The 57,671-nt window shown below is 42.6% G+C and carries 51 protein-coding genes, 2 tRNA genes, 1 riboswitch and 1 other annotated feature (2 of these 55 cut by a window edge); of the genes, 10 read left to right on the forward strand and 43 right to left on the reverse strand.

Annotation, left to right across the window (positions count from 1 at the left end):
- On the reverse strand, nt 1–414 hold the 5' portion of the coding sequence (gene uvrC, locus PGZ10_RS01905; protein ID WP_270540625.1) for an excinuclease ABC subunit UvrC. Its footprint begins 1,482 nt before the window's first position; the window shows 414 of its 1,896 coding nt (coding positions 1–414); the start codon lies at nt 412–414; its stop codon lies off the left edge, out of view.
- A 120-nt stretch (nt 415–534) separates the two neighbouring features.
- On the reverse strand, nt 535–2,682 hold the full coding sequence (gene ftsH, locus PGZ10_RS01910; RefSeq protein ID WP_055156964.1) for an ATP-dependent zinc metalloprotease FtsH: 2,148 nt from the start codon (nt 2,680–2,682) through the stop codon (nt 535–537).
- A gap of 159 nt (nt 2,683–2,841) precedes the next feature.
- Between ftsH and PGZ10_RS01915 the strand changes: the two genes are divergently transcribed.
- Nucleotides 2,842–4,320 (forward strand): DUF1846 domain-containing protein, encoded by a 1,479-nt coding sequence (locus PGZ10_RS01915; protein ID WP_008374444.1) that lies wholly within the window; start codon nt 2,842–2,844, stop codon nt 4,318–4,320.
- A 292-nt stretch (nt 4,321–4,612) separates the two neighbouring features.
- Nucleotides 4,613–6,223, forward strand: coding sequence for a CTP synthase (locus tag PGZ10_RS01920; protein WP_022220297.1), 1,611 nt, complete (start codon nt 4,613–4,615; stop codon nt 6,221–6,223).
- A 679-nt stretch (nt 6,224–6,902) separates the two neighbouring features.
- On the opposite strand, the gene PGZ10_RS01925 is transcribed toward PGZ10_RS01920, so the two are convergent.
- From PGZ10_RS01925 to PGZ10_RS01945, 5 genes are all read right to left on the reverse strand, one after another.
- The gene (locus PGZ10_RS01925) at nt 6,903–7,943 is read right to left on the reverse strand and encodes a D-alanine--D-alanine ligase family protein (protein ID WP_117835616.1); all 1,041 of its coding nucleotides are present in this window, start codon (nt 7,941–7,943) and stop codon (nt 6,903–6,905) included.
- A gap of 119 nt (nt 7,944–8,062) precedes the next feature.
- Nucleotides 8,063–8,785, reverse strand: coding sequence for an HAD family hydrolase (locus tag PGZ10_RS01930; RefSeq protein WP_008374436.1), 723 nt, complete (start codon nt 8,783–8,785; stop codon nt 8,063–8,065).
- Complete coding sequence (locus tag PGZ10_RS01935) at nt 8,785–9,450, reverse strand: DUF1847 domain-containing protein (RefSeq protein WP_117824122.1); 666 nt, start codon at nt 9,448–9,450, stop codon at nt 8,785–8,787. Before PGZ10_RS01935 ends, PGZ10_RS01930 begins: the two co-directional genes overlap by 1 nt.
- A gap of 171 nt (nt 9,451–9,621) precedes the next feature.
- Complete coding sequence (locus PGZ10_RS01940) at nt 9,622–10,257, reverse strand: DUF5052 family protein (RefSeq protein WP_117824123.1); 636 nt, start codon at nt 10,255–10,257, stop codon at nt 9,622–9,624.
- Between the two features lie 47 nt (nt 10,258–10,304).
- Nucleotides 10,305–11,522: a hypothetical protein gene (locus tag PGZ10_RS01945; protein WP_195502354.1), complete on the reverse strand. Its 1,218-nt coding sequence runs from the start codon at nt 11,520–11,522 to the stop codon at nt 10,305–10,307.
- A 237-nt stretch (nt 11,523–11,759) separates the two neighbouring features.
- On the opposite strand from PGZ10_RS01945, the gene PGZ10_RS01950 reads away from it, so the two are divergent.
- Genes PGZ10_RS01950 through PGZ10_RS01965 form a run of 4 tightly spaced genes read left to right on the forward strand, consistent with a single transcriptional unit; the run spans nt 11,760 to nt 15,360 of the window.
- Nucleotides 11,760–13,025 carry an extracellular solute-binding protein gene (locus PGZ10_RS01950; RefSeq protein ID WP_195502355.1) on the forward strand — a complete coding sequence of 422 codons (1,266 nt, stop codon included), beginning with the start codon at nt 11,760–11,762 and terminating at the stop codon, nt 13,023–13,025.
- A 26-nt stretch (nt 13,026–13,051) separates the two neighbouring features.
- Entirely contained in the window at nt 13,052–13,909 is an 858-nt protein-coding gene (locus PGZ10_RS01955; protein ID WP_008374422.1) for a carbohydrate ABC transporter permease, read from the forward strand.
- Complete coding sequence (locus PGZ10_RS01960) at nt 13,902–14,678, forward strand: carbohydrate ABC transporter permease (RefSeq protein WP_022220100.1); 777 nt, start codon at nt 13,902–13,904, stop codon at nt 14,676–14,678. Before PGZ10_RS01955 ends, PGZ10_RS01960 begins: the two co-directional genes overlap by 8 nt.
- 4 nt (nt 14,679–14,682) lie before the next feature.
- Nucleotides 14,683–15,360 (forward strand): hypothetical protein, encoded by a 678-nt coding sequence (locus tag PGZ10_RS01965; RefSeq protein WP_008374417.1) that lies wholly within the window; start codon nt 14,683–14,685, stop codon nt 15,358–15,360.
- Nucleotides 15,361–15,434: 74 nt separating this feature from the next.
- On the opposite strand, the gene PGZ10_RS01970 is transcribed toward PGZ10_RS01965, so the two are convergent.
- From PGZ10_RS01970 to PGZ10_RS02015, 10 genes are all read right to left on the reverse strand, one after another.
- Complete coding sequence (locus tag PGZ10_RS01970) at nt 15,435–16,967, reverse strand: AAA family ATPase (RefSeq protein WP_270540581.1); 1,533 nt, start codon at nt 16,965–16,967, stop codon at nt 15,435–15,437.
- 78 nt (nt 16,968–17,045) lie between these two features.
- The gene (locus PGZ10_RS01975; RefSeq protein WP_055246762.1) at nt 17,046–17,516 is read right to left on the reverse strand and encodes a hypothetical protein; all 471 of its coding nucleotides are present in this window, start codon (nt 17,514–17,516) and stop codon (nt 17,046–17,048) included.
- 649 nt (nt 17,517–18,165) lie between these two features.
- Complete coding sequence (locus tag PGZ10_RS01980) at nt 18,166–20,013, reverse strand: ABC transporter ATP-binding protein (protein ID WP_055156466.1); 1,848 nt, start codon at nt 20,011–20,013, stop codon at nt 18,166–18,168.
- Nucleotide 20,014: 1 nt separating this feature from the next.
- Nucleotides 20,015–22,408: an ABC transporter ATP-binding protein gene (locus PGZ10_RS01985; protein WP_270540582.1), complete on the reverse strand. Its 2,394-nt coding sequence runs from the start codon at nt 22,406–22,408 to the stop codon at nt 20,015–20,017.
- Nucleotides 22,409–22,440: 32 nt separating this feature from the next.
- Nucleotides 22,441–22,941: a MarR family winged helix-turn-helix transcriptional regulator gene (locus tag PGZ10_RS01990; RefSeq protein WP_117556915.1), complete on the reverse strand. Its 501-nt coding sequence runs from the start codon at nt 22,939–22,941 to the stop codon at nt 22,441–22,443.
- A 274-nt stretch (nt 22,942–23,215) separates the two neighbouring features.
- Nucleotides 23,216–24,241 (reverse strand): threonine aldolase family protein, encoded by a 1,026-nt coding sequence (locus tag PGZ10_RS01995; protein WP_270540583.1) that lies wholly within the window; start codon nt 24,239–24,241, stop codon nt 23,216–23,218.
- Nucleotides 24,238–24,876: a thiamine phosphate synthase gene (gene thiE / locus PGZ10_RS02000; RefSeq protein ID WP_118198540.1), complete on the reverse strand. Its 639-nt coding sequence runs from the start codon at nt 24,874–24,876 to the stop codon at nt 24,238–24,240. Before thiE ends, PGZ10_RS01995 begins: the two co-directional genes overlap by 4 nt.
- Entirely contained in the window at nt 24,863–25,684 is an 822-nt protein-coding gene (gene thiM / locus PGZ10_RS02005; RefSeq protein ID WP_270203788.1) for a hydroxyethylthiazole kinase, read from the reverse strand. The genes thiE and thiM overlap by 14 nt, the downstream gene beginning before the upstream one ends.
- Before the next feature lie 273 nt (nt 25,685–25,957).
- Entirely contained in the window at nt 25,958–27,406 is a 1,449-nt protein-coding gene (locus PGZ10_RS02010; RefSeq protein ID WP_022220108.1) for an MFS transporter, read from the reverse strand.
- Between the two features lie 37 nt (nt 27,407–27,443).
- Nucleotides 27,444–28,619, reverse strand: a complete 1,176-nt coding sequence (locus PGZ10_RS02015; protein ID WP_117556907.1) for a M20 family metallopeptidase — start codon at nt 28,617–28,619, stop codon at nt 27,444–27,446.
- A 279-nt stretch (nt 28,620–28,898) separates the two neighbouring features.
- Between PGZ10_RS02015 and PGZ10_RS02020 the strand changes: the two genes are divergently transcribed.
- Nucleotides 28,899–30,218, forward strand: a complete 1,320-nt coding sequence (locus tag PGZ10_RS02020; protein ID WP_117556905.1) for a hypothetical protein — start codon at nt 28,899–28,901, stop codon at nt 30,216–30,218.
- A 144-nt stretch (nt 30,219–30,362) separates the two neighbouring features.
- Here the strand turns inward: PGZ10_RS02020 and PGZ10_RS02025 are convergent.
- Nucleotides 30,363–30,433, reverse strand: a tRNA-Trp gene (locus tag PGZ10_RS02025).
- Nucleotides 30,434–30,506: 73 nt separating this feature from the next.
- On the reverse strand, nt 30,507–31,013 hold the full coding sequence (gene nrdG, locus PGZ10_RS02030) for an anaerobic ribonucleoside-triphosphate reductase activating protein (protein ID WP_022220109.1): 507 nt from the start codon (nt 31,011–31,013) through the stop codon (nt 30,507–30,509).
- 352 nt (nt 31,014–31,365) lie between these two features.
- On the opposite strand from nrdG, the gene PGZ10_RS02035 reads away from it, so the two are divergent.
- Nucleotides 31,366–31,875: a hypothetical protein gene (locus PGZ10_RS02035; RefSeq protein ID WP_270540585.1), complete on the forward strand. Its 510-nt coding sequence runs from the start codon at nt 31,366–31,368 to the stop codon at nt 31,873–31,875.
- An 86-nt stretch (nt 31,876–31,961) separates the two neighbouring features.
- Here PGZ10_RS02035 and nrdD read toward each other — a convergent pair whose 3' ends face one another.
- The 16 genes from nrdD to ribD form a co-directional block, all read right to left on the reverse strand.
- Nucleotides 31,962–34,151 carry an anaerobic ribonucleoside-triphosphate reductase gene (nrdD, locus tag PGZ10_RS02040; protein WP_008374382.1) on the reverse strand — a complete coding sequence of 730 codons (2,190 nt, stop codon included), beginning with the start codon at nt 34,149–34,151 and terminating at the stop codon, nt 31,962–31,964.
- Nucleotides 34,152–34,291: 140 nt separating this feature from the next.
- Complete coding sequence (locus PGZ10_RS02045) at nt 34,292–34,885, reverse strand: HD domain-containing protein (RefSeq protein ID WP_270205494.1); 594 nt, start codon at nt 34,883–34,885, stop codon at nt 34,292–34,294.
- A 226-nt stretch (nt 34,886–35,111) separates the two neighbouring features.
- A complete protein-coding gene (gene atpC, locus PGZ10_RS02050; RefSeq protein WP_117556897.1) occupies nt 35,112–35,525 on the reverse strand; it encodes an ATP synthase F1 subunit epsilon in 414 nt (137 codons plus the stop codon).
- Between the two features lie 11 nt (nt 35,526–35,536).
- Nucleotides 35,537–36,934, reverse strand: coding sequence for a F0F1 ATP synthase subunit beta (atpD, locus tag PGZ10_RS02055; protein ID WP_117556895.1), 1,398 nt, complete (start codon nt 36,932–36,934; stop codon nt 35,537–35,539).
- An 8-nt stretch (nt 36,935–36,942) separates the two neighbouring features.
- A complete protein-coding gene (gene atpG / locus PGZ10_RS02060) occupies nt 36,943–37,836 on the reverse strand; it encodes an ATP synthase F1 subunit gamma (protein ID WP_008374377.1) in 894 nt (297 codons plus the stop codon).
- Between the two features lies 1 nt (nt 37,837).
- Entirely contained in the window at nt 37,838–39,346 is a 1,509-nt protein-coding gene (gene atpA / locus PGZ10_RS02065) for a F0F1 ATP synthase subunit alpha (RefSeq protein WP_022220892.1), read from the reverse strand.
- A gap of 5 nt (nt 39,347–39,351) precedes the next feature.
- The gene (gene atpH / locus PGZ10_RS02070) at nt 39,352–39,882 is read right to left on the reverse strand and encodes an ATP synthase F1 subunit delta (protein WP_319637934.1); all 531 of its coding nucleotides are present in this window, start codon (nt 39,880–39,882) and stop codon (nt 39,352–39,354) included.
- The gene (gene atpF / locus PGZ10_RS02075; RefSeq protein ID WP_117557023.1) at nt 39,866–40,360 is read right to left on the reverse strand and encodes a F0F1 ATP synthase subunit B; all 495 of its coding nucleotides are present in this window, start codon (nt 40,358–40,360) and stop codon (nt 39,866–39,868) included. Before atpF ends, atpH begins: the two co-directional genes overlap by 17 nt.
- A gap of 33 nt (nt 40,361–40,393) precedes the next feature.
- Nucleotides 40,394–40,612: an ATP synthase F0 subunit C gene (atpE, locus tag PGZ10_RS02080; protein WP_008374373.1), complete on the reverse strand. Its 219-nt coding sequence runs from the start codon at nt 40,610–40,612 to the stop codon at nt 40,394–40,396.
- Between the two features lie 53 nt (nt 40,613–40,665).
- Nucleotides 40,666–41,331: a F0F1 ATP synthase subunit A gene (locus tag PGZ10_RS02085; protein ID WP_081445281.1), complete on the reverse strand. Its 666-nt coding sequence runs from the start codon at nt 41,329–41,331 to the stop codon at nt 40,666–40,668.
- A gap of 495 nt (nt 41,332–41,826) precedes the next feature.
- Nucleotides 41,827–41,897: transfer RNA gene (locus PGZ10_RS02090), tRNA-Trp, on the reverse strand.
- A gap of 124 nt (nt 41,898–42,021) precedes the next feature.
- Nucleotides 42,022–43,020, reverse strand: coding sequence for an L-glyceraldehyde 3-phosphate reductase (gene mgrA / locus PGZ10_RS02095; RefSeq protein WP_055156444.1), 999 nt, complete (start codon nt 43,018–43,020; stop codon nt 42,022–42,024).
- A gap of 167 nt (nt 43,021–43,187) precedes the next feature.
- Nucleotides 43,188–43,661, reverse strand: a complete 474-nt coding sequence (ribH, locus tag PGZ10_RS02100; RefSeq protein WP_270540586.1) for a 6,7-dimethyl-8-ribityllumazine synthase — start codon at nt 43,659–43,661, stop codon at nt 43,188–43,190.
- A 59-nt stretch (nt 43,662–43,720) separates the two neighbouring features.
- Nucleotides 43,721–44,941 carry a bifunctional 3,4-dihydroxy-2-butanone-4-phosphate synthase/GTP cyclohydrolase II gene (locus PGZ10_RS02105; RefSeq protein WP_173824741.1) on the reverse strand — a complete coding sequence of 407 codons (1,221 nt, stop codon included), beginning with the start codon at nt 44,939–44,941 and terminating at the stop codon, nt 43,721–43,723.
- 85 nt (nt 44,942–45,026) lie between these two features.
- Nucleotides 45,027–45,674, reverse strand: coding sequence for a riboflavin synthase (gene ribE / locus PGZ10_RS02110; RefSeq protein ID WP_117556885.1), 648 nt, complete (start codon nt 45,672–45,674; stop codon nt 45,027–45,029).
- A complete protein-coding gene (gene ribD, locus PGZ10_RS02115; protein ID WP_270540587.1) occupies nt 45,675–46,787 on the reverse strand; it encodes a bifunctional diaminohydroxyphosphoribosylaminopyrimidine deaminase/5-amino-6-(5-phosphoribosylamino)uracil reductase RibD in 1,113 nt (370 codons plus the stop codon).
- Between the two features lie 328 nt (nt 46,788–47,115).
- A riboswitch (FMN riboswitch) is annotated at nt 47,116–47,230 on the reverse strand.
- 178 nt (nt 47,231–47,408) lie between these two features.
- Here ribD and PGZ10_RS02120 point away from each other — a divergent pair.
- Together PGZ10_RS02120 and PGZ10_RS02125 are read left to right on the forward strand one after the other, a co-directional pair.
- Entirely contained in the window at nt 47,409–48,683 is a 1,275-nt protein-coding gene (locus PGZ10_RS02120) for an MATE family efflux transporter (RefSeq protein ID WP_195250573.1), read from the forward strand.
- Nucleotides 48,684–48,775: 92 nt separating this feature from the next.
- Nucleotides 48,776–49,399, forward strand: a complete 624-nt coding sequence (locus PGZ10_RS02125; protein WP_270540588.1) for a flavin reductase — start codon at nt 48,776–48,778, stop codon at nt 49,397–49,399.
- A 100-nt stretch (nt 49,400–49,499) separates the two neighbouring features.
- On the opposite strand, the gene PGZ10_RS02130 is transcribed toward PGZ10_RS02125, so the two are convergent.
- The 8 genes from PGZ10_RS02130 to trpE all read right to left on the reverse strand — a co-directional run bounded on the left by PGZ10_RS02130 (nt 49,500) and on the right by trpE (nt 57,385).
- A complete protein-coding gene (locus tag PGZ10_RS02130) occupies nt 49,500–50,678 on the reverse strand; it encodes an iron-containing alcohol dehydrogenase (RefSeq protein ID WP_022220883.1) in 1,179 nt (392 codons plus the stop codon).
- A gap of 202 nt (nt 50,679–50,880) precedes the next feature.
- Nucleotides 50,881–51,663 carry a tryptophan synthase subunit alpha gene (gene trpA / locus PGZ10_RS02135; RefSeq protein ID WP_117556879.1) on the reverse strand — a complete coding sequence of 261 codons (783 nt, stop codon included), beginning with the start codon at nt 51,661–51,663 and terminating at the stop codon, nt 50,881–50,883.
- The gene (trpB, locus tag PGZ10_RS02140; protein ID WP_117556877.1) at nt 51,656–52,840 is read right to left on the reverse strand and encodes a tryptophan synthase subunit beta; all 1,185 of its coding nucleotides are present in this window, start codon (nt 52,838–52,840) and stop codon (nt 51,656–51,658) included. The genes trpA and trpB overlap by 8 nt, the downstream gene beginning before the upstream one ends.
- Nucleotides 52,833–53,456 carry a phosphoribosylanthranilate isomerase gene (locus PGZ10_RS02145; RefSeq protein WP_270540590.1) on the reverse strand — a complete coding sequence of 208 codons (624 nt, stop codon included), beginning with the start codon at nt 53,454–53,456 and terminating at the stop codon, nt 52,833–52,835. Before PGZ10_RS02145 ends, trpB begins: the two co-directional genes overlap by 8 nt.
- A complete protein-coding gene (gene trpC / locus PGZ10_RS02150) occupies nt 53,457–54,242 on the reverse strand; it encodes an indole-3-glycerol phosphate synthase TrpC (protein WP_270540591.1) in 786 nt (261 codons plus the stop codon).
- Between the two features lie 9 nt (nt 54,243–54,251).
- Entirely contained in the window at nt 54,252–55,274 is a 1,023-nt protein-coding gene (trpD, locus tag PGZ10_RS02155; RefSeq protein ID WP_270223518.1) for an anthranilate phosphoribosyltransferase, read from the reverse strand.
- An 84-nt stretch (nt 55,275–55,358) separates the two neighbouring features.
- Nucleotides 55,359–55,925, reverse strand: a complete 567-nt coding sequence (locus PGZ10_RS02160; protein ID WP_195255355.1) for an anthranilate synthase component II — start codon at nt 55,923–55,925, stop codon at nt 55,359–55,361.
- Nucleotides 55,925–57,385, reverse strand: a complete 1,461-nt coding sequence (trpE, locus tag PGZ10_RS02165; RefSeq protein WP_270540627.1) for an anthranilate synthase component I — start codon at nt 57,383–57,385, stop codon at nt 55,925–55,927. The genes PGZ10_RS02160 and trpE overlap by 1 nt, the downstream gene beginning before the upstream one ends.
- Before the next feature lie 247 nt (nt 57,386–57,632).
- Nucleotides 57,633–57,671, reverse strand: a binding site (T-box leader); it runs 219 nt beyond the window's last position.

Below are 57,671 nucleotides of genomic sequence, written 5' to 3' on the forward strand. Positions count from 1 at the left end.
CACACTGGTATAAGGGCCGAAATACTTTGACTTGTCCTTCTTCATCTGCCTTGCCATCATAATCCTTGGATATGCTTCGCCGGTTGTCACTTTGATAAATGGATAACTCTTATCATCCATCAGCATCGTATTGTACTTTGGTCGGTGTTCCTTGATCAGATTGCATTCCAGAACCAGTGCTTCCAGTTCCGAATCCGTCACGATATACTCAAACCGGGTGATATGCGTCACCATCTGGTCAATCTTGGCTCCCCTGTTCCTGCTCGGCTGAAAATACTGTCTGACACGGTTCTTCAGGCTGATCGCCTTTCCAACATAAATGATCTCGTCCTTTTCCCCATGCATCAGATAGACTCCCGGTTTCCCAGGAAGTTTTTTAAGTTCGTCTTCAATAATAAATGTCTGATTTTCCATAGTCACATTATACCTTGCTTCCTGCAGACAATACAAGTCATTCTTTCAAAAGAATCTACAGAAAAAAAGAGGCTCCAGAACCTATTGTTCTGAAACCTCTGCATCTTCTGTTATTTTAGACTAGTCACGCTTCTGCGGAAGGATGAATCCGTCTTCGTCTCTTTCTACTTTCTTCTGCGTTTCTTTCTCTTCCTGCTGTGCAGCTTCGGTATCTGCCTCTTTCTTCGGCATCTCGATCGTCTGCTCTTTTACAGGATTCTCTTCTTTCTTTTCTTCCGGTTCCGGAATTCCTTCACATCTGCGGTAAATCTTCATGAATTCTTTTCCGGTGATCGTCTCTTTCTCAATCAGGAATCCGGCGATCTGATCCATCGTTTCACGATGCTCGGAAAGCATTCTCTTCGCTTCTGCATATGCTCCCTTCAGCATCTTCATAACTTCCTGATCGATTTCTGCCGCGGTTGCCTCTCCGCAGTTCATAACAGCTCTTCCGTCCAGATAACGGTTTTGGATAGATTCCAGTCCGATAAGTCCGAATTTTTCAGACATACCATACTGTGTTACCATCGCTCTTGCGATCTTGGTTGCCTGCTCAATATCGTTCGATGCTCCGGTTGTAACTGTGTCAAACACCAGTTCCTCTGCTGCACGTCCTGCAAGGGCTGTCACCAGCATTGCTTCCAGCTCAGCCTTGGTATTCAGGAACTTCTCTTCCTCCGGTGTCTGCATCACATAACCGAGTGCACCCATGGTTCTCGGAACGATTGTAATCTTCTGTACCGGTTCTGCGTCCTTCTGAAGGGCAGTTACCAGTGCATGACCGACTTCATGGTATGATACGATACGGCGTTCTTTCTGGCTCATGATACGGTCTTTCTTCTCTTTACCCACAAGAACGACCTCAACAGCCTCAAAAAGGTCTGCCTGGGATACAACATTTCTTCCTTTTTTTACCGCATTGATCGCAGCCTCGTTGATCATATTGGCAAGATCAGAACCGACTGCCCCGGAAGTTGCAAGTGCAATCTCTTCCAGATTGACTGTCTCATCCATCTTAACATCTTTGGCATGTACTTTCAGGACATCAATACGTCCCTTGAGATCTGGCTTATCTACGATGATACGTCTGTCAAATCTTCCCGGACGGAGAAGCGCCGGATCCAGGATCTCCGGACGGTTCGTTGCCGCAAGAAGCAGAAGACCTTTATTACTGTCAAATCCATCCATCTCTGCAAGGAGCTGATTCAGTGTCTGTTCTCTTTCATCATTACCACCAAGCTGTGAATCTCTGCTTTTTCCGATCGCATCGATCTCATCGATAAAAATAATACACGGCGCCATCTGCTGTGCCTGCTTAAAGAGGTCACGTACTCTTGACGCTCCGACACCGACATACATCTCAACAAATGCAGAACCCGAAAGAGAGAAGAACGGTACTTTTGCTTCTCCGGCAACTGCTTTTGCAAGAAGTGTCTTACCGGTTCCGGGAGGACCTACAAGAAGTGCTCCTTTCGGAAGCTTCGCTCCGATTCCGGTGTATTTGCCAGGGTTATGCAGGAAATCGACTACTTCCTGCAAGGATTCTTTTGCTTCATCCTGACCGGCTACATCCTTAAATGTGACTCCGGTAGATTTTTCCACATACATCTTGGCATTGCTCTTTCCAACGCCCATCATGCCGCCACCCTTTGTCATACGGCGCATCAGCATCACGCCCAGACCGATCATGATCACAAGCGGAACAATGTTAACCAGAAGATTCATCACCATATAAGATGTAGAATCCGGTATCTTCTGTTCATACTCAACACCTGCTTTATACAGTCTGTCCGAAAGGGTATCATCCTTCACAATACCGGTATAATACTGCTTCCTTGTCACATTACTGAACAGACCTGTACTGTCATCGCTGCTGTCCTTACTGCTGCTGTCGTTGTTATCTGCTACAGAACCTTCGACCACATCGCTCTCCGAAGCGCCTTTTTTCTTGCTGTTCTTCATCTCAGCTTCTGTCTTCGCTGTGATCACAATCTTGTCATCCTCGATCACAACTTTCTTAACTTCCCCGGAATCTACCATGTTCAGGAACTGATCATAGGTAATCTCCCGGGCATCTGTGTCTTCCCGGAACTGATACAACGCAAATACGATAAACGAGATCAGCATAACGGTAAATAATATAATATTCCATCTTTGGCGGTTATTTTTATTATTCGGGTTATTATTTCCCGGAAGGTTTTGCTTATTTCTATTATTCTGGTTATCCATACCTACCTCCTAAGTGTCGTCCTCTCTATTATAAGTAGGCGTTTTTTAGAAATCAATGAAAAATTTATGAAAAGATTGTAAAAAAGTCATATTTTATAGTATACTAGGTTTGAATTGCTTCTATGAAAGTAAAATTATGGACAAAAAGGATGGAACTTTATGAAAATTGGGTTTGATAATGAAAAATACCTGCAAATGCAGTCTTCTCACATTCGTGAGCGAATCAATCAGTTTGACAACAAACTGTATCTTGAATTCGGTGGAAAGCTTTTCGATGACTATCATGCTTCCCGCGTGCTTCCGGGATTTCAGCCGGACAGCAAATTACATTTACTAAAAGAATTATCGGATACCGCAGAGATTGTGATCGTTATCAGTGCAGCCGATATTGAAGCCAACAAAATCCGCGGTGACCTCGGGATCACTTATGACACTGACGTTCTCCGCCTGAAAGACGAATTTGAAGCCAATGGTCTCTTTGTCGGAAGTGTTGTTATCACACAGTACTCCGGACAGAACAGTGCCGATCTTTTCAAAGGACGTCTGGAAAAGCTTGGCATTAAAGTTTATATCCATTATGTAATAGAAGGTTATCCTTCCAACATCCCGCTGATCGTAAGTGACGAAGGATACGGAAGGAACGAATATATTGAGACAAGCAGACCTCTGGTTGTCATCACCGCACCTGGACCTGGAAGTGGAAAGATGGCTACCTGCCTTTCCCAGCTCTATCATGAGCACAAGCGCGGAGTCCGCGCAGGATATGCCAAATTCGAAACCTTCCCGATCTGGAATATCCCGTTAAAGCATCCGGTCAACTTAGCATATGAAGCAGCTACTGCTGACCTTAACGATGTAAATATGATCGACCCGTTCCATCTGGAAGCTTACGGTGTTACTACCGTCAACTACAACCGTGACGTAGAGATCTTCCCTGTACTGAGTGCAATTTTTGAGCGCATTTACGGAGAAAATCCATACAAATCACCAACAGACATGGGGGTTAACATGGCTGGTAACTGCATCTGTGACGATGAAGTCTGCAAAGAAGCTTCCCGTCAGGAGATCATTCGCCGCTACTACCGCACCATGGACCGTTTCCTTTCCGGTGAATGCCCGAAGGAAGAGACTTATAAGGTCGAGCTTCTGATGAATCAGGCAGGAGTTACCGTACATGACCGTAAGGTTGTTGATGCCGCTCTTGCACGCGCTGAAGAAACCGGTGCACCGGCTGCCGCTCTGGAGCTTCCGGACGGACGCATCGTAACAGGAAAAACCTCTGATCTGCTTGGCGCATCTGCTGCCCTGATCCTGAACGCCTTAAAAGAGCTCGCCGGAATCGATCATGATATGCACCTGATCTCACCGACTGCCCTGGAACCGATCCAGAAAGTTAAAACCGAATTCCTTGGAAGCAAGAACCCAAGACTTCACATCGATGAAGCTCTGATTGCACTTTCTATCAGTGCCTCTTCCAATCCGGTTGCTGAACAGGCACTCAGACAAGTCCCGAATTTAAAAGGCTGCCAGGCTCATGTATCCGTTATGCTTGCAAATGTAGATATTCGTCTGTTCCAGAAGTTATCCATCCAGGTTACATCTGAACCGAGATACGAGAAAAAACCAATCTATCAGTAGACAAATATTATATTTTTGATTTTTATACACCCATTTCAAAAAAAATTGTTGTATTTTTTTCTGGAATGGGTGTATACTTTTAAAGTATTTTATAGGGGAATTGATTTCAAGGGGAAATCAAAGTAGCGAGGGAGCCACATAAATTTGTTTTTATGGGGTTTTTTTCTATTTTTATCCGTCAGAAGGTTATATCGGACTTTCTTGGTGAATAAAAATCGCATTCTATCTTATTTTTTACAGAACACAATGAGTAGTAGACAAAAAAAATTACCATAAGGAGGGAACTGGAACTATGGCAGTTAAGTATGTATTTGTTACCGGAGGCGTTGTCTCAGGTCTTGGAAAAGGAATCACAGCAGCTTCTCTTGGGCGTCTGCTCAAGGCACGCGGGTACACAGTTACAATGCAGAAATTTGATCCGTACATCAACATTGACCCGGGTACAATGAATCCGGTACAACACGGTGAAGTTTTTGTAACAGACGATGGAGCTGAGACAGACCTTGACCTTGGACATTATGAAAGATTTATCGATGAAAGTCTTACCAAGAACTCGAACGTAACGACAGGAAAGATTTACTGGTCCGTTCTTCAGAAAGAACGTCGTGGAGATTTTGGTGGAGGAACCGTACAGGTCATCCCGCATATCACGAATGAGATCAAGAGCCGTTTCTATCGTAACCCTGCAGCTACAGATACCGAGATTGCGATCATCGAAGTCGGTGGAACCGTCGGAGACATCGAAAGCCAGCCTTTCCTGGAATCTATCCGCCAATTCCAACATGATATGGGACATGACAATGTTGCGCTGATCCACGTCACACTGATCCCATATCTGCACGCTTCCCAGGAGATGAAGACCAAACCGACTCAGGCAAGCGTAAAAGAATTACAGGGAATGGGAATCCAGCCGGATATTCTGGTCTGCCGTTCTGAGCATCCACTGGATCAGGGAATCAAAGACAAGATCGCCCTCTTCTGTAACGTGCCATCTGATCACGTTCTTCAGAACCTGGATGTGGAATACCTTTACGAAGCACCACTCGCCATGGAAGAAGAACATCTCGCTTCCGTTGTATGCGAATGCCTGAAGCTTGACTGTCCGGAACCGGATCTGAAAGACTGGAAAGAGATGGTCGAATGCCTGAAGCATCCGACACAGGATGTAACAGTCGCCCTGGTCGGCAAATATATCCAGCTCCATGACGCATATATCAGTGTTGTTGAAGCATTAAAACATGGCGGCATCTACAGCCACACAACCGTAAATATCAAATGGATTGACTCTGAAACTGTCACACCGGAAAATGTCGATGAACTTCTCGGTGATGTAAGTGGTATCCTCGTACCTGGTGGATTCGGTGACCGTGGTATCGAAGGTAAGATCGAAGCCATCAAATATGCAAGAACACATAAGGTTCCGTTCCTCGGACTCTGCCTTGGAATGCAGCTTGCCATCGTAGAATTTGCAAGAGACGTTGTCGGATATCATGATGCACACAGCGTAGAACTGAATCCAAACACTACACATCCGGTCATCCACATCATGCCTGACCAGATCGGTATTGAAGATATCGGTGGAACCCTTCGTCTTGGTTCTTATCCTTGTGTTCTTAACAAAGAATCAAAAGCTTATAAATTATATGGAAAAGAAGAAATCCACGAACGTCATCGTCATCGTTATGAAGTCAACAATGACTACCGTGATGCTCTTACCCAGAACGGTATGCTCTTATCCGGACTTTCTCCGGACGGCAGAATCGTAGAGATGGTGGAAATTCCGGAACATCCTTGGTTCATCGGAACACAGGCACATCCGGAACTCAAATCCCGTCCGAACAAACCACATCCGCTGTTTAAGGGATTTGTGGAAGCTTCTCTGGAATATAGTAAAGAGAAGTAATAAAGTGAAATTATATCATTTCTAAGTAAAAGAAACTCCAGAATCAGCAGTATAAAATTGATTCTGGAGTTTTTCTTTATTCATTCTTTTTTAACCATTTTAGAATTCCGTATATACATATGATTGATAAGATCGGTCCAAACCATTTCAATATGAAAAGAAATGTGTTTTTAATGGAAAATATCCATTCACTATTTGCTACCAAAATACCATTTCCTGTTATAATTTGAAACTGGATCCAGGTATCTAATGCGGTATAGCCATAATATACAATTAACATAATGCCTAACGGAATCGAAATCAATAATATAATATTTCTTCTTTTCATACCATGATTACCTCCCTCCACCATCCATTTGTATTACTTTAATTATATATTATTTTCAGTTTTTTTCAAGTATTTTTTTATATTTACAGTCTTTTTATGTTTCTGCACAATAAGAAAGAATGCGCCGAGGCACGTTCTCGCGCCGAGCGCGTTGCTGAGCGCCAGTGGCGCTCGTCAAGCCACGACCGACGCAGCGCGTAGACCGCTTGCGACATTCTTCATCTTCGTGCGAGTGCGCATCTCCGGCACACAGTGCCTTTTGTTTCATAGGAAGTTCCTTCGGAATCTCCTATGAAATAAAAAACTGCCGCCAGTTACGGCGGCAGCAAAACATTCTTCTATTATCTGTAATTAATTTTCATCAGCAATCTCAATCAGCTTATCCAGCAGTTCCGAATAACTATATCCGTAATCTTCCATCAGCTGCGGATACATGGAGATACTTGTAAATCCCGGAAGGGTATTGATCTCATTCAGGTAAACGTGATTGGTCTTCTTATCCAGGAAGAAATCCACACGGCTCAGTCCATGTCCGTCAATTGCCTTAAAGGCACGAACAGCATACTTACGGATCTGTTCCTGAATCTCTTCATCTACTTTTGCAGGGATACATGTCTTGCTCTCTGCATCTTCATATTTGGATTCAAAGGTATAGAATTCACCGTGTGGCATGATCTGTCCGACTCTGGATACGATAATGTCATCATTTCCAAGAACAGCAGTCTCAAGTTCGATACAATCCACGCACTCTTCTACTACAACATGAGTGTCATATTTTGCTGCCTCTTCCAGCTTCGGAAGTAAATCTTCAACTTTATCACAACGATAACAGCCCACACTGGATCCGGAACGGCTTGCTTTGATAAAGCATGGCATACCAAGTTCTTTCATAATCGAAGCTTCTACTTCTTCTGTTTCTTCCATGTCTTTTTCGACAACGACCAGTCTTCCGTCATTGCGCTTCTTTACATATACAGATTTGACCTGCGGAATTCCTGCACTTTCAAATACTTTCTTTGCAAAAATCTTATCCATACATGCACTGGATGCAAATACACGGCATCCTACATACGGAAGCTGTGCCAGTTCAAATAATCCCTGGATAGTTCCATCTTCTCCGTAAAGTCCGTGAAGTACCGGGAATGCAACATCCTGACTTCTCAGAAGATCGAATACACCTTCTACCACTTCTGCTCCGTCAAGCCAGGTATCTTTTGACAGGTCATTATCTTCCTGCTTTAAGATGTACCATTTCCCATCTTTTGCAATGCCGACAAGTGTAATCTCATATTTATCTTTATCCAGATGCTTCATCACTGAATTACAGGAAATTCGTGAAATTGAATGCTCACTGGACTGTCCGCCACAAACAACAAGTAACTTTTTCTTCATATCAGTTTCCCTCTGTTTCTTATCATATACTCTTCTCCGGTTCCCTCCGGATACTACTTAGAATAATTTACCACGTCCGCCATGCATTTACAATAAAAGTTTGAAATTTCAATAAATTTTTAAGCATTTTCCAGGCTTTCCACAAATGCAAACAGCTCTTCCATCGATCCCTGGTAATCGCTTTCGATTGGAAGATCCTTTTTATTTTCCTTCGTATCTGTAACAAGGAATGTCTTTACGCCGAGTTTCCGAATTGCAAGATCCTCTTCCACGTCATTTCCTACCATCAGACACTCTTCCGGTCTAAGATGAAACTGTTCAAGAATTGTTCGGTAATAGTCCACATTTGGCTTGCAGTAACAATTATCCTCATAAGTTGTGATCAGCTCAAAATCCTCTGCATCCAGTCCCGCCCATTTGATCCGGTTCATCGTTGCCACCTTTGGAAATACCGGATTGGTTGCAAGGTAGGTGCAGATTCCTTTTTCCTTTGCCTTTTTCACAACCTTGTCCGACAGACTGTTTGGCTGCGTCACCGCAATTGCCTGGTTAAATTCATTTGCATAGAAATCAAGGGCAATCCGTTCGGAATTCTCCGAATCCGTCGGAAGCAGTTCGTCCATATACTGCCAGAATGCTTCCCGGTTGGTGCAACTTCCGTCATTATTCACCATCGCTCCATAGCCCTTCCACACGGATGCGATAAATGCTTTCGGATCAAAGGAAATCCCCTCGGATATATATTTTTTTGCCAGAAGCGGCATATAAAAGGTAACAAATTCGTCCTGGTTCATCGGAAGCAGCGTTCCGTCAAGATCAAATAAAATATGTCGAATGTGCATTATTCTTCCTCCAGATTCAGATGATGTAACTTTTTGTAATAAGAGTCCAGCGTATACAAAGCAGCCACCGGATTATTTCCAAGCACCCGATCCTTTACAACCAGCGTTGTACTCGGCGCCTCGGCATATTTGTAAAAGAGGCTGTCATGTCCCACGCAAAGTCCCATCACGATATTGATGTCCGTCTTCTCTTTGTTCAGCATCTGCGCCTGCAGGATTGGGTTACACATATGAACTCCGACCTCCTCGCACCGTTCCGGAATGCCGACCTCGGTCTTTGGAACTTCTCCGATCTTACAGCCCACACCGTACACTTCAAAGCCGTATTCTCTCAAAAGTCCTGCCAGCAGGTGGCTTTCCTTTAAGAGTCCCACACAGCTTGCAATTCCGATCTTCTTGGCACCCAGTTTTTTTGCCCAGCGGATCGTCTCCTCCACACGGGTTGCCTGGCAGTAAAAATCGTGCTCGATCTCGGCACTTGCACGCATGATCTTCAGATCTTTTTCATCTCCCAGATAGGTATCAAACGCCCTCTGCCGGTCTTTCAAGTCCATATTATGTGACACGCAAAATCCCGGATATGGTTTGTTGTTCTCTATATTCTGCTTTGCATTGCATTTCTTAACATTACAGTCTATACATGATAACTTTTTTGTTTCTTCCATGTTTTTGTGCCTCCTCCTGATATACTGATAAGGATAACTGGTATTTTGGGGAAATGCAAGTTAAAATACTTCTGCTTTACCAGTCCCTCTGAAGAAAGACTAACCACCACCGTTATGATAGCACCCATGCTTTGATTATATCAGCCGTGAAATTTCACCACAGTAAATTTATCAGTTGGATTCCAACAAACTCTTATCAATGATCTGGAAATTCGCCCGGTGTATGTACAGCGCTTTCCCATCGATCATCAACTTCGTAAACTTTGGCAGATCATCCGGGATTTCCCAGTACACATCTTCTCCACTATACGCTACGATCGGCTGTCCCAGTTGGGATTTGATAACAACAACTCTGGCTTTTCCAAACATATTTTTATACTTATTCAGGACACCTGCGATCGCAGTATTGTCTGTAATCTTACCGCTTGCATTGCTTTCAATATCCTCCTGCGTAAAATCCACATCCGCTTTCAACGCGTCCTGCGCAAAAATACAGGTATCACCACAACTCTCGATTTCCTTTCCATCGATTGTAATCGTAATGACAGAGGAAAGCTCATATCCCGTGATAACATTACCGTCTGAATCATAGCTTGAAGTTTCCACTGCATTTCCCTGCACATTGATCTTGTCTCCTGTGGTTGTCATTACACGATTCCCGTAATTATCATAGGTCGTGATCGTGTACGAATTCCCCACTAATTTTCCTGTAATATCGTTCAATTTGGAGCTGAGCATACTGCATCCCGCAAGCGCTATAGTCATGACTGCGCATACTACTGCCATTGCAAATCTTTTCTTTTTCATAAATTTTCTCCTTTGTCCTTTCGCAGAATCATCTTTTTGCCATTACCTTACTTTATCTTAAGTATCCCTGTATAATTATGTAAAATGTCGTCCGGCTGCATCGCATCCGATACCATGGCAATCTCAAGCTTATACTCTGTATCCTCATCACCAATTGATCCCTGAACCGGCACATACCGGTCAAAGCAAACATTTTGTTTCTTTTTTGTTGTGACAATTATCGTGACATAATCCTCCGTTGTCTGAAGCTTGTAGTAGATATCTTCTTCCGGGAATGTATCCCTTGCCCGGTCGATCATGTCCGCATAATTGTAATATTCCGATTTGTCACCAAGACCTGTCGTTTTTTCATCGATCGCATTCTGCAGCTTTTCTAAAACTGCTGCTGTCCTTGCCTCATTTTGCCTGCACTCGATCGCTGACGTAATATTCACATACAGTGAAATAACAAGTATAATCCCAGCCATAACCGCTATTGATGTTAGCCAGACCATGGCAAGCTTTGATTTCTTTTTCTTTACTTCCTCTTTTGTGAGATGGATATTCGAAAATTCGTTTACAAAATATATCGGATTTTCATTTCCGTAAGCAATAATCGCATCGACCGTGTCATAACCTCTTTCAACACTGTATTTCTGCCATACACCATATTCTGAGTAAAACTTTTCCAGCCTGTAATAGAACGATAAAAACCATCCTGTATATCGTTTTCTCCGGATAAAAAACGCACAAATCCCGCCAATAAGAATTGCAAAATATCCGACTCCCATTACGCCATAATAAAGACCTTCTATTTTCGATACCTGCTTTTCCGGCAATACCGCAAGTAACTGATATTCCCCATTCTTTTCTTTTTCCCAGTATGTCTGAAACCGACTGCCATAAGAATATTTGATCGGATCCATTCCAAGTTCTGCAAGTGTGTAACTTACATGCTCACCTTTATTCGGATTTTTCAAGCGCAATGACTCGCCATCCTCCTGCACAACTCCAATTACGCTCTTTTTTCCTATGAGAGAATATCCTGTTACACTTTCAAACGGATCATACTGACCGGCTCCGAAAAACCATACCAGTGAAAAGATCATATAAACGACAAAGAGCTTTATGAGTTCTTTCCACACGTTATATTTTAAAGACCTTTCTATGATCTCTTTTTCATGTGCCGGGATTCCGGGCAGTGTGCTGTACCAGGAAGCGAACCGCTCTCTTTTGGTTTCCTCATCCATTGCTTTTCTTAGATTCATTGCTGTTGCAAGCTGCATCTTCTTTTCCTCCTTTGTACATCTTCTTAAGGATAACTTGTATTTTTTTGAAATGCAAGCGTCCTCTGGTATTCTTCGAAAATCAACAAAATCATACGAACTACTTCATTTTCAAAAAATTCCTTTATATTCTTTTGACATCATTTTATTTTTGTGTTAAAATTCAGATACTAAGACATATACATCATTTAAATTCAATCAATTATACTTTGTAATTTTTAAGGAGAGATCATACCAATGTTCAATTTTAAATTTGCTCTTCTTCCACTCCTCATCCTTTCAATTGGATTATCCGGATGTACAAAACTAAATAAAGATGTCTCCAAAACACTCTCTATTGTTATAGAACCTGCTTTTAAGGAGCAGGTTCTTGATGCTGTAAAATATGCCACATCCAAAAATAACTCTCTGGAATTTGAAATTAAAATATTATCTCCTGATCCTGATAAAAGATCTGCAGAAATTCAGAAACTCCGTACACAGATCATGTCTGGAAAAGGTCCTGACTTATATCTTGTTAACTGTTCCACCGATGGAGCTGCGCAGATGAACGAACCTCTTTTTGAAAATCCTTATAAGGCAATGCAAAGTGGTGTATTCGCCTCATTGGATAAATATATGAAAAAAGATTCTTATTGGCAAAAGGAAAACTATAATCCGTCTTTTCTTCTCCCCGGTCAATATCAGGAAAGACAATATATTCTTCCTCTTTCCTGCCACTATAATATGTTAATCTCCGATACTGTACTTGATTATACACAGGAAAATGATACCTTAGAAGATTGGATTTCAAATATAAAAAGTTCTTCTGACCACGCTCTGAAAAATACACTATTCGAATTAGATAATATCAGTGGTAACTGGTTTCAACCTGCTGCGGATTACAATTCCGGTCAGATTTTCTTTGATAAGGAAAAGTGGAGTAATTTCGCATTAGAATACTTATTATTTAAACAAGATTATTTAGAAAATGAAAAGACAAATAATACTGATACTAGCTCTTCGCATATTTTAATCTCATCTTTGTATGACATAAACGAACACACAACGCAAATAGACATAATCCCTGATATTCAGGGAAAAAAAATGGCTGCCATTCGTTGCTTTGGTGCTGTAAGTATGGCATCTGATTATAAAGAAGAAGCTTATCACTTCTTAATGTATTTTTTAAATAACGTAATTCAGGAATCAACTAGTACTAATGGAATGTCACTAAGCGCAAATGGTGTCCTTGGAACAGATTATCCGGTACAAGTATCTGCCATCCGTACAAAACTGTCCTTCTTAGATCAGTCAAAACAGGATTTAGCTATAAAAGCATTTCAGTCCTTAGAAGGAGCATATTTTCCGACAGAAGTTGAACATTTTATTTATGAAGAGATTATAGAAAATAGTAGTTTATTATATGGTCCGCAAACTGATTTTAAAAAGATATGGCAAGATAAGCTTTCGGCTTTAGCAGACAAAGCATGGAATGATTATCATACACAGGTGACAGAATAGTTTTAAGTGAAAGCGAGCGTGATGCAATGAAAAAAAAGAAGAAGGGATTCTTACTGGCTTTCCCTGCAATATCAGGATTTCTTTTCTTTTATCTGATCCCATTTTTGATTGTTTTGTGGTATTCTGTTTCTTTTGGTATCGGAAAACGCGAATTTGTAGGTCTTGATAATTATAAAGAACTATTTAAAAATACAATGTTTTTACTGGCAGTAAAAAACACTTGTAAATATATGCTTGTTACAATACCAGTTACTTTAGGGACAGCTCTCTGTATTTCTGTAATTTTACAACAGATTACGAAAGGTCAGAAAATTTTCCGACTCTCTTTTCTTTATCCAATCATCATGCCAATCGCATCTATAGTTTTAGTCATCCAGTTTTTTTTCAAAAATAATGGTTTTTTGAATCTGATACTAAACTTTTTTTATCTTCCTGAAAAAGACTGGCTTCATACATCAAGCGCTTTTTGGATCATCTGTATTTTATATTTCTGGAAATTTGTTGGATATTATATTTTCATTTATTCTTCCAGACTTCAGATGATTCCGAAAGAATATTATGAATATGCCAGTCTTCACGGAGCCGGAAAATGGCAGAGCTTTTATTATATTACCTGTCCTATATTGTTTCCGGTTATCCTTTTTACATTAATACTCTCCATAATGAATGCGTTTAAATGCTACAGAGAAGCCTTTTTACTTGGCGGAACTCATCCAGACAACAGTATTTATTTTTTACAACATTTTATGAATAATAATTTACAAAATCTGAATTACCAAAAGGTTTCCGCCAGTGCAACTATTATTACCGTATTTATTCTTTTTCTAAGTGGTCTTATCTATATGATATACTATTTTCTAAAGAGGAGGACTGCCGATGCATAAGTACAAACAGTACACCCGGCTCTTTGTTTTTTCGATCATAGCCTTTATTTTTTTATTTCCAATTATCTATCTGATTGTATTTTCAGTTTTTCATTCAGATACCGGATTTTCTCTGATGAATTATTATAAAGTTTTTCTGGCAAAACCTGATTATCTGATAAAATTTTGGAGAAGCCTTGCCATGTGTCTGATGATTGCGGCAGGACAAACCCTTTTTTCCTGTATGTCAGGAACAGCATTTGCAAAATATTCTTTTCCTCTGAAAAAATTCTGGTTTATACTATTTGCGCTATTTATGATTTTACCGATTCAGGTAACACTGCTGCCGAATTATATTTTATTAGAAAAACTAAAACTTTTAAACAGTTGGAAAGCTTTGATAATCCCTGCAATATTTTCACCTTTTGGAACTGTATGGCTTACTTTCGTTTTCCAGGCAATCCCAGATTCTACACTTGATGCCGCAAGAATGGATGGCGTAAATCAGCTACAAATGATTCGCTACATTATAGTTCCAAATTCAAAACCTGCCGTTATCACATTATTTATATTAGTATTTACAGAAAGCTGGAATATGGTTGAACAGCCTATCCTTTTTCTCGAAAAAGAAACCGACTATCCCCTTTCTGTTTTTCTCGCATCACTCAATCAAAATGCTGTTGGAATTCAATCCGTCTGTGGTCTACTATGTTTACTTCCAGTGACATTTTTCTTTTTATATTACAATACAGAATTGACGGATGGACTAAAAGATATTTTATGGAGTTGATAAAATGATGAAAAAGAAAACCTGGAATGCCGGATGTATGATCCTGATTTCTTTAATGATCTGTACTATTTTATCCATCCGTATAGAAAAATGGATGCAGATACCTGTAGAGATTGCAACGATCAGTCAGACAGAAGAAGAAAAGCTTAATTCTACCATCCGTATTCCCAAAAGTTGCTATAATACCGATACAAATATGATTTTTTATCTGGCAGAGCAAGAAGGAGTATTCGGAACAAAATTTCTCGCCTTTTCAAAGGCTGTCGATCCTCTTTCCATAACCGCAGATAGTATTCTTCTTCCGGAAGAAAAAGATGAAAAAGGACAACTTTTGCAGATCATAAAATGGTCTACATATCCATTAAAAGATGGAGATGAAGTCACCATCGATCAGGAAGGGGAACATAAAAAACAGTCTGGTGAAAACAGACGTATTTTAGAAAAGCAAAAATCTTTTTTCTTTTTGTTTGGAATAACCGTCCTGATTTTAATTTTTATCTTTGCTTTTGGAATTAAAGATTTGTATAAGTTTCCTGCCGGAGATTATAGAAAATGTGTCAGAGGAATGCTACTCATTCTGATTGGATTTGGTATCTTATGGAAAATTACTGCACTTGTGAATATTCCGCGAGAATATCTGCCTCCGGAATGTATATTGGATCTGGGATTTTATTTACATTAATCTATAAAACGGATAAAGTCAAACTGCTATATGAAAAAGTTTTAAATCGCAATAGCAGTTTGACTTTCTTCTTTTTATCCTATCAATACTTTTTTTCCTTCAAATGCAAAACCATAATGATGAATCTCTTCTTTTTTTAGACCTCTGTCATATAGTTCTGCATCATAACATTTTTCTTTAATCTGTGTCAGTGCCGTCTGCACAGTGTCTTCCAACGATTCTTCTCTTTTTATATTTCTCACTTTAAATTCCATAATAATCGCCGGATACTTTTTTGTTTCTTTTATTTTAGGAATCATCATCACGTCATAACGTCCAAAACCACTTTCTCTGTTCGACCGAATCTCATAGATATCAGTCTGATCCGCAATGAGTCCCAGAACAAATCCATGATAAAATCGTTCCGGTTCATTTTGTCCTACATCAAAATAACTGAATGTTGTCATTATAATCTGATTCATATAATAGTTCATAGCATCTATATCATCACTTAATAATGCCTTCATGAACTGATTATAATTGTCAAGCTGCTCAAATACGATTTGTTCATCAAAATTAACTACGATTTCTTTTCCCTGCAGCAATTCTTCCATCTTTTCTTTGATGTCTGTGGAAGCTTTTCGAATCAGTTCATCAATCATACTATTTGAACTGGTATCTGCCCAATAAGGACGGACCTGTTTTTTATCTAAAAAATTAGTAATTGACCAAGGATTATAGATATCATGCGTATTTCCAAATACAAAACCATCATACCAGGACTTTACAAGCTTTTTCTGATTGTTCATCCCACGCTCTTCTAACGCCTGAAATACTTCTTCTTCCGAAAATCCGAAACAGGTTTCATACTCCGTTGATGTCGTTGTTACAACGTTAAGATTATTTAAATCTGAAAATACAGATTCTTTCGACACGCGTGTAATCCCTGTCATCATTGCTCTTTCCAAATATGGATTTGTCTTAAACGTTGCATTAAATAAACTTCTGATAAATGCTGTAAATTCTTTCCAATATCCATAGAGATAAGCTTCCTGCATCGGGGTATCATATTCATCCAGCAAAATAATAACTTTCTTTTTATAATACCGGCTCAGGCAATTTGCCAGATTTTTTACCGCATTACAGATTGTATCATTTGCCACCTGTTTTTTGATTCCTGGATTTTTTGCATAATAATCTAACTCTTCAAAGCATTTCCTCTCACCATCCGTAAGTTCATTACTTTCAAGCAGATACCTATGTTCTGAATAGGCTTCATTGATCGCCATGATAATCCCATCTCTGGCATCTTCATAATTACTGCCTTTAATTGCGGAAAAATTCAGAAAAATTACCGGATAGGTTCCTTGCATTTTACGATACTTTTCCTTTTTCCAGACTACCAATCCTTTAAAAAGGTCTTCCCGTCCTGTAAATTGATTGGAAAAGAAACAATTCAGCATACTCATATTCAATGTTTTTCCAAATCTACGCGGTCTGGTGATCAAAGTAATTTCATCTTTTGATTCCCACCACTTACAGATCAGATCTGTTTTATCAATATAAAAACAATCATTCTCCCGAAGAGATACAAAATTCTGTTTTCCGATACTGATTACTTTTTGCATGAAAGATTTCCTCCCTTCCTGAATATCTATGGGTTATTATATCCTATTTGTTTCTTATCTTTCAACCGCTTATTTGTGTTAAATTTCTTTTCCTTCTGTGATGGTAAAATAGGTAAACTTTTTATGATCCATTTGAATTTTTATTGTGATGGAATGATTCTTTGATTTTTCTTCTTTTATCAATTCTAAGTCTACTTTTACAAAGTAACTATTAGATTCTTTTGTTATGTTAATGTCTATTAAATTGTAGGAATCGTATTGTTGCAGAATTTTTACTGGTAAATAATAAAATGTCTTTAAGAAAGATTGGAATGCCGCTTCTGTTATGAAGTATTTTTGCAAAGGCTGAGATAAGGATTGATTATCACTTCCGGTTTCCAGAATTTTTTTGTATTCTGTCTCTGCCCTGGAATCGTCATTTAGCCATTCATATATGAAAGTAGTAATTACTTCTTTGTCCGGCTGATATTTCTGCAACGATATTATGATTATCGCACAGAGAACAATAATAGTACCAATGGAACTGGATAATCTTTTTTTCATAGGCATTATTTTAAACCTCCTTTGTTCTTTATAAATATCATATATATGATTTTTATTGATGGCAATATTTTTTACAGTTTTTCATATTTATTTTTTGCTTCATTGATACACATTTTTACATGCGTTATATACCAAAAAAATGATTGCAAAACTTAAAAGCCGAAAATGAATCAACGAAATAAGGAACTATTATTGATCTAGATACTATAAAACTCAAAAACAAGTCAACAGAATAAGAATATTTTATTGACTTAGATACTGTAAAATTCAAAGCTAATCAACGAAATATGCAGATATAGTTGATTTAGAATTTCAGAAATTAAAAACAGATCAACAAATTCGTTTTAATCTGGTTGATTGAAAATTACAGAAATCATAAATAAATCAACAAATTCGGCGTTGCTAGAGATGTTGGAAAATAATTGAATTAAATTTAGGGAACGCAAGACAGGCGCGGGAAGCGGAGCTGAAGCTCCTGTTCCGCTGGAGATTGATTAGTTTGTGGAATGATGCACTCTACTCTTTTGCCCCGACACATACGCTGTGCTGCATTCGGCTAATGCTGTCGCATCATCCGAATGAGAGCTGGCGCTCTATATAAAAATAAAAAGATGCCAAAAATCATGCGAGCATGATTTTTGGCATCTTTCCATTTTTATGCACAGCTTGTAGCGTTTTCAAACTGCGAATTATACAGTTCTGCGTAGAAACCATTCTTCTCAAGTAGTTCTTCATGGTTCCCCTGCTCGATAATATCGCCGTCTTTCATTACCAGTATAAGATCTGCATCTCTGATGGTTGAAAGTCGGTGGGCGATTACGAAGCTGGTTCTGCCTTTCATGAGGTTATCCATGGCTTTCTGGATCTGGACTTCGGTTCTGGTGTCTACGGAGCTGGTGGCTTCGTCTAGGATCAGAATCTTTGGATCAGCCAGGATGGCTCTGGCGATCGTGAGGAGCTGTTTCTGACCCTGAGATACATTGCTGGCTTCTTCGTTGAGAATCATGTTGTATCCGCTTGGAAGAGTCTGGACGAAACGATGTACGTGGGCAGCTTTGGCTGCTGCTACGACTTCTTCGTGGGTGGCATCGAGTTTTCCATATTTGATATTATCTTCGATGCTTCCGCTGAACAGCCAGGTATCCTGAAGTACCATTCCGAACATCTGTCTGAGTTCGCTCCGGTTGAAGTCTTTGATGTTGTGTCCATCGATCTTGATTGCCCCGCTGTTGACATCATAGAAACGCATCAGCAGTTTGATCATGGTTGTCTTTCCTGCTCCGGTCGGTCCTACGATGGCGATCTTCTGTCCTTCTTTTACTTTTGCAGAGAAATCATTGATGATGATATGCTCCGGATTGTATCCGAAATGTACGTGTTCAAATTCTACATTTCCCTGTAATCCTTCTACAGATACTGGATTTTCAGCAAACTGATCTTCTTCTTTTTCGTCCAGAAATTCAAATACCCTCTCTGATGCAGCAGCTGTCGACTGGAGCATGTTTGCTACCTGTGCAACCTGCTGGATCGGCTGTGTAAAGGATCTTACATACTGGATAAAGGACTGGATATCTCCAACTTCGATGGTCTGTTTGATTGCAAGGTAACCTCCTAAGATAGAAACTCCTACATATCCAAGGTTTCCGACAAACTGCATGATTGGCATCATCATTCCGGAAAGGAACTGTGATTTCCATGCAGAACGGAACAGGATATCATTAGTCTCATCAAATTCGCGAATCACGTCTTCTTCTTTATTGAATGCTTTGACAATATTATGTCCGCCATATACTTCTTCTACCTGACCATTGATATGTCCCAGATATTCCTGCTGGCTTTTGAAGTATTTCTGTGAGTGTTTTACGATTACAGAAATCAGTACCATAGATACCGGCAGGATCAGAAGTGCGATCACAGTCATCAGCGGACTGATACTGATCATCATGATCAGTACACCGATGATCGTTGTCACGGATGTGATCATCTGGGTTGCACTCTGGTTCAGGCTCTGGCTCAGAGTATCTACGTCATTGGTTACTCTGGAAAGTACCTCACCGTGTGTAGTCGTATCAAAATAATTCATCGGCATACGATTGATTTTTTCAGAAATTTCTTTTCGCATGCGATAGGTCAGCTTCTGTGATACGCCTGTCATGATATATCCCTGGATAAAGGAGAAACATGCGCTGATCACGTACAGACACAATAAAGTTAACAGGATTTTACCAATCTTTGTAAAATCAATTCCGCTGCCGCCGGATACTTTTCCGACCAGACCTTTGAAAATTTCGGTCGTCGCTTTTCCGAGAACCTTTGGTCCAATAATATTGAAAACCGTACTTCCGATTGCAAATATCATAACAAAGAAAATACCGATTTTATATTCACTAAGGTAAGTAAAAAGTTTCTTCATGGTACCTTTGAAGTCTTTTGCCTTCTCGCCGGTTCCCATTCTTCCATGTCCACCGCCCATAGGTCCTCTTCTTCTTGGCTGATTACTCATACTATGCTTCCTCCTTTCCGTCAGTCTCATCATTCAAGTCTCTTGCCAGCTCTGTTTCTGAAAGCTGGGATGAAGCAATCTGATAATAAGCCTCACAGGATTTCAGAAGTTCTTTATGCGTTCCGATTCCTGCAACTTCTCCATCATCCAGGACAATGATCTGCTCTGCATGCAAGATCGTACTGATTCTCTGTGCTACGATGATCACTGTACTGTCCTGTGTATTTTCTTTCAGCGCCGCACGAAGTGCCACGTCCGTCTTATAATCCAGTGCTGAAAAACTGTCGTCAAAAATATAAACCTTCGGATTTTTTGCGATCGCACGTGCAATGGACAGACGCTGCTTCTGACCTCCGGATACATTGGATCCTCCCTGCGCGATCGGGCTGTTATATTTCTTATGTTTTTCTTCGATAAATTCGGTTGCCTGTGCAATTTCCGCTGCTTTCTTCATCTCAGCTTCGGAACCATCCGGATTGCCGTACAGAATATTGGACTCAATTGTTCCTGAGAAAAGTACACCTTTCTGTGGAACGTATCCAAGCTCATCCCGCAGATCATGCTGGGAAATGGTGCGGATATCTTTTCCATCCAATGTGATCGTACCTTCTGTTACATCATAAAATCTTGGAATCAGGTTGATCATCGTAGATTTACCACTACCGGTACTTCCGATGATCGCCGTTGTCTGTCCCGGTTTTGCTGTAAAGCTGATATCATGAAGTACGTCCTCTTCTGCTCCAGGATAACGGAAGGATACGTGGTCAAATTTTACTTCGCCTTTTCTGGATTCTTCCAGTTTTTCCGGTGTTTTCGGATCTTCGATCGCTGTCCTGCTTGTCAGGATCTCATCCACACGGTCTGCTGCAACAGCTGCTCTTGGAAGCATAATAGAAATCATACAGATCATAAGGAAAGACATGATGATCTGCATTGTATACTGGATAAATGCCATCATATCACCAACCTGCATCTGCCCGTCACTGACACCATGTGCGCCGCTCCATACAATCAGTATGGTAATTCCGTTCATGATCAGCATCATCATCGGCATCATAAATGTCATGGCACGGTTTACAAATAAGTTGGTTCTTGTCAGATCTCTGTTCGCTTTATCAAATCGTTCTTCTTCATGCTTTTCTGTACTGAATGCACGGATAACCGGAAGTCCGGTAAGGATCTCACGAGTAACAAGGTTCAGTCTGTCAACCAGGTTCTGCAGAATCTTAAATTTTGGTATTGCCACAATAAATAATACAGCAACAACCATCACGATCAGGATTACCCCAAGTACGATGATCCATGACATGCTGACATTCGTATGAAGAACCTTGAAAACTCCTCCGATTGCCATGATCGGTGCATACATAACCATTCTCAGAAGCATAACTGCAAGCATCTGGATCTGCTGGATATCATTGGTACTTCTTGTGATCAGGGATGCGGTTGAAAAATGGTCAAATTCTGCATTGGAAAATCCAACAACTTTTTTAAATACCTTTCCTCTCAGATCACGTCCCGTACTTGCTGCCACTCTGGAAGCAAGAAGTCCTACGGTAACACTTGCGAGCATTCCAAGAAATGCAAGTGCAAGCATCTTACCGCCAGTTGTTAAAATATATCTGTTCTGGATCTTATCTGTATTCACGCCCAGAACACTGTAGGTTTCTTTAATATATGAAGTTGCTGACTGTTCCAGCATAGTATCCGGCATATCGTCCATTTTTTCTGATATTTTATCAATAACGTCTGCTCTCTGTTCATCCGGTATCATGTTCAGGATCTCAAAGATATCTGCATTTTCGATCTTTTTCACCTGTTCATCAATGTTTTTCTGCATTTCATCCTGCTGTTTCTTGGCAAGCTCCGGATTTGCCGCAAGTGCTGCTTTCTGCTCATCTGTCATCTGGGACTGCATACTCTCTGCCTGTTTCTCAGCCTGTTCCTTTATAGAAGAAATCATATTCTCTTTCATGGATTCTTCCATCTTCTTTGTTGTATCACTTCCAGATTCAAATCCATAAGTCAGAAGCATCGGCTTTCCAAGGATGTCAAATACCTTTCCTGACTTTTCTTCATCTTTTTTCACGGAATCCTTCAGAACATAAATTGCTCCAGCATACTTATAATCCGAATCGGATTCCTTTTTCTCATATGCATCCAGCACTGTCTGCTGGTCTTCTTCTGCCACAAAAAGCAACAGCTTATTCATCTCTTCCTCTGCGATTGCATCCGGAATCTTCTCATCAATTCCTCCTTGCTGGATTCCGACATTGACAATGTCTGAAGTATAAGAAGGCAATGACAGATCGCAGTACGCCTGAACGATCAGGATAACAACAATCGCTGCTATAGTTGCTGCATAAGGCTTCAAATGTTTGAATAACTTTCTCATATAGCAATTATTTCCTTTCTTAGTAACTATTTTTATTCCTCAAATGGGTTTTTACATGGCATATCACGGAATTCTTTTTCCTGGAAAAGATTGTCACTCATCTGTAAAAGCAGTCTTCTGCACAGTATTTTCTCTTCTGTGCTCATATTCTTCAGGAGTGTATCTTCCGTGCTTCGGAGAATCTCATGCATGTTGCCAAGAATCTTCTCTCCACGTTCTGTCAGATGGATCCTTGTCATCCGCTGGTCTTTTTCGTCCTGCTCTTTTCTAATATATCCGAGCTTTTCCAGTTTCTGAACTGCTACATTCACCGATGGCGGCGTAATATGAATATGATCTGCAAGCTCTCTCTGTGACATCGGTCCTACCATCTGCAATATTGCAAGAATTCCTGCCTGTCCAGCTTTCAGCTCTGTATCCTTCATCTGGTTCGTCACATACCATTTATACATATGTCCGACCTGTGCAAGAAGAAGTTGTACCGGCATATTCTCCCTGGTAAAATCCCCACACTCAAATTTATCCGACTTCACCCTTTCACCTCCCGCAATTTAATTAGATGTCTATTCATTAGAAGTCTAATCGTTATTTTATGCGTATCACACATATAAGTCAACATTTATTCTCAATAATTTATATTTTTATAATATTTTCACAAACAAATAATTAAATGCCTAATTATTATTTTCTCATATTAAAACACCACGAAAATCAAAAAAGGACTCTTCTGCCATTTTCTGTGCAAAAAAGTCCTTATCATTTACCATATCTGCCTTACCTGTAAAGCTTTATTCAATTTTTCGCAAATTACATATCATGCAGGAATGCCTTCACATTTTCCTCTTTTGTCGCCCAGGAAGTGCATAATCGGATCACACTATGGGTCTCATCGTACCTTTCCTGATAAGTTACGCCATATTTTTGACGGATTTCCTGCAATTTGGCATCTTCCACAATAATGAACTGCTGGTTGGTATTGCTGTCCATGAAGAATTCATATCCTTTTTCTTTCAGTCCGTCTTTCAAAAGCATTGCCATATCAATCGCATGTTTGGAAATTTCAAAATAAAGTCCGTCTTTAAACAGTTCCAGGAACTGAACACCGAGGAGGCGTCCTTTTGCAAGCATTCCACCTTTTTGTTTAATGCAGTAACGAAAATCTTGCTTTAGACATGGATTTGTGATTACCACAGCTTCTCCGAACAATGCACCGACCTTTGTTCCTCCAATATAGAATACATCACAACACTTTGCAATATCCGGAAGTGTCACATCTGTCCCCGGTGCCATCAGTCCATATCCCATTCTCGCTCCATCCAGAAAAAGATAAAGTCCACATTCCTTACATACAGTAGAAATATTTTCAAGTTCATTCTTTGTATACAATGTTCCTACCTCTGTCGGATGTGAAATATAAACCATCTTTGGCTGTACAATATGTTCACGAGACTCATCACTCCAGTGCAGGTCGTAATATTCCTTGATCTGCTGTCCTGTGATTTTTCCTTCCTTTGAAGGAAGTGCCAGAACCTTATGGCCAGTCGCTTCCACTGCTCCTGTCTCATGGACATTGATATGTCCGCTATCTGCACAGATCACTCCCTGGAACGGGCGTAAAATAGAAGAAATTACTGTAAAATTCGTCTGGGTTCCTCCCACCAGAAAATGAACATCTGCCTCCGGTGCTTCACACACCTTCTTAATTGCTTCTCTCGCTTCTTCACAGTAAGGATCTTCCCCATATCCTACTGTCTGCTCCATATTGGTCTCGGCAAGCTTCTCGATAATTCTCGGATGTGCCCCTTCTGTGTAATCGCTAGTAAACAAAATCATTTCAACATACCCTCTACTTTCTCTTTTAATTCTTTTGTAGCCTGCTCAATATCCGGCTGTCCGAAAACTGCACTGATCACGGCAACTCCGCAGATTCCGTTTCCGGCAAGCTCTGTCACATTCTCTTCCGTGATTCCCCCAATTGCCACAACCGGAATGTCCACCGTCTCGCAGATTTCCTTTAAAACCTTATGATCCAGCTTTGTTGCATCTGCCTTTGATGTCGTGCCAAAGACTGCACCGACTCCCAGATAATCGGCTCCATGTGCCTGCGCCTTTAGCGCCTGCTCCACCGTCTTTGCCGTAACACCGATGATCTTATCCTCACCCAGTGTTTTCCGCACATCAAGAGCTTCCATATCGCTCTGCCCCACATGCACACCATCGGCATCTACCTTCTTTGCAATCTCAACATTGTCATTAATCACAAATGGTACATGGTAGGATTTACAGAGCCTGGCAATCTCTTTTGCTTCTGCCAGAAACTCTTCCTCAGCCAGATTTTTTTCCCTGAGCTGGATAAATGTAGCCCCACCTTTCAGCGCTTTTTCCACCTGGCTGTACAGGCTTTCTCCATTCAGCCAGTGACGGTCTGTTACCGCATACAGAACCATATCTTTCTTATCTAATCTCATATTTTGCACCTTCTTCCAATTCTTTTCCTTCCATATTATAAATCGCATCGATGATCCGATTACGGTAGGTTGCGTTTCCATCTCCCGGCTGCATATATTTCCAGCCAGTCTCACCGGCAAGCCCCATGGCACAGACCGCTGCTGCCGCTGCTTCCAGATTATTCTCCGGATTCGCCGCAAGGAATGCCGTCATCATCCCGGAAAGCTGACACCCGGTTCCGGTGATCCGTCCCATCTCCGGACGACCGTTCCGGATCACAAAGCACCTCTTTGCATCACTTACAAGGTCTATTCCTCCAGTCACAGCAATCACGGAACCTGTCCTTCTGGAAAACTCCTTTATAAACGGAATCATTTTCTCCAGATTCTGCTCCGTCAGTGTATCTGCCTCGTCTGCATCCACACCACTCGTTGTACCATGTCCTGCTGCTAAGGTCTTGATCTCAGAAATATTTCCCCGGATCACATCAAACTGAATATCACGTATCAGATTCAGTGCCGCCTCTGTTCGGAACGAACTCGATCCTGCTCCAACCGGATCTAACAGTACTTTATGATACAGTTCATTGGATTTCTTTCCTGCTTTTTGCATGCTTTCAATCTTACGCGGATTCAGCATTCCCATATTGATATTCAGTCCCTGACAGATGGATGTGATTTCTTCAATATCAGTCGGCTCATCCGACATAATCGGACTTGCACCGCAGGCAAGAACCATATTTGCCACATCATTGATCGTCACATAATTGGTGATATTGTGTATCAATGGTGCTTTTTTTCGTACTTCATCCAGATAGTTTCCAAGCATTCTTTTCCTCCGGTAAATCATATTATTTCTTATATCCTTAAAATTGTCTCTATAATTATAAAAAGACAGATATATGTCTGCCTTTCTTCTTTTCACTATTTCTTATTATACTCTTGATTTTCTGAAATGCAATCTGCATTTACCTGAAACATATGTCATTTCCATTCTCATCCCTGTATCCGGCAGATCTATAAAAGACTTCTCCAGATAACAACCGGGGCAGATGCTTTTTCACATCCGCCCCGGCTTCTTATTCACATGGATTTCAATATTCTATTTGCTTTCTGCTGCTTTCTTGCTCATCTCCGGTTTTACAATGAAGATTACCAGAAGAAGTCCAATCAGAGTAACGACTGCTGCTGTCCAGAATACAGATTTTACACCATTCTGGATCAGTGCTACATTGGTCGGATCAGCTGATGTACTTGCATTATATGCGACTGCAAATACTGCAACTGCAATTGTTCCTGAAAGTGAGTTTGCGAAGTTAACCAGAGAAGTTCCGATTCCCATATCTTCCGGTGCCAGCATTGCCTGTGCTGTTGGCGTAATGGATACAGCACGGAAGCTTTCAGCGATACCTGTAACTGCAAGTGCTACAAAATAAATCATGATCGAAGCACCTGAATTTGTTACCAACGCCATCACAGCCATCGGGATCATTGCAAGACTTGTACCAATTACCATTGCTTTCCATGCATTGGCAGCTTTCTTTCCTACCCATGCACCTGCGATAGTAGGAAGAATGATTGTAATCAGTGTACGAGGCATCTGCAGTGCACCTGCTGCACTCGTGGATGCTCCCATAACCTGCATGGCACCGATCGGTGCATAATAGTTCATGGCATTCTGATAGAAATAGCAGATAAATCCTACAATAAGGAGTACTGTGTAGTTTTTATTTTTAAATAATTTCATTGGAATCAACGGCTCTGCAGCTTTATTTTCAATCTTAACAAGTGCAATAAGAGCAATGATACCAATTACAAGACCTGCAAGAATCATTGGATTTGTCCATCCCATAGAAGATCCAAAGTTCAGTGCAAGCAGAATTCCGCAAAGTGATATGATGAGTGCGATCATCCCCGGAACATCAATCGTAACCTTTCCTTCTCTTTTCTGATTCGGCATGTTCATTCCAATCAGTACTATACCAAGAATAAGTGGAATTGCCGGCATAAGGATTGCCACAGTCAATAAGCCCATATCTGTTAAAATACCTGCGATGATACTTCCTCCAAATCCACCAACAGCGATTGCGGTTGCAAGCATACCCATTGCCTTTGGTACATCTTTTCTTTCATTGATAAGACCTGCGATAATGTATGGTGCTGCTGTAAATGCGCCCTGTGCAAGGCTGACAATCAGTCTGAGGATCATCAGTGGAATCAGAGATCTCACAAATGCAAATGCAAAACCTGCAAGTGCACAGATAATTCCAGGAATCACTACAATGTTTCTTCTACCAATAAGGTCACCTAATTTTCCTCCGATCGGAGTCATAATCGATACACCGATCGCACCTACGATAGAGAAGAGTCCTACATATCCCATCGCATCAACTTTTTCAAGGATAGGTGCTGTTAACGTTGCAAATACCAGTCCATACATTGCTACAGAAAGCATCATGCAGATACATCCGATCTGAACCAAGTTTTTCTTTGCCTTCGGAAGCGGAATCGCAACCTGTGGCTGTGCCTGAGCCTGCTGTTCTTTACTCATATTTTTCTCCTCCTGTTCCTAAAGAAACCTTTACTCTCTATTTGTTATTTTTAAGCCACTGTGAAGCGCAATGTGCAAGACAAGCTGCTCCAATCGGGCAAACATCCTCATTAAACTGTGCTTTCGGATGATGTGCCGGATACTGTCCTCTTTCATCCAGATATCCTGCTGACAGATACATAAATGTACTTGGAACCTTTTCAGCGATCACTGCAAAATCTTCAGAAGCACTTGCAGAAATTCCCGGATATGGTGTGAGTCCCGGAATTCCAAGCTCCTGCATATATCCAACCACTTCGTCGGTAAGCTTCGGATTGCAGATCAGCGGAGGAACTTCTGAGATCATCTCAATATCAACGGTTCCGTTATATACAGCTGCTGTCTTTTCAGCGACTTCTTTCATTCTGCGGACCAGAAGTTCTCTTGCTTCCGGTTTGTTGGTACGGATCGTTCCCTGGAGAACAGCAGTCTCAGGAATGATGTTTGCTGCAGTTCCACCTGCAAACTGTCCGATTGTAAGCACACAGGAATGTGTCGGATCACTTTCTCTTGCGATCAATTCCTGCAATGCAAGATGGATATGAACTCCGATGTTGATCGGGTCAATTCCTACATGTGGATAAGCACCGTGGGAGCCTTTTCCATGAATGGTGATCTTAAATCCATCTACAGAATACATCATTGTATCCTTATCATTGTACATAAAAAGTCCAATCGGCATTTTTCCCGGTGATACATGGTACGCAAGCGCTGCATCAACCGGAGGATTCTCAAGAATACCGTTCTCGATCATATTCTTGCTTCCTTCAAAAGTCTCTTCTGCCGGCTGGAACATGAATTTGATAGTTCCTTCCAGTGTATCTTCTTTTTCTTTCAGCATCTTTGCTGCTGTAAGAAGCATTGCAGCATGGAAATCATGTCCGCATGTATGTGCTTCTTTTCCTGTAGGACACGCAAATTCTTCTCCGCTTTCTTCCGGCATCGGAAGTGCATCCATGTCTGCTCTCAGAAGAAGAACTTTTCCCCCTTTACCAAGTGTGGCTGTTACCCCGTAACCACAATCCTTCGGCTCAAGTCCGTATTCTGTCAGCTTTTCCATAACATAAGCTTTGGTCTTTGGAAGATCCAGACCAGTTTCAGCATTTTTGTGGATGTGTCTGCGGTTTGCAATTGTTTCATCCTTTAATTCCAATGCTCTTTCATAGTAATTCATACTAAGCCCTCCTTTAACTTTGTTCCTGCCATTTACATTAAAAATACTGTTCTACTTTTAGAATATTTACAGAACATTTTTATTAGTTTTTGGAACATTTACAGAATAATTATCACGATTACAATATACCAACTTCTAACATTTTAGTCAATAATATTACAGAATATTCTTGATTTTCGTTGTTTTACCTATTTATTCGTTATTTTTTTAATTTTCAGAATATTATGGTTGATTTATGGAAGATAATTTTATATGATACTTTTTGAGAGGTGAAAGAAAATGAGAAGAAAAATTGTGGCTATTACCAGCCAGTACTTAAAGGAACCTGTCTCGCAGATCGTCTCAGAACTAAAACTAAACTGTGACATCCAGGTGGTTTCCTACAACAAATTTGACACAATATCAGAAGTTTACGATTCTTACGCCGGGGACACTGACGGATTTCTTATCAGTGGTAAGATCGCAAAAGCTGCCATTGAGTCAACTGCGCACGCTTATAACCGTCCGATTGTATCCTTTGAAATTGATATAGCCGGTCTGTACCGTGCTCTTTTGAATCTGCTGATTTCCAACCGGGATCTGGATATGGACCGGATTATTCTGGATTTCCTGATTCCGATCGATGGCGGCTGTACTGCAACCGCTTTCCTTAAGGAGCTGGACATTGATACAGTTCCACCACATATTAACAACTGGACCAAGGCACTGACCCGCACCAGTATCAGTACGATTGAAAATCATGTCCTTTCAGAGCTGATCCGTATGTGGAACAACAATGAAATGGATATGGTTCTCTGTCAGTACAGTAATATCCTGCCGGAGCTTCGTGCGCACGGGATCCCGACAATCTATCCGCTGCCAAGTGTCAGCCATATCCGGGATCTTGCAAATGAACTTCTGTCCACGATCGAGCTGGAGCACATGCGTTCCAACCTTCCGGTTATCATCAATGTATCTCCCCGTAGTTCGACAGATAACACACCGGAAAATATCCAGAAGATCTATGTCTGTATGGAAGATTTCTTTAAAAAGAATCTGATGAATTGTATCCCTCAGGAAGTGGATAATCACTGCAGTGCCCTGACCACTGTGGAAATGCTGCAGCATATTACGCACAATAACAAGGTCTGCGAACTGAATGAATTTCTCACCGGCAAACTGCATTTTGAATGTGCTGTAGGATACGGAATCGGGACAAATTTTGACAATGCGATCCGTAATTCTGTAAATGCCCGCAAAGAGGCTGTTCAGTTTGGAAAAAGTTTTATCCAGAATGAAAACGGGGATATGATCGGACCTCTTGGTTCATCCGACCGGAGAGTGATCCAGAATCAGTATGTGCAGAATCTTGGAAAGATTGCAAAGCAGTGTAATCTTTCACCGGTTACGATCAAGAAAGTCCTTGCCAGTACGCATGCTGCCGGATCAAATAAGATTACAACGCACGAGCTTGCCGAACGTATGGGAAGTACGGTGAGAAATGCGAACCGGATTATTCAGAATCTGGAAAATGGGGGAGTTGCGAGGCTCGCATATACGCAGACGACCAATGCGAAGGGGAGGCCGGTTAAGGTGTACGAGTTAGATTTTAATTTCTAAAGAAATGAATTGTTTTACAAAAATATAGGTTGTGTCAGCATCAGACGAAAATAATTCCCACCAGATTCTTTGTGCAAACAATTGAATCTGGTGGGAATTATAGAGTATAAAAAATCTCCCGGAACTACTTCCGAGAGGTTTCTACAGGGGATGACAGAATCGAACTGCCGCTAAGAGTTTTGGAGACTCCTGTCATACCATTTGACCAATCCCCTATTTGATTTTATGATCTAAAAAAGACCACTTGTTATTTATAGCACAGTGGTCTTTTTTTGTCAATGAATTATTTTAGTTTTTCGCATTTTGGCGGATTTCATCAAGGTGAAGGATTCTCTGGTTGCGGCTTCCGCGGAATTCCAGGGTGAGATCTTTTTCGGCTTCGATGAACTCGCCGTCTACGAGGGTATCGATACAGGCGAGCATCTTGTCAGTGTATTCTGTGTAGACTTTTCCGCCGGGGATGAGGTCTACATCATAGAGATATCCGGTGTAGCACCAGACATTTTTCTCCGGGTAGCTTTCTTTGATCTTTTGCAGGAGTCCTGCGAGTTCTTTCTGGTTCTCTGGCTCGAAGGGTTCGCCGCCTAGGAGGGAAAATCCCTGGATATATGCCGGTTTGAGTGCTTCGAGGATCTCTGCTTCAACTTCTTTGGTGTATGGATTTCCGTAATTGAAATCCCAGGTTTCGGAATTGAAGCATCCTTTGCAGTGATGCCGACAGCCGGATACGAAAAGGCTGACCCTGACGCCGGTTCCATTTGCGATATCGTAATTTTTAATTGTTCCGTAATTCATATCTTTATACTTCCCTTTTTCTCATTATAGCAGTACTACTCTGCTGTCCGTTCTTACTCTTCTTATCAATTATAGCAAATCACACCTGAAAATCAACCACTATTGTCCTCCGGTAAAGCACGATTCCAACCGCTCCGGCGGTTTTTTGACTCCTCCAAATGCTGTGGTGAGTGCTGCTACGATTTGTCCGCATACGGTCGCCCAAGCAACTGCTTTTTTGCAAAAATAATATTAGTGTTTTACAGCCAGATCCATTATACTATACTTATAAACACCCAAAATGTGAAAGGCAGATCAATCCAATGGCAGGAAAACTATTTTAACTGCCCCCACAAGCAAAGGAGGGATTCTCATGACGAAAAAAGCAACGCCAAAAATTTATTTTATTCTGTTACTTTTGTTTATTCTGCTTACTGGCTGCTCAGACAAAAAGGCATCTGAATCAGCCGTAAGTCCGGAAGCCGAAGCAGTAATTACTGCAATGTTTACTGCGCCAAATGAAGAATTATACTCTCAGGATGCTTCTAATGTAATCGGTGAAAATACTGATGCAAATTCTGATGATGCTTTCGCCAATTCTGAGAAAATTCTCGAAAACTGGAACAAGCTTGTAGGAAAATATTTTGAGAGCGACCGATTAGAATATTTTGTTTCAACCTATGGTCAGACCTATCTGTCCGAAGCAGCTTATAATAATACAAAAATAACAGTAAAAGATATTTCACTTGATTCCAAAACAGATGATTCTGAAACAGTTCTTGTGACTTTTAAGATCAATAAAGAAGAAATGGTCGAAAAAATCTATTTTTCTTATGACCAGGATGGTTTGATAAAAGACGTTTATCCAATTAATTTTAAATAATTTATAATAAAGGACACGGCTTCGCCAAGCGAAAGCCATGTCCTTTATTATATCTTCTCACTATTTTTTCAAAAACATTTCCATCCTTACAGATGCAGTACCCTGTCCTTAATCTCCTGGGTCCTTCCCTGATTCCAGAACTGGGTTCCGATATATCCGCAGGTTCTTCTCGCTACAAAGAGCTTATCCTGATCCCGGTTGCCACAGTTCGGGCATTCCCATACCAGCTTTCCGGTCTCGTCCTCGATAATCTTAATTTCTCCGTCATAGCCGCAGACTTCACAGAAATCACTCTTGGTATTCAGCTCTGCATACATGATATTCTCATAAATGTACTGTAATACGGAAAGTACCGCCGGAATATTGGTCTGCATATTCGGTACTTCGATATAGCTGATCGCCCCACCCGGTGAAAGCTTCTGAAATTCCGATTCAAATTTCAATTTGCTGAACGCATCAATTTTTTCGGTAACATGTACATGATAGCTGTTCGTAATATAGTTCTTATCTGTAACGCCCGGAATGATTCCGAAACGCTTCTGCAGACATTTTGCAAACTTGTATGTGGTAGATTCCATCGGTGTGCCATATACGGAATAACTGATATTTTCTGCTTCTTTCCATTCTTTACATTTATCATTCAGGCGCTGCATAACTGCCAGTGCAAATGGCTTCGCCTCCGGATCTGTATGGGATTTGCCAAGCATCCGCATACACATCTCATAAAGTCCTGCATAGCCAAGAGAAATGGTAGAATATCCGTCAAATAACAGCTTGTCAATCGTCTCACCCTTTTTCAGACGGGCAAGTGCCCCGTTCTGCCACAGGATCGGTGCAACATCTGAAACAGTTCCGAGAAGGCGTTCATGTCTGCACCGGAGTGCTCTGTGACAAAGCTCCAGTCTCTCATCCAGGATTTCCCAGAAACGTTCCATATTGCCCTCTGCTGAACATGCCACGTCAACCAGGTTGATCGTTACAACCCCCTGATTGAAACGTCCATAGAACTTATGACTTCCGTCTGCATTTCTCTGGGAATCTTCTACGGTAAGGAATGAGCGGCATCCCATGCACGGATAAACATCTCCGTTTTTCAGTTCTTTCATGATCTTTGCAGAAATATAATCCGGCACCATACGCTTTGCCGTACATTTTGCAGCCAGCTCAGTCAGATACCAGTATTTGGAATCCTCAGTAATATTATCTTCATCCAGTACATAGATCAGCTTCGGGAACGCCGGTGTGATCCATACACCCTTTTCATTCTTAACACCCTGCATACGCTGCTTCATCACTTCTTCGATGATCATCGCAAGGTCATCCCTGGTTCTTCCTTCCGGGACCTCATCCAGATACATAAACACCGTTACGAAAGGTGCCTGTCCGTTACAGGTCATCAGTGTGATCAGCTGATACTGGATCGTCTGGATTCCGCTCTGTACTTCGGTACGAAGCCTTCTCTCTGTGATCTTGTCGATGATTGCATCATCCAGAACCTCTCCGGATTCTATTCTTTCTTCAATGACACTCTTGCGGAGCTTCTGACGGCTTACATCTACGAATGGTGCAAGATGTGACAGCGTAAATGATTGTCCGCCATACTGGTTACTTGCAACCTGTGCAACGATCTGTGTGGTCACATTACACGCGGTAAAGAAACTATGTGGTTTCTCGATCATCGTCTCGCTGATGACAGTTCCGTTCTGGAGCATATCCTCCAGGTTGATCAAATCACAGTTGTGCTCTTTCTGCGCAAAATAGTCCATATCATGAAAATGAATGATTCCTTCTTCGTGTGCACGGACGATTTCCTCCGGAAGAAGGACTCTCTTAGTAAGGTCCTTGCTGACCTCTCCTGCCATGTAATCTCTCTGTGTAGAGTTGATCACAGGATTCTTATTGGAGTTCTCCTGCTTTACTTCCTCGTTCATATGATCGATCAATGCAAGAATTCCGTTATCCGTTGTATTCGACTTTCTGGTTAATTCTCTCTTATAGCGATAGCGGACATACTTCTGGGCAACCTCATAACCACGCATCTCCATAATGCCGGTCTCAACCATATCCTGGATGTCCTCCACATTCACTGCATGCGTAAATTCCTCTGCCTGCTGTGCAATCTTCTCCGCAATTGCAATGATCTGAAAGTCATTCATCCTGTGGATGTTCTCAACCTCTTCATTCGCTTTTTTGATCGCATTCACAATCTTCTCCAGCCGGAAGTCTACTTCCTCACCGTTTCTTTTGATTACTCTCGTCTTTACTTCCAAATCCATCCCAACTTTCTCCTAACTTTGTTCCATCGCCCCACAAAATATAGTGTCACTTTTAAGTTTCTCCACTATATTTTGCGCTCTGTAGTATATGATACCCCATATTCACGAAAATGAAAAGGGGGATTTTTGTTTTTTTTATGTTATTTTTTTATCTTGCCATTTTCCAGATTCGGTCTTAAGAATTCTTCTTTCGCATACTCCCAGATCGCTTCTGAGCCTTTTGCCGTATTCCGGTTACGGTTCAGGATCTGTTCAATATGAACATCGTGTTCCTCCCACGCTTTGCCGTCTGTAGCCGCATTTAACATGATCGGCTGGATATTGTCCATCGTCCGGGCAAACTTCGACTCAGCAGTCTCCTGTGCCTCAAATTCCTCCCAGAGCGCCCGAAATTCCTTTCCCTGCTTTTCCGGAAGAAGTCCGAAAATCCGGTCCGCAGCCTTCACTTCCCGTTCCCTCTGCGTCTTCTTCGCATTTTCATCATAGGCATAGGTATCCCCCGCATCAATTTCTACAATATCATGGATCAAAAGCATCGTCACTGTCTTAAGAACATCGATCTTCTCATTGGCATATCCCGCAAGCAGAACCGTCATGATTGCCATATGCCACGCATGCTCCGCGTCATTCTCCTTACGCACCCCATCCGTCAGATATGTCTGCCTTCCAATAAATTTTTCCTTATCAATCTCCCGAAAGAAATTAAATAATTGCGTAAGCTCTTCTTTTTCCACGTTTTGCTCCTTCTATGATGAAATACACTCTATTTGAACACCTCAAAATCCTTTTTCTCAGTACACGCACACTGTTATATATTCTACCACAAACTACCCTGTATCGGAACTTTTATTTTGTAAAAGATTGTACCATTTTTCCCAATAAATTTTGTCAAAAATTCCGTATTGAAAAAGCGCGCAATCTGTAGTAGATTACGCGCTTCCACATAAATTTGTTTCCTATTTACCATTTTTTTCGCTTCGACACCTTCAACCGGTTCATCGCCCTTGAAAGCGAAGCCTGTGTCCGGTAATATTCCTGTATACTCTGTTTCTGGCGAAGCTTTTCTTCTGCATACTCCATCTGCTCCTGGGCAAGTCTGGCATCGATATCCTCCGGTTTCTCTGCCGTCTGCACCAGCATCGTCACACGGTTGTTAACGATCTCAAGGAATCCGGCTCCGACCGCAAGGTTCACCCATTCGCCTTCTTCAAACTGAAGCATTGCCTCACCGATCACCACAGCGATCACCATATTTTCATGGTGCGGAAGAATTTCCATTCCACCGCCGTCCGGTACCGGCACGATCATCTTTCTGCAACGTCCTTCATAGAATACCCGGTCACTGGAAATGATTTTAAGTCCAAATGTATCCATACCTGGCACCTCTATTCTGCTTTTTCAGCCTTTGCCTTCTCGATGACTTCATCAATCGTTCCTACATTGAAGAATGCATTTTCCGGATACTCATCCATTTCTCCGTCGAGGATCATCTTAAATCCTCGGATCGTCTCTTTCAGAGGTACATATTTTCCCGGAACTCCGGTAAATGTCTCTGCAACGAAGAATGGCTGGGAGAGGAATTTCTGAATCTTTCTTGCTCTCATAACCGTTGCCTTGTCTTCATCGGAAAGCTCTTCCATACCAAGAATTGCGATGATATCCTGCAGCTCTTTGTATTTCTGCAGAACCTCTGTTACACGGTTTGCAACTTCATAATGTTCTTCTCCGACAATATCCGCCTCCAGAATACGGGAGTTAGATTCCAGTGGATCAACTGCCGGGTAAATACCCTGTTCTACAACCTTACGGGAGAGTACGGTTGTTGCATCCAGATGAGCAAATGTAGTTGCCGGAGCCGGGTCTGTAAGGTCATCTGCAGGGACATAGACAGCCTGTACGGATGTGACAGAACCATTCTTTGTAGATGCGATCCGCTCCTGCAGTTCACCCATTTCAGTTGCCAGTGTCGGCTGATAACCTACGGCTGATGGCATACGTCCAAGAAGTGCGGATACTTCGGAACCTGCCTGTGTAAAACGGAAAATATTATCAATGAAAAGAAGCACATTCTGATGTTCTTTATCACGGAAATATTCAGCCATCGTAAGTCCTGTCTCAGCGACACGCATACGTGCTCCAGGTGGTTCGTTCATCTGACCAAACACTAAGGCTGTCTTATCCAGAACTCCGGATGCTTTCATTTCTGTCCAGAGGTCGTTACCTTCACGGGAACGTTCTCCAACACCGGTAAAGATGGAATATCCGCCGTGCTCTGTGGCTACGTTACGGATCAGTTCCTGGATCAGTACAGTCTTACCTACACCGGCACCGCCGAACAGACCGATCTTACCACCTTTTGCATAAGGTGCAAGCAGGTCGATAACCTTGATCCCGGTTTCCAGGATTTCTACAACCGGGCTCTGGTCTTCAAATGATGGCGGATCTCTGTGGATCACCCAGTGTTCGGTATCTTCTTTGATTTCTTCGCCATTATCGATGGTTTCTCCAAGTACGTTGAACAGACGTCCAAGGGTCTGCTCTCCAACCGGTACTTTAATTCCAGAACCGGTAGCGGTTACTTCCATGTCCTTGCAAAGTCCTTCACTTGCTGCCAGCATCAGACAACGAACCTCATCATTTCCCAGATGCTGCGCAACTTCCATAATACAGGTTTTTCCGTTGTTCTCCACCTGCAGGGCATCTTTGATGCGCGGCAGATTTCCGTCTTCAAATACAACGTCAACAACTGGTCCCATGACCTGTACAATACGTCCTTTATTCATACCTGTTTTCACTTCCTTTTCCGTTTCTGGGCTTTGGCGCCTGCACAAACCTCGGTAATTTCCTGTGTAATCGCAGCCTGCCTTGCCCTGTTATATATAATAGAAAGATCTTTGATGATTTCCTGCGCGCTGTCTGTTGCTGATTGCATTGCTGTCATTCGCGCATTGTGTTCGCTTGCATATGCCTCTACCAGACATCCATAGATCATACCAACCACATAGTTCGGTACGATACTGTCCAGAACCGCCTCTGCTGATGGATAAAGCGCGATTGCCTCTCTATGGATGTTAAGCGGCATTTTCATTTCATTAAATGAAGATCTCTCAAGCGGCAGGATCTTCATTTTTTCAACCGTTGTCAGCATCGAATTTTCCATTCTGGTGTAAACGATGTAGACCTCGTCCAGTTCACCTCTCTCATACTGGGAAAGAATCACTTCCGCGATATCTCTTGCCCTGTGCATGGTCGGTTTCTGCACAGTATAGAGGAAATTGGTGTCAATTTCCACACCCTTATTCGCATAATAGTGTCTGCCAAGCTCACCGACTACGAACAGCTTATGCTCTCCCGGTTCCTCCAGGATCTCATCCTCCACCTTGACAATGTTGTGGTTGTAAGCTCCTGCAAGTCCTTTATCCGCAGTAATGACAATGGAACCTATCTTTCGTTTCTCTTTTGGAATCTCTTCCCGCACATCAAAATACCGGTGCTCGATCTCAGGAATATGCCTCAGGATTCTGGAAATCTCTCCCTGAAGTCCGTAAAAGTACGGCTCTGAATCTGTCAGCTTTTTCTTCGCCTGTCTCATCTTGGTAGACGAGATCATATACATGGCGTTCGTGATCTTCATCGTATCTTTGACGCTGTTGATTCGAGTCTGTATTTCTCTGATATTTGCCATATTAACACCTGCTGTCTTTGAATTCCTTCGCTGTTTCCACAATCTTTGCAGCCAGTTCATCGGACAGAGCCTTTGTCTGCTCAATCTCTTCACTGATTTCCGGATGAACTGTTGCAAAATAATTCAGCATATCCATCTGGAATTTCTTAACCTCTTTTACCGGAATTCCCAGAAGCACTTTATTTCGTGCTGCGCAGAGGGTGATGACCATCTCATGCATGGACATTGGATGTCCGAGTGGCTGTTTCAGAAGTTCCATCAGACCAGATCCATATTCCAGCTGTTCCTTTGTTGCTGCATCCAGATCGGAACTGAACTGTGTGAATACTTCCATCTCACGATACTGTGCAAGATCGATACGGATACTTCCGGCTGCCTTCTTCATTGCCTTTGTCTGTGCTGCACCACCAACACGGGATACGGAAAGACCTACGTTAACCGCCGGTCTCATTCCTGAGAAGAACAGATCACTTTCCAGGAAGATCTGTCCATCTGTAATGGAAATGACGTTGGTCGGAATGTATGCAGATACATCTCCTGCCTGTGTCTCGATGATTGGAAGTGCTGTGATCGAACCGCCTCCCATTTCATCACTTAAACGGCTTGATCTCTCAAGCAGTCTTGAATGCAGATAGAAAACATCTCCAGGATAAGCTTCACGTCCCGGTGAACGTCCAAGAAGCAGGGACAGCGCACGGTATGCAACTGCGTGCTTTGAAAGATCATCGTAAACGATCAGGACATCTTTTCCTTTATGCATGAAATGTTCTGCGATCGCGGTTCCTGCATATGGTGCAATATACTGAAGCGGTGCACAGTCACTTGCTGTTGATGCTACTACGATGGTGTAATCCATTGCGCCGCCGTTTTTAAAAGTATTGACAACCTTTGCGATCGTTGATGCTTTCTGACCGATTGCTACATAGATACAGATGACATCCTTACCCTTCTGATTCAAAATCGTGTCTGTAGCAATGGAAGTCTTTCCTGTCTGACGGTCTCCAATAATCAACTCTCTCTGTCCACGTCCGATCGGGAACATAGAATCGATAGAAAGGATTCCTGTTTCCATTGGAACGCTGACGGATTTACGGTCTACAATTCCTGGTGCTTCATTTTCAATCGGTCTGTAATCTTCTGCTTCGATTTCTCCCGCTCCGTCAATCGGAGCTCCAAGTGCATTTACGACACGTCCGATAAATTTATCGCCAACCGGTACTCCGGCTTTCTTTTTGGTACGCATCACTTTCGTACCTTCTTTGATCTCTACATCTGATCCGAACAGGATGCAGCCGATCGTATCTTTCTGAATGTCCTGAACCATACCTTTCAGTCCATTTTCAAATGTCACGATTTCTCCGTACATTGCATGCTCTATTCCATAGATATTTGCAATTCCGTCACCGACAGAGACAACCGTACCGACCTCGCTGTCTTTACTGATCTGATCAAAGTTCTCTATTTCATTTTTCAGAATAGAAATAATTTCATCTGAGCTAATTGAACTCACTTTGTTCACCTCCAGGTCAATTTTTGCTCTAATCTCGATAATCTTCCTTTCAGACTCCAGTCATATTCATCATCACCGGTCTTTAAGATAAATCCGCCAAGTAATGCCGGATCTTTGACTATCTCGATCTTCACATCTGTCTTATGGTACTTCTCACAAAGAAATTCTCTGATTTTCTCAAGTCGCTTTTCATCTGGTGCTTCCACACAGGTAAGCGTTGCCATCTGGATTCCTTCCTGCATTTTACAGTATCTGTCATAAGCAAAAAGAATCTGACTGATCTCGCTCATTCTCTGATTACGGCATACAACCTTGAGAAAATTTTTTATTTCTTCCGGGAAAATCTTGTCGATCGAACTTAATTTTTCCCGCATCGGTACCACCGGACTTGCAAATGTTTCTTCAAGCACCGGTACTTCTTCAAAAAGCCTTTCAGTCTCTCCTACCGCTTCTTTTGAAATTCCAAGCTCATATAAAACATGTGCATACTGTTTTGCCGAAGGGCTACAGCAATACTCTTTATTTAACCTCTTCATTGACATGAGCATCACCTGCACCTTTCAGAAACTGATCATATATATCCTGATTTCCTTTTGTGTCATCCACAATCTTACGTGCTGCCTGCATTGCCAGTCCTGCGATCTCACTTTGCAGATCATTCATGGTCTGTTTGCGTTCATTTTCAATCGTCTTTCTGGCATCTTTCAGGATTCCTACGGCTTCCGTATTGGCTTCCTGAAGGATACGCTCTGATTCTCCGGCTGCAGTTTTCTTAGCTTTTTCCACGATCTGAATGGATTCTGCCTTTGCTCCTTCCAGAGCCTTTTCATATTCCGCTTTCAGTCTCGCCGCTTCTTCCTGACTATCACTGGCATTCTTCAGTCCGTCAGCAATCATTTTTTCACGTTTTTCCATAATTCCCATTACTGGTTTGAATAAGAATTTTTTCAGCAAAAGATAAAAGACAATCAGGTTGATGATCGTAAAGAGAAGGCTTACATTAAACTGTATCACCTGTCCCACCTGCCTTTCTTCATTTTACTTTTCTTATTTCAGCATCAAGATGATAAGAAGTCCGATAATGAAACCGTAAATAGCGGTTGCCTCTGCAAGTGCACAACCAAGGATCAGGTTCTTGCTGATCTTGCTTTCTGCTTCCGGCTGTCTTGCGATCGCATCTACTGCTTTACCTGTTGCAAGGCTGATTCCAAGTCCTGCTCCTAAACCTGTTAAAACTGCTACTGCTGCTCCAATTGCTACTAACATAATCTTAATCTCCTTTTTTCTTATAGATTTGTGTTTCTTCTGTCATTTCGGGATTATTCCTGCTCCTCATTCATGAAAAGTGCTGTCAGGAATACGAATACATATGCCTGCAGGAATCCATCGAAAATATCGAAGTAAAAACTAAATGGTATCGGGATAAGAACCGGAGCCACTGCTTTTAAAAGCTCCATGATAACAAACGCTCCCAATACATTACCGAACAGACGCATGCAAAGTGATAATGGTCTGATCACAATCTCCAGAACCATAATTGGTGCTACGAATGGTACCGGCTTTGCAAAATGCGCCGCCCAGTGCTTAAATCCATTCTTCCGGATTCCGGAAAATTCAATCAGGCACATACTCATGATCGCAAGTGCTGCTGTTACATTGAGGTCTTTTGTCGGTGACTTAAATCCGAACAGACCAATGATATTGGCTATCCCAATATAGATAAGCACTGTAATCAGATACGGAATATATTTCCTGTTTTCTTTTCCCATGATGTCTTCAAAGAAGTCCAGTCCTTTTCCTATTGCGGATTCCAATAAAAGCTGAACCTTTCCCGGATTTTCGACGCTCAAGCTCCGGACAAATATGATACAAAGTCCTACGATTACCGCCATGATGATCCAGGTAACTACGACCGACTCTTTTACCGGTATTCCGCCGAATATCGGGATCGTAAACACCGTCTCGCAGTTCAGCTCTTCTAACAGAGTCTCTGTTAAATGTTCCGTATCGCTCCCTCCCTTTCGTTTTATTTATTCTTATTTTAGAGTACTTTTTAGAGTGTCCTCTAAAAGTCATGCTTATATTACGCTCACACTTTTTCTTTGTCAATATTTTCAGCTTTTGTAGATTGTACAGTAAAAAAACCAATTTTTTTATCTATTTTCACCATCTTCATCTATTTTTCTTTTATTTTCTTTAGCTGTTTTTACTTCTATTTTTTGACACTTTTTTTAGTTTGTAGCATTCGAGATTCTTTTTTGACGGATTTTGTGCTTTCGTACAGTTGAATTTTTGGCATTTTTTACAATTATTTTCTTTCATTTTTATGCACTATGTATAGTGACTATGTCGAATATGTATATGGTGGGATGGTTATTTTGTTTTTGGAAATGAAGAGTTGATTTGGACTTGCGCTATCACTATTCCGCACTTGGTCCATTAGATATAAAAAAAGGACTCAAACTGAGTCCTTCAAGTTACAGGGGATGACAGAATCGAACTGCCGCTAAGAGTTTTGGAGACTCCTGTCATACCATTTGACCAATCCCCTATATGAAATTGTTGATTGCTGAAGCAACCATGGACTATATTAACACAATGGCTGCTTCCTGTCAATCATTTATTCAATATTTTCTTTGCGTCCTTTGCAAATAATTTCTTCGCGCAGGTTTCACTTACAGATCGCCCCTGCTGATCTGATCGATCTTTTTCAGTTCTTCCCGGGTGAACTTCGTATTCTGCACAATCTCCACATTCTGAATGATCTGCTCCGGTCTGGACGCTCCGATCAGCACACTGGTCACATCCTCATCTTTCAGGATCCAGCTCAGTGCCATCTGTGCAAGAGACTGTCCTCTCTCACCTGCCATCTTATTCAGAGCCTCGATCTGCGCAAGCTTTTCTTTCGTCAATGCATCGGCATGTAGAAATCTTCCATCCACAGCAATCCGGCTGTCTGACGGTATTCCGTGCAGATATTTATCTGTCAGAAGTCCCTGTGCCAGCGGACTAAATGCAATGATTCCTTTTCCCATCTGGTTCGCCGTCTTTTTCAAGCCGTTCTGTTCAATCGTCCGGTCAAAAATGGAATACCGGTTCTGGTTAATGACAAACGGACATTTCAGATCTTCCAGAATCTCCGCTGCACGTACCATTGTCGGACCATCATAGTTAGAAATTCCGACATAAAGTGCCTTCCCACTCTTTACGATGGAATCGAGTGCCCCCATCGTTTCTTCCAGTGGGGTATTCGGATCCATTCTGTGATGATAGAAGATATCTACATAATCCAGCCCCATTCTCTTCAGGCTCTGGTCAAGGCTTGCTAGCAGATACTTCCTGCTTCCCCAGTTCCCGTAAGGTCCCGGCCACATATCATAGCCTGCCTTGGTACTGATGATCATCTCATCCCTGTATGGTGCAAAGTCTTCTTTTAAAATCTTCCCAAAATTCGTCTCAGCACTTCCGTATTCCGGTCCATAGTTATTCGCAAGATCGAAATGGGTGATTCCCAGATCAAATGCTGTCCTCAACATTGCCTTCATATTCTCCGGATCCGCATTGGTTCCAAAATTGTGCCAGAGTCCTAAAGAAACTGCCGGCAGCAAAAGCCCGCTTTTCCCACAACGGTTATATACCATGGTATCATATCTCTCAGATGATGCTGTATACATAATTCATTTCCTCCTTCATTATCTCTGAAATGAAACTTTACTATTTCTTTTACAGATTTCTCCTATCAGATAGGATACCTTTTTCCTGCATAAATGTCCAGTAAATCCCGGCATCTGCCCTTTTTCTGCCGGAAAACGGGATTCTTTTTGTAACCGTCAGCCGGAAATTACATCTGTCTCAGAAGATTTACCATTTCGATTGCAGAAAGTGCACAGTCATATCCCTTATTTCCACCTTTACTTCCGGCTCTTGAAATTGCCTGTTCGATATTTTCAGTCGTGATCACACCAAATAATACCGGCACTCCGGTTGCAAGTCCGACCTGTGCGATCCCTTTGGATACCTCATTGCAGACATAATCATAATGCGTTGTGTCTCCACGGATCACTGCTCCCACACAGATCACTGCATCATACTTTCCGGATGCAGCCATTTTAGAAGCTGCTGTCGGAATCTCAAATGCTCCCGCTACCCATGCTGCCGTTATGTTTTCATCCTCCACGCCATGGCGTACCAGCCCGTCTACCGCACCACCAAGTAGTTTATTGACAATAATCTCATTAAATCTTGAAGCAACAATTCCTACTTTCATTCCCTCTGGTGCTACTACTTTTCCTTCTAATACGTTGATCTGTCTCATGTTTTTTCCTCCTGTAATTAAAATGTTTATTCTATATATAAATACTGTTTATTCTCTTTTTACTGAAATTTGATTTCTTTAAAGATATGTCCCATCTTTTCCTGCTTCGTCTTCATATAAAATGCATCAAATTTCTGCGGTGCTATTTCAATCGGTACTCTCTCATGGATTGCAAGCCCGAAACCGGAAAGTCCATATACCTTCTCCGGATTATTAGTAAGAAGCCGGAGTGATTTTACTCCCAGATCTGATAAAATCTGAGCCCCTACCCAGTATTCCCTGAGATCCGGTGCAAATCCCAGACGGATGTTGGCTTCCACGGTATCGTATCCCTGTTCCTGAAGTTCATACGCTTTCAGCTTGTTGATCAGACCGATTCCCCTTCCCTCCTGTCGCATATACAGAAGAACTCCTCTTCCTTCTCTCTCAATCTGCTTCATCGCCGACTGCAGCTGCTTTCCACAATCGCAGCGGAGAGATCCGAAAGTATCGCCGGTCAGGCACTCGGAATGTACACGGCACAGAACGTCTTCCCCATCACCAATCTCACCTTTCACCAGTGCCACATGATGTTCACCGGTAATGTCATTCACATACCCATAGATCTGAAATTCTCCATACTGGGTTGGCATCTTTGCACATGCTTCCCGCACGACATGTTTTTCATGGATTCTGCAGTAATCCTGCAGATCTTTAATCGTAATAAATTTCAGGTCGTACTTCTTCGCCAGCTTCCAGAGATTCTCTGTCCGCATCATCGTTCCGTCCTCTTCCATGATCTCACAGCAGATTCCACATTCTTTCAGTCCGGCAAGACGCATCAGATCAACCGTTGCCTCGGTATGACCATTTCTTACCAGCACACCTCCATGCCTTGCCACCAGCGGAAATACATGCCCCGGTCTTCGAAGGTCCTGTGGTTTTGTTCCTTCTTCTGTCAGGCTACGCATGGTATATCCGCGCTCTGCTGCTGAAATTCCCGTTGTCGTATCCACATGGTCAACGGATACCGTAAATGCAGTCGAATGGTTATCTGTATTTTCAGAAACCATCTGTGGCAGCCCAAGCTGTCCGGCCAGCGCTGCACTCATCGGTGTGCAGATCAGCCCTTTCGCATGGCATGCCATAAAATTGATATTCTCCTGGGTTGCAAATTCCGCCGCGCAGATCATATCCCCTTCATTTTCCCGGTCCGGATCATCCGTTACCAGAACGATCCTTCCCTGGCGTAATTCTTCAAGTGCCTCTTCTACGCTATTGTATTGATACTGTTTCTCCATTTGTTACTTCCTCCTGTCCGATCATAACTCATTTTTATCCTGTTCTTCTTTGTACTCTCCATTTCAATCCCGGAATTTCTTCGCATCAAATTCCATACTCCTCTAATAATTCCATGGTAAGTCCTCCACATTTTCCAGCCGGTTCCGATGGTGTAAGAAACTTTTTAATATACTTCCCTACAATATCATTTTCCAGATTCACCCTGTCCCCAGCTTTTTTCTTCAGCAGCGTGGTTTCCTCTCCGGTATGAGGAATGACTGATACCTGAAAGCTTTTTTCATTTACTTCTGCCACTGTCAGACTGATTCCATCAATACAGATTGAACCTTTTTCTACGATCAGTTCCAGAATCTCCGGCGTTGTCCGGATTTTTACCCATACTGCATTTTCTTCCTTTCTGAGTTCTTCAATCATTCCGGTCCCATCAATATGCCCTGCAACGATATGTCCGCCGAATCTGCCATCTGCCGCCATCGCGCGTTCCAGATTCACTTTTTCACCGATCTTTGTGTCACCGAGGTTGGTTCTTCGCACCGTCTCCGCCATCACATCTGCGGTAAATCCATCTTTTTCCAGGGAAACCACCGTCAGGCAGACACCATTTACCGCAATACTGTCTCCGATCCTGGTTCCACCGAGTACTTTTTTTGCCCGGATCGCAATCTTCCCGGATGATCCAGAAAGTCGGAGTGACCGGATAGATCCGGTTTCTTCTACAATTCCTGTAAACATTTACATTTCCTCCAAAACCTTATACTCTGCCAGAATATCTTCTCCAACCTGCGAGATTCTCATAAGCTGTAGCTTGATGGCATCGTCTACTTTCTCAACTCCAAAGCCTTCCACCGGAGTCTTGCCGCCTCTTCCGCCAAAAATTTTCGGTGCGATAAAAGCTTTCACCTCATTTACGATACCGGATTGCAGGGCATCCTCATTTAAAGTTCCACCGCCTTCAATAAGTACACTGTCTATTCCCAGCTCTCCAAGCTTTCTCATCAGAAGCTGCAGATTGATCTCCCCTTTTTCCGAAGGAACTCTGAGAAGCACGACTCCAAGCTTTTCCAGACTGCGTTTTTTCTCTTCTAAACAAATCGCATTCCCCTTTTCACCGGCATATGCAATGATCGTCCGGTATCTCCCTGCTGTCTGGCAGATCTGACTGTCCAGTGGGATCCTGAGCATACTGTCACAGATAATTCTGACCGGACTTTTCTTTCCCTCCAGACGCACATTCAGCATCGGATCATCTGCCAGAACCGTTCCGATTCCTGCCATGATCGCCATATAGTCATGGCGCATCTCATGTACCAGACTTCTTGCTTCCTCACCGGATATCCATTTTGATGCTCCTGTTTTTGTCGCAATCTTTCCGTCTGCCGTCATTGCGTATTTCATCACCACATAGGGCAGCCCTGTTGTGATATAGTGGAAAAAGACCGGATTTAACGCATCACATTCTTCGCGCAGGAAATCCTCTTCCACCTGGACGCCTGCCTCGCGTAAAATCTTTGCTCCTTTGCCGGACACTTTCGGATTCGGATCTCTCGATCCGATCACAACCCGTGCAATCTTCTGTTCCAGAATCGCTTCCGTACATGGTGGTGTCTTCCCATAATGGCAGCACGGCTCCAGCGTCACATAAAGTGTTGCTCCCTCGGCGCTTTCTGTCAGGGATGCGATTGCGTTCCGTTCTGCATGAAGCTCACCACATTTTTCGTGATATCCTTCCCCGATAATGCTTCCGTCCTTTACGATCACGGCACCAACCATCGGGTTTGGATTTGTCCATCCACGTCCTTTTTTTGCCAGTTCAATTGCACGGCGCATGTAAAATTCATCTGTCATTTTTTCTCCTTTCTCATCTCTCCCGGAAACGTTCTCCGGTAAATGTACTCTGCTAAACATTTTAGATATGTTGCCGGATAAGTCTCTTTTCAAAAATGTGCTTTGGCATATAGGAAAAGCCCTGACAGATTCTCTTACCTGTCAGGGCTTTCTTTCTCAGTTATATCGCTGTACGCTCTGTCATACTTCTCGGAAATACCATTTTCTCATCGAATCCGGCCTCGGCATTTTATTTTCCGGAAAATAAAAACTCTGGAATGATTCCCATTCCAGAGCGTTTTACTTTTTATTCCTGCATATATGATAGAAACCGCTTTTATCAGTAACGATTCAACTTCTTCCATCCAGACTTTACTGTCGGCACTGGAATCTCACCAGTTCATACCTTACGGCTCGCGGGCTTTACCGCCGGTGGGGAATTTCGCCCCGCCCTGAAGCATTATTTGGTTTTACAAAACTTACTATAGCACGGTAACGCAGTAATTGCAAGATTATTTTTTCGACAAACCAGTATGTTTATGCTATTCTTATATGGAGATATCAAAGTCCGCTTATTACCAGGCTGGTACAGATGGTTATTTCATTTAATCTGGCTTTAAGAAAGACGAGGAATTCAAAAACATGTTTCATAAATTTTTAAAATACATTTCCCAGAGTATTTCCGGAATGATCGGTGTCTCCGTCTACATTCTGGCAGATACCTTTTTTATCTCTTACAAATGCGGTGCAGATGGACTTGCTGCCCTGAATCTGATCCTGCCGGTGTTCGGTCTGGTCTTCGCAATCGGTTCGATGATCGGAATCGGCTCCGCCACACGATACAATATCAGCACAGCCAAAGGTTCACCTTCGGACTACTATTTTACCCAGTCCATCTTCTGGTGTCTCATATGCAGCATTCCTTTTATGCTCACCGGAATCTTCATTCCGCATAAAGCACTTGCACTTTTAGGGGCAGATGCCGGGCTCATCCGGCTTGGACGTAATTATATGCGTATCGTCCTGCTATTTACCCCGTTTTTTATGTCAAACTATACCTTCACGGCATTTGCGAGGAATGACCATGCGACCTCTATCGCCATGATCGGTTCCATTTCCGGAAGCTTCTTTAATATTTTATTTGACTATATTTTCATGTTCCCTTTGAATCTTGGATTTCTGGGGGCTGCACTTGCAACCGCTCTTTCACCGGTTGTGACGATGCTGGTATGTTCGACACATTATCTTGGAAAGAATAACCATGTAGAGTTTCACTGGCGCAAACCCTCTCTTCGCCGGATCATCAGATGCTGCCAGCTTGGTGTTTCTGCATTTTTTGCTGAAATTTCTTCCGCTGTCATTACGATTATATTTAACATGCTGATTCTGCGCATTGCGGGAAATATCGGGATCGCAGCCTACGGCGTAGTTGCAAATATTTCACTGGTCGCAATGGCGATCCTAAACGGACTTGCCCAGGGTGCACAGCCGCTGATCAGCCAGAGTTATGGAAAGGGTGAACATGATCTAGTCCGTAAATTTCTCAACTGGTCTCTTGCTGCAGCACTTCTGATCGAGCTTGTGATCGTTGTACTGATCTACGGATTTACGGATACCTTTATCAGTATCTTTAACAGCGAACATAATCTCCAGCTGCTTGCTTACGCCCATACTGGTCTTAGGCTTTATTTCCTGGGCTTTTTAGTCGCCGGTATCAATATTGTGCTGGTTGCCTATTTTTCCGCAATCGACCGGGCACGTCCCGCCGTCCTTGGTTCTGTTATGCGCGGCATTATCGCAATTGCTTTCTGTGCGATTCTGTTCTCACAGATTCTGGGGCTGAATGGAATCTGGCTTTCCTTCTTAGGATCAGAAATCATCACATTTTTTGTGATTCTGATTTTCCGGAAATCTTGATTTTATAATTGACAATTTTTCTTTTATCATGTATTCTTTAATTATAGTAATGATTCTTATTATCAAGTTTTGAAAGTCAGGAGGAATGTTATATGGATAAAAAAGCACTTTACAATTTATCTTATGGAGTATTTATGCTTGCAACACGCTCTGGGAATGTAGTAAACGGATGTATTACCAACACCTGCATCCAGGTTGCGAATAATCCGGTACGGATCGCAATCTCTGTGCTGAATAGCAACTATACCTGTGATCTGATCAAAGAGAGCGGCATTTTTACGTTAAGCCTGCTTGACCAGACCTGCTCTTTTGAAACGATCCGGCATTTCGGTTTCCAGTCCGGCAGAGATGTTGATAAATTCGCAAATATCACTGCACCTGCAGATGAAAATGCAGTTCCTTACCTCGGATGGCAGACATGTTCTGTTCTCAGCGCAAAGGTAGTTTCCAGACAGGATCTTGGAACACATACCCTTTTTATTGCTGAAGTAACCGATGCGAAACTTTTAAGTGACAATCCGCCTCTGACTTACGCAGATTATCAGACACATGTAAAGCCAAAACCAGAACAGAAAAAAGAGGATAAGAAGATTATCGGATGGCGCTGTAAGATCTGCAATTACGTATACAAAGGAAGCAATCTTCCGGAAGAATTCACCTGCCCGCTCTGTGGACACGGCGCAGATGATTTCGAACCGATTTATGAAAATGCATAGCCTGTTGGAAAATAGACGTTTCAAAAAGAGGGAGTGTATGACTTGAGTTTAAGTCACGCACTCCCTCTTCCAAATTTCCTGTTTTCCGATATTCCTTTTTCTAAAATACCATCAGTTTATAAATATTTTCCACATCTTTCTGATCAAGAGTTGCAAATCCTTCCACTGTACCAGTATTTACATCTCCATAACAGCATGTATGTGCCAGCTTTTCAATATCTTCTTCTTTGGCTCCAAGCTCTGCAAAATTCTTTGGCATCCCAATCGAAATTAAAAAGTTTCGAAGTGCCTCAATTCCTTCCAGTGCCGTTCTCTTTGGATCTGCAAAATCCATCTGACAGCCCCAGACACGGACTGCAGCCTGTGCAAAACGCATCACATTGTGTTCCAGTGTATAAGTAAATACAGCCGGCATAACAACCGCAAGCCCTGCACCGTGCGCGCAATCATACAATGCAGATAATTCGTGCTCGATGTTATGGCTTGTCCAGTCCTGTGTACGTCCTACTCCGCAGGAATTATTGTGTGCCATCATACCTGCCCACATAATGTTTGCTCTTGCCTGATAATTATCCGGGTCTGCAATGACTCTCGGTCCTTCATGGATCATCGTCAGAAGAAGCCCTTCGATCATACGGTCTGTCACTTCTACTTCTTCGGTATTGGTCAGATAACGCTCATACAGATGTGCCATAATATCTGTAATTCCGCAAGCTGTCTGATATGCCGGAAGTGTCTGTGTAAGTGCCGGGTTCATGATCGTGAATTTCGGACGGAATGCTTCTCCGGTTGCCCCTCTTTTGAACATTCCTTCTTCTTTTGTAATAACAGAGTCCGGTGATCCTTCACTTCCTGCAGCTGAAATCGTAATAACTGTTCCGATCGGAAGTGCTTCCTCGACAAGCTTTCCTTCATAATAATCCCAGAAATCTCCATCGTATACTGCACCTGCCGCAATTGCCTTTGCGGAATCAATTGTACTTCCGCCTCCGACTGCCAGTACAAAATCTACTTTTTCTTTCCGGCACAGATCGATTCCTTCATATACAAGACCACTTCTCGGATTTGGCTTTACGCCGCCTAATTCTACATAAGAAACCCCTTCTCCGTCCAGAGATTTTTTAACACGATCCAAAAGTCCGGAACGAATGACAGAACCTCCGCCATAATGGAGCAGTACACGACTGCCGCCAAAACGTTTTACATACTTTCCGGTATCATTTTCTGTATCCTTACCAAAAGCAAAATAAGTCGGTGCATAAAATGTGAAATTTTCCATCTTTTATTTCCTTCTTTCCTCTTATGATTTTCTGCTAATTTTTAGTATAAATCCTTTTTTGAGACTTCGCAAGATGACGTAGAAAATATTATGCTCTCCCTGTTCTTCAGATAAATTTTCGTAATACATCCAAGCCAAAATCAGTATTTTTCTATATGCACACAAAATAGCTGCCACCCGGACAGCCATTTCCCATATCTCTTTATTTTCCGGCTTCTTCTACAGCCGCTTTCATTTTCTTCACATACTCAGCCACATACGGCACACAATCCTCGCCATACTTTGCGACGATCTTCACGATTGCCGATCCCACGATCGCACCATCGGAAAGGGATGCCATCTCCTTTGCCTGCTCCGGCTCGGCAATTCCAAAACCTACCGCGCAAGGAATCTCTGTCACTTCTCTTACCTTCTCGATCATCTCACCGATATTGGTTGTAATCTGCTTTCTGACTCCGGTAACACCAAGGGAAGACACGCAATAGAGAAATCCTTCCGCTTCTTTTGCAATCATTTTGATTCTTTCATGGGAGGTCGGCGCAATCAGAGATACCAGTTCGATCCCATATTCCTTACATACACCGGAAAGCTCTCCCTTTTCTTCAAAAGGAACATCCGGTACGATCACACCTGCCATGCCACATTCCACACATCGCTGCATAAACTTCTCTTTTCCGTAAGTAAAAATTGGATTGACATAAGTCATAAATACCATCGGAATATGGATCTCATCCTTTACTTCCTTTATCGCATCAAATAATTTGTCCAATGTACAGCCCGCTAAAAGTGCACGTTCATCAGCCTCCTGGATCACCGGTCCTTCTGCGATCGGATCAGAAAACGGGATTCCGACCTCGATCAGGTCTGCTCCTGCCTCCTGCATTGCAAGGATCAGTTTTTTCGTCACATCCAAGGACGGATCCCCTCCTGTGATAAATGGGATAAATGCTTTTTTATTTTCAAATGCTTCGCTTATCTTATTCATAGATTTCCACTCCTCTGTATCTTGCAATTGCCGCTACGTCTTTGTCTCCACGTCCGGATACGGTCACAACGATGATCTTGTCCTTGTCCATCGTCGGTGCCAGCTTCATCGCATAAGCAATCGCATGTGCACTTTCTACTGCCGGGATGATTCCCTCAGTTCTGGACAGATATTCAAATGCATTAACCGCTTCTTCATCGGTGATCGGTACATACTGTGCTCTTCCTTCGTCTGCAAGCATCGCATGCTCTGGTCCGATTCCCGGATAATCCAGTCCTGCGGAAATCGAATAAACCGGTGCGATCTGTCCGTCTTTGTTCTGGCAGAACAAAGATTTCATACCATGGAAAATACCAGTTGTACCATTTGCGATCGTTGCCGCATTTTTCTCAGTATCCACACCAAGTCCTGCTGCCTCACATCCGATCAACTGTACTTCCTTGTCCGGAATGAATTCGTAGAAAGTTCCCATTGCATTACTTCCGCCTCCGACACAGGCGATCACAGCATCCGGAAGACGACCTTCTTTTTCCAGCATCTGAGCTTTGATCTCTTCTCCGATAACCTTCTGGAAGTCGCGGACGATCATTGGAAATGGATGTGGCCCCATAACAGAACCTAATACATAAAGGGTATCATCCATGCGGTTTGCCCATTCCCTCATAGTTTCGTTGACCGCATCCTTGAGCGTCATGGTTCCGCTTGTAACAGCATGCACCTTCGCTCCAAGAAGTTCCATACGATAGACATTCAGTGCCTGACGATCCGTATCCTCTTTTCCCATAAAGATTTCACATTCCATATCCATCAGTGCTGCTGCTGTCGCTGTTGCCACGCCGTGCTGTCCGGCTCCGGTCTCTGCAATGACACGGGTTTTCCCCATTTTCTTTGCAAGAAGCACCTGACCTAGAACGTTGTTGATCTTATGTGCACCGGTATGATTCAGATCTTCACGTTTCAGATAAATCTTTGCTCCGCCAAGATCTCTGGTCATCTTCTTTGCCTCATATAAAAGTGACGGGCGCCCTGCATAGTTCTTTAACAGATCATCCAGTTCCCGGTTAAATTCCGGATCATTTTTATATTTCTCATATGCTTCTTCTACCTCATGCACTGCATTCATCAGCGTCTCCGGCACATACTGTCCGCCGTATTCTCCATATCTTCCTTTACTCATGATTTCGTACCCTTTCTATGAATTCCTCTATTTTTGTTTCATCCTTTACGCCATCCGTTTCGACTGCGCTGCTCACATCCACCGCAAACGAATTGCATCTGGAAATATTTTCGTTTACATTTTCTGCATCCAGACCACCTGCAAGAAAATATGGCTTTGTAAGCTTTGGGATCAGTGCCTTGTCAAAACCGGTTCCGCTGCCACCATATTGCCCTTTTACATAAGTATCCAGAAGCAGATAATCCACATCCAGCTTTTCTGCCTCCAGAATCTGCTCTTTTGACTGCACCCTCACCGCCTTGATAAGCGGAGTATCCGGCAGGTTCTTCCTGATCTCTTCTATATAACAGTCATCCTCATTCCCGTGAAGCTGCACCAGCTGAATGATCCCTTCCCGGCAAAGTTCTGTGACATTTTGGATCGGTTCATTTACAAAAACTCCAACTGCCGGAATATCCGGATCCAGTGCTTCACGTAGTTTTTCCGCCTGTTTTTTGTCAATTTTTCTCTTGCTTTCCGCAAATACAAACCCGACAAAATCCGGCTTCAGGCGATTCACGATCCGGATGTCCTCCGGTCTTTTCAGACCACATATTTTAATTTTTGTTTTTCCCATTTATAAACTTCCACCATTCAGTTTTTCAAGCGCCGCTTTCCTATCCGGGCTTCTCATCAGTGTCTCACCGATCAGTACCCCGTTCTCTTTCGCCTCGCGCAGTTTTTCAATATCTTCCGCTGTCTTTATCCCACTTTCTGCTACAAAAAGTACATTTTCCGGTGCCAGAGTGCGAAGCCGGATGCTGTTACCGATATCCACGGTAAAATCCTTCAGATTCCGGTTATTTACACCGATTACCCTTGCTCCTGCTTCAATCGCTGACTGCATTTCTTCTTCATCATGGACTTCCACCAGTGCGGAAAGACCAAGCCGGTCCGCAACTTTTATGTATCTTTTCAGTGTCTCGGTATCCAGAAGTGCACAGATCAGAAGCACCACCGAAGCCCCCAGCGTCTTTGCCTCATAGATCATATACTCATCAATGGTAAAATCCTTTCTGAGCACCGGGATCGATACATTTTCCGTAATCTCTTTCAGGTAAGTGTCCTTCCCCTGAAAATATTTTGGCTCTGTCAGACAGGAAATCGCAGCTGCCCCTGCTTTTTCATACTCCCTCGCAATCTCCAGATACGGGAAATCCTGCGCGATCACACCTTTTGACGGGGATGCTTTTTTCACCTCACAGATATAATGAATCCCCGGCTCTGCAAGTGCCTTTTCAAATGGGAAGCCGGTATTGGCATCCATCGCCATTGCCCTTCTGCAGATTTCCGAATATGGAACCTTTCTTTTTGCTTTTTCCACACGCAGCTTCGTATCTGCTGCAATCTTTTCTAAAATCATTGCCCTCTCCTATTTTGCTGTGACTGCTTTTGTTGCCTCACGGAACTCTTCGTATTTCTTAAGTGCTGCTCCGCTCTCGATCAGTTCTTTTGCTTTTTCCACGCCTTCGGCAAGCGTGATCCCGTCAATTCCAAGGTAAAGTGCCATACCTGCATTCATCAGAACCACATCTCTCTTTGCCCCAGTCTCTTTTCCAGTCAAAATATCCATCGTGATCTGTGCATTTTCTTCCGGTGTTCCTCCGATCAGATCGGCAAGCGGGCATCTGGACAGCCCGAACTGTTCCGGTGTGATCGTATAAGAAGTAATTTCTCCAAAACGGATTTCGTGTACATCCGTTTCTCCGGTGAGTGTAATTTCATCCAGTCCGTCCTCGCCACAAACGGCAACGCCCCTGGTCACACCCAGATTGGAAAGTACCTCTGCCATCGTTCCTGCAAGCTCTTTATCATATACACCGAGAAGCTGCATGGTTGCCGCTGCCGGATTGGAAAGAGGTCCGAGAATATTGAATACTGTTCTCACTCCCAGCTCTTTTCTGACCGGTGCCGCATATTTCATCGATGAGTGGTAAACCGGTGCAAACATGAAGCAGATACCAGTCTCGTTTAATACTGTTTCATTCTGCTCCGCAGTAAGTGCAACTTCCACGCCAAGCTTTTCAAGAACATCAGCTGCTCCGCTCCGGCTGGACACGCTGCGGTTTCCATGCTTTGCAACCGGCACGCCGCCTGCTGCCACTACAAATGCAGATGTTGTGGAAATGTTGAAGGTTCCCACCTGGTCTCCGCCCGTTCCGACGATATCAATGACCTCTCTCTCCGGTTTGATCTTCACACCCTTTTCACGCATCACTTCTGCAAATGCGGTAATCTCATCAATGGTCTCGCCCTGCATGGAAAGTGCCATCAAAAGACCGCCCATCTGCGCCTGCGTAGCAGTACCATCCATCATTTCTTCCATGACACCTCTTGCCTCTTCGTATGTAAGATCTTCTTTTTTTGTTAACTTTGCAATTGCTTCTCTGATCATAATTTTTGTCCTCCATCTTATCTGCCTTGTTGTCTCTGCTATTTTATGAGTTGGTTTCAAAAGGTATTTTGACACCTTTCCTCTCTACAGCCCCAGAAAATTCTCCAGAATCTTCCTTCCCTTCGGTGTCAGAATCGATTCCGGATGAAACTGTAATCCGTACACCGGATACTCTTTATGCTGGACTGCCATCACTTCTCCGTCATTTGCAGTAGCTATCACTTTTAAAGCTTTCGGTATTTTTTCGGTATCTGCCGCCAAAGAATGGTATCTTGCCGCATCGATTTCTTCCGGCATTCCCTGAAAGATTGGACTTGCTGTATCAATTTTCACGTTGCTTTTCTTGCCATGCATCAGTTCCTTTGCATGGATGATCTCACCACCGTAGGCTTCGCAGATCGCTTGATGCCCAAGGCAGACTCCCATGATTGGGAACTTGCCCTGCAGCTTCTGTACCACTTCTTCACACACACCGGCATCCTTCGGATACCCCGGTCCCGGAGATAAGATGATCTTATCCGGATGCAATTTTTCAATTTCTTCTACAGTAAGTTCATCGTTTCGGATGACCTTGATGTCCGGGTTGATACTTCCTGCCATCTGCACCAGATTGTAGGAAAAGCTGTCGTAATTATCAATTAAAAGAATCATTATTCCAGTACCTCCTTTGCTGCCTTGATCGCATTCATCACAGCTGCTGCCTTATTTGCTGATTCCTGGTATTCATTTTCCGGAATACTGTCGGCTACAATTCCGCCACCCGCCTGTACATAGACTCTTCCGTCTTTCTTGACTGCCATCCGGATCGCAATACAGGTATCCATATTGCCGGTGAAATCCAGATATCCGAGTGCACCTCCGTAGACACCTCTCTCTTCGCTTTCCAGCTCTTCGATGATCTCGCATGCACGGATCTTTGGCGCACCGGAAAGAGTTCCTGCCGGAAGTACAGACTCGATCGCGCTGAGTGCATCACAGTCATCTTTGATATCTCCCTCTACCTGTGAGCAGATATGCATGATCTTTGAATACTTGTGGATCATCATATATTTCGTAACTTCCACCGAATCGAATCTGGAGATCCGCCCCAGATCATTTCTTCCAAGATCTACCAGCATGTTATGCTCGGAAAGCTCTTTTTCATCGGAAAGAAGATCTGCTTCCAGTTCCTGATCCTCTTCTTCTGTCAGTCCTCTTGGTCTGGATCCTGCTACCGGGAATGTGGTAAGCCTGCCATTTTCCAGCCGGACAAGCGTCTCCGGCGAGGTACTCATGATCTCATCGTCATCAATCTTCATGTAAACCATGTACGGAGATGGGTTCGTGGTCCTGAGCACCCGGTAAGGATTGATCAGGCTGCCCTCATACGGGCTGGAAAACTGTCTGGAAATAACAGCCTGGAAAATGTCTCCGTCCACAATATACTCTTTTGTCTTTTCAACCAGCTTACAATACTCTTCTTTACTGACATTGCAGGTAAAATCAATCTTGCTTTTTGATACCGGAATATCTGCTGTCTGCTGGCTCCGGATCAGATTTGCCAGATCCTGTATCTGTGCGGTTGCCTTTCCATAATTCTCCATCACCTTATCTGTTTTCATGTTGACGATAATGCTGATCTTCTGTTTCAGATGATCGTAAGCAATGACTTTATCGAAAAGCATCATATCGTAGTCATTGAAGGTTCCTTTTTTGATGTTCAGCTTCGGCTCTGCGTATCCGATCATCGCATAAGCAAAATATCCGACAAATCCTCCGGCAAATGGCGGAAGTCCTTCAAGCCTTGGCGCTTTGTAATCTTTTAAAATCTCCCGCAGCACTTCAAGCGGTTTGTCTGTCACCTTTTCCGTTTCTTCGCCGTCCTTTTCTATCGTTACTTTTCCACAACTGCATTTTACACGCATCACCGGATCAAACCCAAGGAAAGAATAACGTCCCCACTTTTCGCCTCCCTCTACACTCTCCAGCAGATAATAGCGTTTGCTGACTGCTGCGAGCTTCCGTAGAAGTGTGATCGATGTAATAACGTCTGCGTAGATTTCACGGCAAACCGGAATGATGTCATAATCCGGTGCCATTTTTAAAATTTCATCACAATCTGGGTACATGATTCTTTCCTCCTGATTTTTCGTTGTTGTTTTTATGTTGAGTAAGCTTGTTTTTGAATGATTTACTCCGGGCGTGCGTCTTTACACACCTCGATTCCGCTACGCTGCATCTCGGTCGTGTGAAGACTGCTTATACGTCCTGTAAAGAATCATTCTTTGTGCAAGCACAAAAATGATTCTTTTTCGGACGTGCACGCCCTCTTTGTAGCACGAAAAAAGAGCTTTCGTCTCTGTATAAGATTTTCACTTATACAGGGACAAAAGCTCTTGAAATTCTACTTCTGCGGTA

Origin of the sequence: Coprococcus sp. AF102-57, assembly GCF_027686195.1 — a bacterium.
Taxonomy (GTDB): domain Bacteria; phylum Bacillota; class Clostridia; order Lachnospirales; family Lachnospiraceae; genus Allocoprococcus; species Allocoprococcus comes.

Excerpts from the sequence above, each read along its gene's own strand:
- ribH (WP_270540586.1), bottom strand. The coding sequence starts at position 43,661 with ATGAGACAGATCAACGTATTAGAAGGAAAAGTAGTAGCACCAGAGGGA.
- PGZ10_RS01915 (WP_008374444.1), top strand. The coding sequence starts at position 2,842 with ATGAAAATTGGGTTTGATAATGAAAAATACCTGCAAATGCAGTCTTCT.
- PGZ10_RS01935 (WP_117824122.1), bottom strand. The coding sequence starts at position 9,450 with ATGGAAGAAACAAAAAAGTTATCATGTATAGACTGTAATGTTAAGAAA.
- PGZ10_RS01920 (WP_022220297.1), top strand. The coding sequence starts at position 4,613 with ATGGCAGTTAAGTATGTATTTGTTACCGGAGGCGTTGTCTCAGGTCTT.
- PGZ10_RS01965 (WP_008374417.1), top strand. The coding sequence starts at position 14,683 with ATGATGAAAAAGAAAACCTGGAATGCCGGATGTATGATCCTGATTTCT.
- PGZ10_RS02035 (WP_270540585.1), top strand. The coding sequence starts at position 31,366 with ATGACGAAAAAAGCAACGCCAAAAATTTATTTTATTCTGTTACTTTTG.
- PGZ10_RS02010 (WP_022220108.1), bottom strand. The coding sequence starts at position 27,406 with ATGAGTAAAGAACAGCAGGCTCAGGCACAGCCACAGGTTGCGATTCCG.
- PGZ10_RS01975 (WP_055246762.1), bottom strand. The coding sequence starts at position 17,516 with ATGCCTATGAAAAAAAGATTATCCAGTTCCATTGGTACTATTATTGTT.
- PGZ10_RS01940 (WP_117824123.1), bottom strand. The coding sequence starts at position 10,257 with ATGAAAAAGAAAAGATTTGCAATGGCAGTAGTATGCGCAGTCATGACT.
- PGZ10_RS02015 (WP_117556907.1), bottom strand. The coding sequence starts at position 28,619 with ATGAATTACTATGAAAGAGCATTGGAATTAAAGGATGAAACAATTGCA.
- nrdD (WP_008374382.1), bottom strand. The coding sequence starts at position 34,151 with ATGGATTTGGAAGTAAAGACGAGAGTAATCAAAAGAAACGGTGAGGAA.
- thiM (WP_270203788.1), bottom strand. The coding sequence starts at position 25,684 with ATGCTTGGAAACTATCTGGATGAAGTACGAAAAAAAGCACCATTGATA.
- PGZ10_RS01950 (WP_195502355.1), top strand. The coding sequence starts at position 11,760 with ATGTTCAATTTTAAATTTGCTCTTCTTCCACTCCTCATCCTTTCAATT.
- PGZ10_RS01970 (WP_270540581.1), bottom strand. The coding sequence starts at position 16,967 with ATGCAAAAAGTAATCAGTATCGGAAAACAGAATTTTGTATCTCTTCGG.
- PGZ10_RS02105 (WP_173824741.1), bottom strand. The coding sequence starts at position 44,941 with ATGGAGAAACAGTATCAATACAATAGCGTAGAAGAGGCACTTGAAGAA.
- trpD (WP_270223518.1), bottom strand. The coding sequence starts at position 55,274 with ATGATCAGAGAAGCAATTGCAAAGTTAACAAAAAAAGAAGATCTTACA.
- PGZ10_RS02125 (WP_270540588.1), top strand. The coding sequence starts at position 48,776 with ATGGATAAAAAAGCACTTTACAATTTATCTTATGGAGTATTTATGCTT.
- PGZ10_RS01960 (WP_022220100.1), top strand. The coding sequence starts at position 13,902 with ATGCATAAGTACAAACAGTACACCCGGCTCTTTGTTTTTTCGATCATA.
- PGZ10_RS01995 (WP_270540583.1), bottom strand. The coding sequence starts at position 24,241 with ATGATTTTGTTTACTAGCGATTACACAGAAGGGGCACATCCGAGAATT.
- PGZ10_RS01945 (WP_195502354.1), bottom strand. The coding sequence starts at position 11,522 with ATGCAGCTTGCAACAGCAATGAATCTAAGAAAAGCAATGGATGAGGAA.
- PGZ10_RS02130 (WP_022220883.1), bottom strand. The coding sequence starts at position 50,678 with ATGGAAAATTTCACATTTTATGCACCGACTTATTTTGCTTTTGGTAAG.
- PGZ10_RS01930 (WP_008374436.1), bottom strand. The coding sequence starts at position 8,785 with ATGCACATTCGACATATTTTATTTGATCTTGACGGAACGCTGCTTCCG.
- atpH (WP_319637934.1), bottom strand. The coding sequence starts at position 39,882 with ATGAAGAGGTTAAATAAAGAGTATTGCTGTAGCCCTTCGGCAAAACAG.
- PGZ10_RS01925 (WP_117835616.1), bottom strand. The coding sequence starts at position 7,943 with ATGAAGAAAAAGTTACTTGTTGTTTGTGGCGGACAGTCCAGTGAGCAT.
- PGZ10_RS02145 (WP_270540590.1), bottom strand. The coding sequence starts at position 53,456 with ATGGGAAAAACAAAAATTAAAATATGTGGTCTGAAAAGACCGGAGGAC.
- PGZ10_RS01985 (WP_270540582.1), bottom strand. The coding sequence starts at position 22,408 with ATGAGAAAGTTATTCAAACATTTGAAGCCTTATGCAGCAACTATAGCA.
- atpC (WP_117556897.1), bottom strand. The coding sequence starts at position 35,525 with ATGGATACATTTGGACTTAAAATCATTTCCAGTGACCGGGTATTCTAT.
- atpE (WP_008374373.1), bottom strand. The coding sequence starts at position 40,612 with ATGTTAGTAGCAATTGGAGCAGCAGTAGCAGTTTTAACAGGTTTAGGA.
- nrdG (WP_022220109.1), bottom strand. The coding sequence starts at position 31,013 with ATGAATTACGGAACAATTAAAAATTACGATATCGCAAATGGAACCGGC.
- PGZ10_RS01980 (WP_055156466.1), bottom strand. The coding sequence starts at position 20,013 with ATGAGTAATCAGCCAAGAAGAAGAGGACCTATGGGCGGTGGACATGGA.
- PGZ10_RS02020 (WP_117556905.1), top strand. The coding sequence starts at position 28,899 with ATGAGAAGAAAAATTGTGGCTATTACCAGCCAGTACTTAAAGGAACCT.
- PGZ10_RS02120 (WP_195250573.1), top strand. The coding sequence starts at position 47,409 with ATGTTTCATAAATTTTTAAAATACATTTCCCAGAGTATTTCCGGAATG.
- trpB (WP_117556877.1), bottom strand. The coding sequence starts at position 52,840 with ATGAGTAAAGGAAGATATGGAGAATACGGCGGACAGTATGTGCCGGAG.
- trpA (WP_117556879.1), bottom strand. The coding sequence starts at position 51,663 with ATGAATAAGATAAGCGAAGCATTTGAAAATAAAAAAGCATTTATCCCA.
- thiE (WP_118198540.1), bottom strand. The coding sequence starts at position 24,876 with ATGAGATTAGATAAGAAAGATATGGTTCTGTATGCGGTAACAGACCGT.
- ftsH (WP_055156964.1), bottom strand. The coding sequence starts at position 2,682 with ATGGATAACCAGAATAATAGAAATAAGCAAAACCTTCCGGGAAATAAT.
- atpD (WP_117556895.1), bottom strand. The coding sequence starts at position 36,934 with ATGAATAAAGGACGTATTGTACAGGTCATGGGACCAGTTGTTGACGTT.
- PGZ10_RS02160 (WP_195255355.1), bottom strand. The coding sequence starts at position 55,925 with ATGATTCTTTTAATTGATAATTACGACAGCTTTTCCTACAATCTGGTG.
- ribD (WP_270540587.1), bottom strand. The coding sequence starts at position 46,787 with ATGACAGATGAATTTTACATGCGCCGTGCAATTGAACTGGCAAAAAAA.
- ribE (WP_117556885.1), bottom strand. The coding sequence starts at position 45,674 with ATGTTTACAGGAATTGTAGAAGAAACCGGATCTATCCGGTCACTCCGA.
- trpC (WP_270540591.1), bottom strand. The coding sequence starts at position 54,242 with ATGATTTTAGAAAAGATTGCAGCAGATACGAAGCTGCGTGTGGAAAAA.
- PGZ10_RS01955 (WP_008374422.1), top strand. The coding sequence starts at position 13,052 with ATGAAAAAAAAGAAGAAGGGATTCTTACTGGCTTTCCCTGCAATATCA.
- mgrA (WP_055156444.1), bottom strand. The coding sequence starts at position 43,020 with ATGTATACAGCATCATCTGAGAGATATGATACCATGGTATATAACCGT.
- atpG (WP_008374377.1), bottom strand. The coding sequence starts at position 37,836 with ATGGCAAATATCAGAGAAATACAGACTCGAATCAACAGCGTCAAAGAT.